The organism is Geotalea uraniireducens (assembly GCF_027943965.1).
GTDB lineage: Bacteria > Desulfobacterota > Desulfuromonadia > Geobacterales > Geobacteraceae > Geobacter > Geobacter uraniireducens.
Genome location: NZ_AP027151.1, coordinates 1,804,373 through 1,860,320 on the forward strand (window position 1 = coordinate 1,804,373; position 55,948 = coordinate 1,860,320).

Genomic DNA, 55,948 nt, shown 5'->3' on the forward strand with positions numbered 1-55,948 from the left:
TGGTAGAGGCCATTTTGAATGCTCAAGGCTACACAACCTATCGTAGCCCGGAAGGATCTGATGGGGGGGCCGACATCCTTGCTGGTACCGGCCCGCTGGGGTTCGGCGCTCCTCGACTCTGTGTCGAAGTGAAGTCCGAAGCGTCTCCCATCGACCGCCCCACCGTGGACAAGTTGATCGGCGCAGTTACGAAATTCAAAGCCAACGAGGGGCTTTTCGTATCGTGGAGCGGGTTTAAAACCAACGTCCAGAAAGAACTTGCCGCAAGCTTTTTCACGGTACGTCTCTGGACCCAGAAGGAGCTGCTGGAACAGCTTTTCGCTCACTATGACAAGCTTGATGAGGATTTGAAGGCAGAATTACCGTTGAAACGCATCTGGATGATAGCGGCGCAGGAAGAGGAGTAGGTTTCATGACCCTTGCCGAGCTCGCATTTGCCTGTCACATCTATGCCAGTATGACCGACTACGATAGCTCGTATTGCGATTTTAGATCGAAGATCGATGATGAGCTTGATTTGACGGATGCTGACCACCGACAAGCCCTTATCACCTGGCTTAACCAGTGGGGATGTAGGCAGTTCTCCAAAGAGTGCCACGGTCTGGCCAGTGCACAGATTTTGCAATGGTATGAAGACTGCCGGGAAATGCTTCCGATGAAGGGCGCAGACTTGCTCTCCATTGCACCCTACGAACTCGAATCGGCCAGCGAGGCTTATGCAAAGCTCACGAAAATGATAGCTTGTCGTAAACCCCGGGGCGAGAGGACCGTTGTTGTCACCGTTGGTCCTACAGGTGCCGCAAAAATCCTATTCGCATTACGGCCAAATGTCCTCGTCCCATGGGATGAACCGATTAGAGCCAAATTCAACTATGATTCATCGGAACAATCGTTCTACCGCTTCCACATGACAATCAAGGAGGAGCTTTCAATGCTCGAATCTCAGTGCAAAAAGCTGGGAGTTGCCTTAAAAGACCTCCCGCAACTGCTGAATCGGCAGCATTCAACGACACCGAAGCTGATCGATGAGTTTTACTGGGTCACGATCACGAGAAACTGCCAGTTTCCCGGCGGTTCCACTCTGGAGAAATGGATAAATTGGAATAAAGCATAACCACACCTCTTGCACCGAGACACCCTTGCAGTACTTACCCGAGAAATACCAAGATTTCTTCCCGATCTGCGAGTCCCGCCCGTGGTCGCCGACAGGTCACGACCGCGCCTACTTCATGGCCCTGGATGCCGAATGGTTCGAATCCGGCGGCCAGAATGTAGTCATCTCCTACCAGATCGCCACCGCTTCCTCCACCTCCACCAACAACATCATCCAGTATGTCGACCCCGACGAGCGCCTGACCCTGGCGGAGATCATCGAGCTGAGGATTAGGTCCGTCAGCGGCGGTAGTATCCCCCCTCATAAACGTAATAAATGCCCCCTCGTTATCCTCGTCGCCCACCACGTCACCGCCGAGTGGAGCGTTCTCGCGGACCGCAAAGAGCCTTACATCACCAGGTGCTTAACCGCCATCCGCAAGTCTCCCGTTACTAATAATTCCCTGATCTCGCTGGAAGTTGAAGGTTGCCCCACCGACGTCAGGATATTCGATACCCGCCTGATCGGGAATTCTGGTCGGGTCAAATTCTGGTCGAAATTCTGGTCGGGTCAGGCTTTGCATCTTTCGATCTGCCTGGTATAGTTCCTTGAATAAACCATGTGGAGGCTGAAATGGCGTTGCCGAACCTGGTAAAATTGCTGGTTGAAAAGATGCTCTCAGCCTATTGTGCTAAGAAGGTTCCTCTTCATTTTTCTGATAAGTTGAAAATCGGCTTCCGGTTTCGGGGGAACAACGCGACCCTGTTCGAATCTCGACCATTCTATGCTGATCCGCAGCAGTGGGTCGAGATTGTGGTTGCCCAGTTCCGTTTCGATGCGTCGACATCTCTCTGGACGCTATACTGGCCGGATCGAAATTCCCGCTGGCACTACTACGTTGACATTGATCCTGCAAAGAAATTTGAAAAACCTCTGAAGGAAGTCGACGACGACCCCACCGGCATATTCTGGGGGTAGGGTGTGGCACGCAAGCCTCGCATTCATCATCCTGGCGCCTTCTATCACGTCATGCTGCGCGGCAACGGTAAACAGGACATCTTCTTTGATGACCGGGACCGCTACCGCTTTTACCTTCTCCTGCAGGAAGGGGTGGAGCGTTTCCGCCACCGCATCCACGCCTTTTGTCTCATGAGCAACCATGTCCACCTGGTGGTGCAGGTGGATGCGCTGCCCCTCTCCCGCATCATGCAGAACCTCTCTTTCCGGTATACCCGTTGGATCAACTGGCGCCACGATCGTTGCGGCCATCTCTTTCAGAGCAGGTACAAGGCGGTTCTCGTGGATGGCGATTCGTACCTTCTCGAACTGGTGCGCTACGTCCACCTCAATCCTGTGCGGGCGGGAATGGCCGCAGCTCCCGGGGAATATCCGTGGACGGGTCATAAGGCGTACTGCGGCATGGAGACGCTCCCCTGGCTTTGCACCGACATGATTCTGGGGATGCTGTCCGAAACGAGGGACGCGGCGAGCCGGGCCTATTTGGCCTTTGTGCGCGACGGCATCTCCGAGGGAAGGCGAGGGGAGTTCCACGGCGAGGGGACTGCCGACAGCCGAATACTCGGCGACGAGGAATTCGTTCACAACCTGATGGGAGAGGGGGGATTCCCAAGAACGGCGATTTCCATCGATGACGTCATCTCGGCCGTTTGCCGCCACTACCGGCTTACGCCGGAAATGCTCGCCCAGCCGGGAAAGAAGCAGGTGCTGTCCCGTGCCCGGGGAATGGCGGCGTGGATTATCCAGGACTTGCCGTCGTGCTCGCTGACCGAACTGGGTCGCCGTACGGGGAGAGACCTGTCGTCGCTGAGTGCAATAGCGGCGCGCCTGCATGCACGATCTGCCGTGGAGGCCTCTCTTGCCGAGGAGAAGGGGGCCATCCTTGCGCAAATCACACAAATCACAAGATGCAAAGCCTGACCCTGCTGACCTGACCCTGCTGACCTGTGACCCTGCTGACCTGCTGCTGACCTGCTCCTGACCCTAGCTGATCATGTCGAGTGGTCAGGTTTTGCCTTAGTTACTAACTGACAAGTGGGGGAGGTATTCGGTGATCAGCTCTTCGACCATATTCGCCTGAAGGATGTCTCTTGTGCGCTTCATCGGCTCCCGGTCAGGCTGTTCAGCCATCCATCTTTTGAACCTGACGAATGAGACTGGAGAAATAGTGTTCATCCGTGCCATGTGGCCGGTCGTGGAAACGATCACCGCAGAAAAACGCGGCCCATTGAGAAGTAAACCAGCATTCCGAGCTGGTACGGCATAGAACTCATCATCCTCATCAGTCAATCGCAACGGGTGGGGGTCATCGTCTTTCGGTTCCCTTCGGATGATATCGACTTCAAAGCCCTTGCTATTGACAGCAGTGTACTTCTGGTCGTCGCGGATTTTGAAGGTGGAATCTACTTTCTGGATCAGCTTTAGCATTGATGTGCCCAAATTGGCCATCCGTGTGATGAAGCTCAGGCGCTTCCGGGTATCCAGAAGAAGGTCAATGTCCTGCGTTGCCAATGCTGCCTCTTCTCCAATACCAACGCCTGCGGCAGCTTCATAGGCGTATAGGGCATGAGTGCCAATGACCGTGAAATACTCCGAAAGCCCTTCTTTGGCGAGCTTGTTTAGTATGTCGATAAGTATGCGAGGAGCCCGGCCAACAAAAAGCGCTCGGTTCATCCGCTGTTGTCGCTCAAGTGCGCTGGTGAGCCCGGCGAGCCTTTGCTCGACCTCAGCTTTTCTGGCAATGAAATTTTGGTAAATCTGTTCCGTCTTTTCGGAGCGAAGGCCAATACTTTTTTGGGCGTTACTGGGCGAAGTCCGGATCAAGTATTCAGTTGCACCCTGTCGCTTCCAATACATGCCGCCTCGTACTTCAGAAGCAGCTTTTCGGGCATCTTCCCAAGCCGTGAATGTTGCCTGAGCGTTAATGTATTGCCGCCTGGCATCTTCACCTATATCAATCCACCGGAATGTTTTCCGTACTTTTTTCATATTTGAAATTTTATACGGAAAACAATTTAGAATCAATTAGATAATTGTGTGGAGCAGTGAAAGAAGGTGGGGGCCGTGATCGTCGGCAGGCCTTTCGCAAAACTTTTGCTAAACCGGGTGAGTTTTGTTTCGTTCCGTTCCGTTGAGATTTTGTGAGGACTCAAGACCAACGGAAGTTCTGTTAGTTGCCCAATTTGATTGGTTTTTACCCGTTTGCAACTACAGTTGACGGACAGCTTTCAGACGGCTTCGAATCCCGTTTCCCGCTCCAAAAAAATTCAACAACCCCGGTGCCTTGGAGGGTTGTCGACAATACAGACCCCGGTACTGTGACTAATCAGTGCCGGGGCTTTTATTTTCCCGGAATAAATATCTCCCGCTTTGCCGATTGTAGACCTATTTCCCGCACTTCGTCGTCTGGTCGAAGATTGCTCCCGCTTCCTGAAGGTCGCTGCACTTGACCGGGGCGAAGGTTTCAACCAGCCGTCCAGTGAAGTCGTAGGTTGACGAGAGGCTGTACTGGGAACTGCTCAGGTCGGCACCGGTGAAATCCGCTTTGCCGAGCTTTGCCCCCTGCAGGTTGGTGCCGGCGAGCGTCGCCCCGCGAAAATTTGCGCCGGCAAGATCCAGATTCTCCATCTCTGCGGATGACAGATCGGCAAAGGAAAAGTCAGCTCCTTTCACGATAGCGTCGGTGAAGATGGCCCGCTTGAGTTTCGCGCCGGTGACGGCGGCGTTGGTCAGGTTCGCCCCCGAAAAGTCCCCTTTCTCAGCGTTGAATCTTTTTAAAACGGCGCCGGTCAGGTTGGCACCGACGAAATTTGCGTGATGGATATAGGCATCGCTACCGGCGGCCGAGGTAAGGTTCGCGTTTTCGAAGATCGCCTCGTCGAGGCTTGCGCCCTCCAGTCGCGCCCCCGTCAGGTCTGCGCCGGTGAAGTTGCACTCCCCACAGTCCTCGAAACGTACCCCGTTCAGCATTGCTCCGGAGAAATCGGATTCGTCCAGCTTGATCCCTTTGAAATCGATCCCCTTCAACTCGGCGTGACTGAAATCGCAGTGTTCGCACTCGCCCAGCGACTTCGCCCGATCAAGCAGGAGCCGGTCGAAGGCGGACCCCGTCGATGCCAAGCCCAGCACTCCGCAGGCCGCAATGGCCAGCCGTCTTCCCCTGTTCGTCATCATTGCTGAATCCTCCTTGTGAATGAGAAGTTAGTCGTTCTTGCAGGAAGGTTTCGTCCTGCCAATCGGGATAAATAGGGAGGGGTCGGATTATCGGCCAAAGGATCGGCCAAAATGCGCCGGCGGATTTGGCGGACTTGCCCCGCTGCGGTACCATCCGGCCGCTCCTCCGCCGGAAACTGCTCGGCTGGCTGGGGGAGGGCGGACGGAATTTGCCGTAGGGACGGCCGGGAGCTTCACGGGGCGGTTCCCGGATGCGCTGAAGCCGGCCGGCTACTGGATCTGCAGGTTTTCCAGGATGACCGTGCCGCCGGCGATGGTGAGCGTCCCCTTGAGGGTGGTCCGGCCGCTGATCGCGGTGTATTCCTGGTTGAATCCTCCCTTGATGCTGACGGCTTTGCTTGATGCAAGGATGAGCGTTTCGCCGAAGTCGGTGGCCCATGCCTGGATGACGCTGCCGGGGGCAGCGGCATTGTACGCTGCCAAAAGTGTCGAGTAATAGCTGGTGGTGCCGTAGATCAGGGTCTTGTGGCTAATGTCGAAGTCGAAGACTGCGGTTACCGCGATGCTGGCTGGCATGGTCAGGTTGTAATCGGCCGCCGTGCCCGAAAAGCCCCCCTCCCAGCCCGAGAAGAGGGAGTACTCCGCCGGCGAGGCATGGAGACTGACGGTGGAGCCGACGTCGAAGTATGCGCTGACGCCGGTGTTGGTCGAGAAGCTGACCGGCGAGCCGACCAGTAGCCCGTTGCCGGTTACGGTGCCGGTTCCCGTGCCGCCACAGCTGACCGACAGGGTGCCTAACGCTCCGCCTTGGCCGCCCCGTACGCACCGCAGGTTGATTGTGCTGGTCTTGTCGAGGTAGCTGACGCTGCCGGTAGTGAAATTGACGTACAAGGTGGTGCTCGGGTCGAAAGCGGTCGAGGTCGACGCCCAGTAGGCGGCGCTGAGGGCGTTGGGAAAGAGGGCGGTGTCGATGGCGGGTGCGTAGGCCACGTCGTTCGTCAGCGATTCGAGCTCCTTGACGTTGGGAACCCGCCAGTCTGCGCTCCCGCCGAGAGTAAGCCCCGCGCAGTAGGAAAAGGCTTCGCTCCAGCTCTTTTGCCCCGGCTCGGCCTGCTGCCAGACCAGGCCGGTCCGGGAGTCAGCGACCGTGCCGTTGCCGTTGTCGATCAGGGTGGACTCTCCCTGGTCGCCCCGCACGCAGCGGACGTAGAGTTCGTTTCCCGTACTGTTGTAGTTGACGGTCCCGCCGCCGAACTGGACGTACCAGGCACTGGTCGTCCCGCCGCGGAAGCCGGTTGCCGTCCAGTAAGCGTCCGCCTTGGCGGTCGGGAAGTAGATAGGGTTGATGCTTGAGGCGGGCATGCTGACGGAGTAATCGACGATCCCCAGCAATTCTTTTTTGGTCGGCAGCCGCCAGTCGGCATAGCCGCCGAGGACCAAGTCGCCGCAGACGTTCTGTGAAGCCGGATTGTAGCTGTAATGGTAGTTGCCGGTTGCCATGTACCAGCTGTAGAGCTGATTGTCGTCTTCCTTCTGCCACATCAGGCCGGTGTTGTTGTCGGTGATGGTGCCGTTGCCGTTGTCGGAGTACGACGGCGGGTTGATGGTGTAGGCGCCGTCCTGACCGGTGCCGGCGCAGGGGATGGTGCTTCCCGAGGCGTCGTAGCAGAGGGTCTGGCCGGTGTCGGGAAGCAGGAAGGCTCCGGTGGTTGGCGGAAGAGCGGCGGCGAGAATAAGTGGCATGGGGAGCAGGGCGATTCTCCTGGTCATGGCGGGACCTCCTGAACTCTCTGCCGTCTCCGGTGAACGGAGCCGGATCGATCCGGAGCACCGTCCAGAGAAGAGCGGCTCACTTGGGTAGGACTCGCATCAACCTCCGCCGGGGCGAAAATGGAGGTTCGGGCCGCGGCACGCCAATGATTTTTCTGGATGTTTTTTAATCATACCCCCGGCTGTCCGGCAGTCAATTCTCCGTGGAACCGCACCGCGTTCATTCAGCCGCGGCCGGGTCGGCGCGGCCCGCCGGCCGTTCGACCCCCGCGAGCGGTTGCGGAACCGGCAATGCCTCCTACAATTGAAAGGAGCGGCGGGAAGCGGTGGGCCGCAACGAGGGAGCAATGGTCGACGGGGAACTTGCAATCCTCTGGCTCGGTTTTGTGGCCAGTGGTGCCGTCATCGTCTATGCGGGGGCGAAGCTGTCCAGGTACGGCGATGTCCTGGCGGAGAAAAGCGGCCTGGGGAGGAGCTGGATCGGCGTTATCCTGATGGCGTGCGTCTCGTCGCTGCCGGAACTGGTGACCGGGGTAAGTTCGGTGACCTATGTCGGCGCTCCCGATCTCGCCGTCGGCGACGCAATGGGGAGTTGCGTCTTCAACCTGGTAATCCTGGCGTTTCTCGACGTCATCGAGCGGGCAAAGCCGATCTCGGCCAGGGCGCAGCAGGGGCATGTCCTCTCCGGCGGTTTCGGCGTCCTGCTGCTCGCCATTGTCAGCCTGAGCCTGTTCTGGGGGAACCGGATGGTCCCCTTCGGCTGGATGGGGTTCTATTCCCTCCTGTTCGTCGGCATCTACGTCATCGCCATCAGGCTGGTCTACAGTTACGAAAAACGCCAGATTGCCCGGTTCATCAGCGAACAGGCCGAGACGTTCGCCTACGGCGACATCGAACTGAGGACCGCGGCGGTGCGCTATGGCTGGAACGCCCTGCTGGTGATCGGTGCCGCGATCCTGCTGCCGGAGATCGGCAAGGGGATTGCGCTCCGGACCGGCCTGGGGCAGACCTTCGTCGGGAACATCTTTATTGCGGCTGCCACGTCGCTGCCCGAGGTGGTGATCGCCGTCACGGCGGTGCGGATCGGCGCCATCGATCTGGCGATTGGCAATCTGCTGGGGAGCAATCTCTTCAATGTCGGCATCCTTGCCGCTGACGATTTCTTCTATTTCCCCGGGCCGCTGTTGTCCGCCGTCAGTCACAGCCACATTATCTCCACTCTGACCGCCGTCTCGATGACGAGCATCGTGATCATCGGCCTGACCTACCGCTCGGAACGGCGCCTGCTGTTTCTTGCCTGGGATTCGTTCGTGATCATGCTGATGTACCTGGCCTATCTCATGCTGCTCTATTCCTACCGCTAACCGGGGTTGTCGGCGGCGGCTGCGACTGTCCTGCTTGACAGTGTCGCCCGGTTGGATTATCCCTGATGGTGGTCCCGTGCCGGATAGTGCGGCGGGGGCGAAGCGCGACCGGGGAAAGGATGTCTATGATCGACAGGGAACGGCTGGATGCCAGATTCATGGAGTTATGCGCCATCGATGCCGAGCCGACCGGCGAACGCCTGCTGGCCGACCGGCTGACGACGTTGCTGACGGAGCTCGGCTTTACCGTCCAGGAGGACGACGCCGGCGAGAAGATCGGCGGCAGCGCGGGAAATCTCCTCGCTCGGCTGGCCGGCAGTGGGCCGGGAGAGCCGTTGCTCTTCTCCTGCCACATGGACCGGGTCGCCCCGGGGATCGGCATCAAGCCGCGCTGCGACGGGGAGTATATCGTCAGCGACGGTACGACCGTGCTCGGCGCGGACGACGTTTCCGGCCTGGCGGCGGTGCTGGAGGGGCTGACCGCCATCCGGGAGCGGCAACTCCCCCATCCGCCGATTGAAATCGTCTTCACCGTTGCCGAAGAACTGGCGCTACTCGGCTCCCGTCATTTTGCCACCGAGCGGCTTACCGCCCGTTGCGGCTTTATTCTCGACGCGAGCGGGCCGGTCGGCGAGATCGTCGTCCAGGCGCCGGAACAGGTGAAGATCAACGCCGTTTTCCACGGCCGGAGCGCCCACGCGGGCTTCGCCCCCGAACAGGGGCTCTCGGCCATCCAGCTCGCCGCCACGGCAATCGGCCGGATGACGCTGTTGCGGATCGACGCCGAGACGACGGCCAATATCGGCAGCATCCATGCCGCCGGGCCGACCAATATCGTCGCCGACCGTTGCGAGCTGCAGGCGGAGGCGCGGTCGCTCGATCCGGCGAAGTTGCAGGCCCAGGTGGCCGGCATGCTCGACGCGATGGAGGGGGCCGCGAAGGAGCAGGGGGGCTGGGTGGATATCAATCTGGTTTCCTGCTATCAGGCCTACCGGCTGGCGGAAGAGGCGGCGCCGGTTCAGCGTGCCGCCCGGGCGGGCCGCCGGCTCGGCCTGCCGGTCCGCTGCAAGGCGACCGGCGGCGGCTCCGATGCCAATATCTTCAATCACCGGGGGATTCCGACGGTGGTCCTGAGCTGCGGCTACGAGAAGGTCCACACGACCGAAGAACGGATTTCCCGCCAGCAGCTGGCCCTGCTGGCCGAGTGGGTGGTGGCGATCATTGCCGACGGGGCGGAGTCCTAGGAGGGGGCGCCCCATGCCGATCCTGCTGCTGAAAAGCGTCGTCATCTGGGCGGCGTTCATCCCGATTGCCATCCTGAACGGCGGGCTGCGGGAGAAGTGCCTCGTGCCGCTCATCGGTTCCCGCCTTGCCCTGCCGCTTTCCGGACTGCTGGCCGCCGGGCTGTTCCTGCTGCTGGCCTGGGGTACGCTGCCGTGGCTCGGACCGCTGTCGCCGGCCGGATACCGGCTGCTCGGCCTCGGGTGGCTTGTCCTGACCGTGCTGTTCGAATTCCTCTTCGGCCGGCTGGTGGCGAACAAAGGCTGGCGGGAACTGCTGGCCGCCTACAACCCGACGGGCGGTAACCTCTGGCTGCTGGTGCTGTTGACGATTGCCCTGTCGCCCTGGTGGGCCGCCCGGCTGCGGGGGCTGATTCCCTGACTGAATACGGAGGAGAGCCGATGACCGGAACAACGATGCCGGCGCTGTTTGTCGGCCATGGCAACCCGATGCACGCCATCGAGGAGACGTCGTTCGCCGCTGCCTGGCGCGAGGTGGTGACGCGGTTTCCCCGGCCGGCGGCGATCCTGGCCATTTCCGCCCATTGGGAGACGGATGGCGCCCGGGTGACGACGATGGAGCGGCCGGCGACGATCCACGACTTTTTCGGTTTCCCGGCGGAGCTTTCCCGGGTGCAGTATCCGGCGCCCGGTTCGCCGGCGCTGGCGGAACGGCTTCGGTTGCTGGCGGGGGCCGAGGTGGCGGCGGACGACGCCTGGGGTCTCGACCACGGCAGCTGGTCGGTGCTGCGCCGGATGTATCCCGCCGCCGACATCCCGGTGGTGCAGCTCTCCCTCGACCGGCAGCGCTCTCCCGGCGAGCATCTTGCCCTGGCGGCACGTCTCCGGCCGCTTCGGGATGAAGGAGTATTGATCTTCGGCAGCGGCAACCTGGTCCACAACCTGCGGCTGCTCCGCTGGGAGGACAACCGTCCCTATCCGTGGGCCGTCGAGTTCGACGCCCTGGCGACGCAGCTGGCCCTGGCCGGCGACCTGGCGCGGTTGGCCGATTATCCCGCCTTCGGCGAGGCGGCCCGGCTCGCCATCCCCACCAATGAGCATTATCTGCCACTTCTCTACGTGCTGGCGCTCCGCCGGGCGGACGAACCGGTCGTCTCGTTCATCGAGGGGATCGAACTCGGCTCGATCTCGATGCGCTCCTTCCTGATCGGCTGACCGGTGCCGGCTTGAACCTGCCGGCGGGTGCTTTACAATTAACAGAACGCGCGAGGCATTTTAAAACCCGGGTTGCCCAGCCGGCAACGGGAGGGACGAGATGAAAACCATCGAACTGACCGAAACGGAACTTGACGTGCTGACGGATACCCTTATCAGCTCTTGCGACGAACTGCGGACGGAGATCGGCCGTACCGACCGCCGGGAATTGCATGCCGAGCTGAAGCAGCGCGTGATCGTGCTCGAACAGCTCCTGCAGCGGCTGAAGGGGTGACGGGGCATTGCGGCACCGAACGATGCCGGCTGCCGTCGGCGGGAATCGCTGCGCGGGGCGGGGCCGAAACGCTGTTTGTCCGCCGCCGAATTTCTTGACAGCACCGCGCCGCTCCGTGTATGGAATATCTTTATCGGGATGCCCGGCCATGGCATGGGTGCTGGCCCGGGACGTGCGGAAGCGCTCTGCTTCTGCGGAGGGTTGATGAAAGCAGCCAGAAACGAACTGATCCTCGATGTGGCGGCTGAAGGGTTCTGGGACTGGGACATGCAGGCCGATCGGGCCTATCTGAGCCCACGCTATTGCGAGCTGATCGGTTATTCACCGGCTGAAACGGTCTTCGATAGTGCCTTTTTGAAGTCGATCGTCCATCCCGACGACCGGGAGCGGGTCTTTGCCACCATTGAAGCGCATTGCCAGGGAAAGAAAGGTCTTTCGGTCATCGAATACCGGGTGATCTCCCGGGACGGGACTGTCCGCTGGATCGAGGGGCGCGGCAAGGCCGTCGAATTCGATAACCTGGGGAGCCCGACGCGGATGGTCGGCACCATTGTCGATATCTCGACCCGCAAACATGCCGAAGAACAGCTGCGCCTGTCGGAACAGAAGTATGCCTCGGTATTTCACACCTCGCCCGATGCAATCATCCTCACCAGCCTTCGTGACGGCACGTACCTGGAGGTCAGTGAAGCGTTCGCCCTGATGACCGGCTATACGCTCGACGAAACGATCGGCAATTCTTCGTTGTCGCTCAATATCTGGGTCAACCCGGCCGAGCGGCAGCGTTTCATGGTTGAAGTTGAACAGCAGGGGGTCGTCAGGGGGATGGAGGCCGAGTTCCGGCGCAAGGACGGTACGTTCTTCACCGGTCAGTTGACGGCCTGCCCGATCGAGATCGAAGGCGAGCCGTGCATCCTCAGTGTCGCCCGCGATATCTCGGCGCACAAGCAGGCGATGAAGGCACTCCGCGACAACGAAGAGAACCTGCGGACAATCATGGACGCCATGCCGGTCTGTATTGCCATCACCGACGGCACGACGATCGAATACCTCAATCGCTGCTTCATCGAACATTTCGGCTATGGGGCCGAAGAGATCCCCACCGACGATGAGTGGTTCCGCCGGGCCTATCCGGACCCGGAGTACCGCCAGGCGCTGACCAGTACCTGGCGGGCGGACCTTGTTGCCGCCCGGCTCAACGGGACTCCGCTGGCTCCCCGGGAAGCCCTGGTCACCTGCAAGGACGGCACGGTCCGGCAGACGCTCGCCAACACCCAACTCATCCGGGACCGTATCCTGGTGATCTTCACCGATCTGACGGAGCACGAACGGGTCCAGCGGGAGCTGCTCAAGATCCAGAAACTGGAATCCCTCGGCGTGCTGGCCGGCGGGATCGCCCATGACTTCAACAACATCCTCACCGGGATCATGGGGAATATCTCCTTCGCCAAGATGCTGCTCGACCCCGGGCACGAAGCCTGCGGGCCGCTCGACCGGGCCGAGAAGGCGTCGGGGCGGGCCGCCGACCTGGCCCGGCAGCTGCTGGTGTTTGCCAAGGGGAGCCAGCCGGTCAAGCGGATGCTCGACGTGCGCAAGGTGGTGGACGATGCCGTTTCGCTGGCGCTGAGCGGCACCCCGGTCAAGGCAGAGTTCGAGATGCCCGCCGAACTCCATGCGGTTGAGGCCGACGAAGGGCAGCTCAGCCAGGCCTGCCACAGTATCGTCATCAATGCGGTCGAGGCGATGCCGGAAGGGGGGAAGCTGACCGTTTGCGGCGAGAATCTCGTTCTGGACGAGCGGAACGCGCTCGGTCTCCCCGGCGGGAATTACGTCAGGATCACCTTCACCGACCAGGGCTGCGGCATCTCCGAAGAGGACCAGAAACGGATCTTCGACCCGTATTTTTCTACCAAGGCCGGCGGAACGGGACTCGGGCTCGCTTCGACCTATGCTATTGTCGCCAAGCACGGCGGCCGGATTACCGTTACTTCGACCGTTGGCGTCGGCACGGTCTTTACCATCTATCTCCCGTCGAACGGCACGGCGGAGACGGCCCACCACCAGGCGAATTCGGTCGCGACGGTTGACCGGTCGGCAGAGACCATCCTGGTAATGGACGACGATGAGATGATTCGCGAACTGGCGACCATTACCCTGCGCCGGGCGGGGTATGCGGTGACGACCTGCGCGGACGGCGACGAGGCGATCGCCCTCTACCGGGTGGCGCTGGCGGGGGGGGCGCCCTTCACGGTGACGATCATGGACCTGACCATTCCGGGCGGCATGGGGGGCGTGGAAGCGGCCCGCCGCATCCTGGCCATCGATCCGGCGGCGGTGTTGATCGTTTCCAGCGGCTATTCCGAAGACCCGGTGATGGCCAACTTCAAGACCTACGGCTTTTCCGCCGCTATCGAAAAACCGTACAAGGTCGAGGATATCCTGCGGACGCTCCGCTCGCTCAAGGAACGGACGGTAAACCGTTGAGCAGTGCGGCCCGCCATGCCACGAATAAGGAGTTGCCCCATGCATGTGCTCGTTGATCTCTGTCTTGTGCCGATCGGGGTCGGCGTTTCCCTGTCGCGCTATGTCGCCGCCTGCGAAAAGGTGGTTGCCGAAGCCGGGCTGAAGAGTTCGCTCCATGCCTACGGCACGAACATCGAGGGGGAGTGGGATGCGGTTTTCGCCGCGGTGAAGCGTTGCCACGAGGTGGTCCACGAGTTGGGGGCCCCGCGCATCACCACCACCATCAAACTCGGCACCCGGACCGACCGGGTCCAGACGATGGAAGACAAGGTGCGGAGCGTTCAGGAAAAGCTCTGAGCCGCAGCGGATGCCCGCCGGCCGGCCGCCCTTGCCGGGCGGGGCGGGGAGTTGCCGGCGATCACGGGAGGAGAAGAGGATATCATGGCTAATGCCCTGGAAAGATTTAAAGCGAGCCTGGACAACGGGGTTATCGACCGCGCGCTGCTGGCGGAGGTGGAGAACGAGTATCGCGAGCATAAAGAGCGGCTCGATGCGCTCGAAGAGCTGCTGATCATGATTGTCCGGACTGGTTGGCCCTGGGATGAGGAGGGGGAGCCGAACGCGCTGTTCCATGCCGGCAAGGACGGTTTCGTCACCGCCATTAGCGAGGCGCGCCACCTGCTCGGCCTCGATTTCCGCAGCCGGCTCACCCGGACCGAACCGCGGACCTGAGCCGACCGTTGCCTCCGGGCCGCCAGCGAAAAAAAGCCCGTAACCTTTCGGTTACGGGCTTTTTCCTGGCCGGACGATGAGTTTACTTGATCCAGGGGGCGCCGACCGGCAGCTTGATGCCCGATTCGGCGGCGACCGTGGCCGCCATCAGGTAGAGGGCCAGCGTACCGCAGACCAGCAGGATGTAGGCAGCGGCGGTGCCGGCAGCGGCGATGCCTGCCAGTTCCTTGACGTCGAGGCCGACGAAGCCGAGCACCAGCGTCAGGAAGGTGAGGGCCAGCGCGGTGTGGTGCTTCATCGAGATCAGGAAGAGGATCAGGGTGAAGATGGTCCACATTACCAGGTAGAGTCCGAGGTCGGTGCCGGAGAACTTCATCAGCGGGTAGCTCTTGTCGAGGTCGGCGTTGGTGCCGAAGATCAGCATCAGGCAGAGGGAGATCCAGAAGACGCCGTAGCCGGTGAAGGCGCAGAAGCCGAAGTTGTTGCCGGTCCTGAATTCCATGAAACCGGCGACGAGCTGGGCGGTGCCGCCGAAACAGAGGCCGAGCCAGATAACCGGGGCGATGCCGCAGATCCCCAGGTTGTGCAGCTGCAGAAGGATTGTCGTGAGACCGAAGCCGGCGAGACCTACCACTGCGGGATTGCCCATTTTCATTTCGTTCATTGTCGTTCTCCTTTTTGGTTAAGAGTGATCAGCCCAGAATTTCTATTAGCCCAGCGATGAAACAATCTGCGGTCGTTTCCGACACCTCCTTTCCTGTTTGTGTTGGTCAAGCGGATGCCTTTGCATAACCGAACTTCATCGACAAAATTTCCGCGTACTCGTTGAGCGAGGGGATGATCTCCTGTTCGAGCCGGTTCTGGAGCATCCGGAACGACGGCCCGAGCATGGTGAGCGCCCCGATCACCATCCCCGCATAATCCCTGATCGCCACGGCCACGCTGCTGATGCCGTCGCCCAGGGCGTCCCGGTCGACCGCAATGCCGCTGGTGCGGATCTCGTCCAGTTCCGATTCCAGCAGGTCGAGGTCGGCGCTGCCGCCCCGGCGCCCCCGCCTGGTCATCAGCTTCTCCAGCAGCTCGCGCGAATCGAGCGCTTTCAGTACCTTCCCCGGCGCGTTGGTGGCGAAGGGGAATTTCTTGCCGACCAGCGGCGCCGCCTTGATGTGCCGGTCGCAGTCGACCATGTCGACGAATACCACTTCATCGTCCTTGATGACGGTCATGTAGACTGCTTCGCCGTGTTTGCGGGCCAGCTCTTCCATGAGCGGGTGGGCGTAATTGACGAGGTTTGCATTGCGGAGGAATTTCTGTGCCAGGGCGACGGAGCAGACGCCGAGCCGGTAAACACCGCTGCCCTTTTCCTGCTCCACCAGCCCCCGTTCGCACAAGGTTGCCGCCAGCCGGAACGCCTTGTTCCGGTTCAGGCCGATCTGCGTCGCCAGTTGGGCCATGGACAGGCCGTTGGTCTGCTCCGCGAGAAGTTCGAGCATTTCGAATGCCTTATCTACTGTCTGAACGCTATAGGTGGTCTTTGCTAGTTTCATGGCTGGCCTCTCAGTGTTCGCTGTAATCGTCGCCATTCGTGCCGGGCTCGTTCCCGGTGGCATACCGTCCCGGCGCATGCGCCATGCGGAGCGGTGTGCCGGACCTGCGGTCGCGCGGCGCCGGGTGGCGGGGCGACTTCGGACGATGACGGACGGCAGAGCGCGTCAGGCGGGCATTGCGCCGTCAGTACGTCTCGCTGTGCAGGGGTGAGACCGGTCTTGTTCGAAAAGGATTACGACGGAATGACTGCTGAGAGGGGTGGTGCTCGGGCGGAAAGACGGGATACGACCTGGAGATCGCAATTCCTGGCCTCGCGGGGGGGGAGAGCCTGGTAGCTCGGCGCTACGGCAATGACCAACGGTCGGCTGGGGACTGCATCGAACCCCTGGTCGTCGTCGGCCTCCTGGGTGGCCTTGCTGATCTGTTCGAGGATAGCGGTCGGCCGCTGCTTGAAGCTGGCCTGGTTCAGGCAGCTGTAGCCCAGCCGGAAAAAGATGGCGAAGAGGAGCAGCAACGATACGGTCGCTGTCAGCGAGATCCTGCCTTGAATGTCTCTCGTCCTCATTGCCATTGTGCCAACCATAATGTCCGGAGATTTTTCAACTGCCGCACCAGTTGCCGATGCCACTGGTGCGGGCGGCGGCCGGTAATAAAACAGTTTGTTTACAAAATAAATATAACAGCTTTATATTTATTGCAAGCAAAAATTTTGCATGGCGGTGAAAAATGCCCGGTCAGCGGGCCGTGTGGCGTAATATCCGCATTTTAAACTATTATGCGCGGGGCGGTGGTGTTGGCAACGTGGTGGGCCAATTTTAAAAAAACGTTAGAATTGATGGGCAGCTTTCTGCACGAGCGGAGTTGCCGGTGGCGATCTCAAACGCGATTAGTTGACAGGCAGGGGCGAACGGGAGCCCAGCGCTCAGGCGGTTCGTTCGGCCATTGCGGCGATGATCGTGTGCAGCTTCTTCGCATCGGCCCGTTCCATGGCCTTGCCGGTGATGCTGCTTTTCGGGCTGCGGCGGCGGTCGCCGGATGGATAGACCGTGCATTCGATAACTACCCCGTCACTCTCCAGGTAGAAATGCGGGTAATCGATGAACTCGCTGCCGTAGCGGACGGTCACCGTTTCGCTGCTGAAGGGGATTCCCTGCCGTTCCAGGTATGCTTCGACCTCTTCCGGCGTATCGGCGAAGAGGTGCAAATCGATGTCGCTCCGTTCGGTGACCGCGCCGCTCAATACCGAGCCAACCAGGTAGGGGCGAAACGGCGCCAGCGTCTCCAAGGCGTCGAGCGCCAGGAGGCGCAGCCTGAGCAGCCGCTCCGGCCGTGCCTCGTCCCGGAAGTCGATCAACCGCTGTAGTTCGGCGTGAATCTCGGCGTTGGTGGGGAGATGGGAGCCGAGGGCGAGGGCTTTGGCGGCGCCGAACTGCCGAGCCGCCTTCCGTTTGGCGTCGCGGTATTCCCGCACCCCTTCCTCGGCCATCAGGCGGGCCGCCTCGTGGGCAATGAGCTGGCGAATCCGGTCGGTGGTCCGCATCGACAAGTGCTCTCCCGGGCCGTTCACTGGCCCGGCACGGTCGGCAGGCGGAGGGCCTGGTCGATCCCCCGGCCGATCATGATGTCGCCGCCGAGGAAGATGGTAACGATGGTTCGGGCAAGGGCCTTCAGCATGGCGCCACCTGCCGTTGGTCACCCGTCCGGAGTCGGGGTCAGGGGAAAGTCTGTCCGGTCGGACGGATCATGATCTCGTTGACGTTGACATGGGGCGGCAGAGTGAGGAGCCAGTGGATGCCGTCGGCGATGGCCTGCGGTTCGAGGAGCTTGCCGAACTGGGCCACTGACTTGCCGAAATTCTCCTCGTCGTAGCCGGCCACCCCCTGGAAGCCGCTGACGACGATCCCCGGCATCACCAGCGAAACGCGCACCCCGTGCGCACAGACCTCGCGGCGGAGCGCCTCGGCGATGGCGCCGACGGCGAATTTGCTGGAGCCGTAGAAGCCGCTGAACGGGGAGATGTTCCTCCCCACCGCCGAACCGATCACCACGATGTCCCCCTGGCGCCGCCCGACCAGGTATTGTCCTGCCCGCCGCAGCAGCCGGGCGACGCCGAGGACGTTGGTCCGGTAGATTTCCTGCCAGGCCGCTTCATCGCTGTTCAGGATGCCGCCCGCCAGGCCGCGGCCGGCGTTGGCGACGACAATGTCGTAGCGGCCGCCGCCGTCGCTCCACCCCACCGCCCGTGCCAGCAGGCGGTCGATATCCGTTTCGTTTCCCGCATCCCCGGTCACCGTCAGGGCCTTGCCACCTGCGGCGGTGATCTCCGTCGCCAGCTCCGTCAGCCGTTCTTCCCGCCGGGCGAAGAGCACCACCGCCGCTCCGTCCCGGGCCAGGGCCAAGGCCGTTGCCCGGCCGATGCCGGAACTGGCACCGGTCACGATTGCCGTTTTTCCTGTCAGTTGATTACTCATGGTCGCTGTTCTCCTTCCCGGGGCATTGCCGCCGGCGCGGTCTATTTCGCTGCCATCTGCGCCAATGCCGCTTCGGCGCCCCGCTGGATCTCCTCCGGCGTCAGCTCCCTGGTCCGGCTGGCGAGGCTCCAGCTGTAGCCGAACGGATCGCGCACCGTGCCGACCCGGTCCCCCCAGAACATGTCGTCCACCGGCATGGTGAGCGTGGCGCCGGCCGCCACCGCCGTTGCGATGGCCTCGTCGACGTTTGCCACGTAGAGGTAAAAATTGACCGGCGAGCCGCCGGTGGTCTCGGCGCTCCGGCACGGCTGCTGCGGGTGCTCTTCGCCCATCATCATGAGCGAGTCGCCGATGGCGATCTCGGCGTGCATCACCCCTTTACCGCCGGGACCTGGCATGACGAACCGCTCCACGGCGCCGAATGCCCGCCGGTAGAAGTCGATCGCCTTTCGGGCATCCTTGAAGATGAACATCGGGGTAACGGTGCGATAACCTTCGGGAATTGCCAGTGCCATGGTAATGCTCCTTTTACGCTGCCGCTGTCCGGCCGGGGATTTATCGTGGTGGCTTCCTAAGAATGATAGGTCATCAGCCGGGCCTGTCAACGGGAGGCGGCGGAGCCTGGAGGTGGTGGGAAGAGGTGGGGATTTGCGCGGGGGAGGGTGGGGACTTGGGCTAGAGGCTTGTGGGTCGGTCACCTCCAGGATTTCCCGTGCCCCGTCGGTTACTAGCACCTCGTCGCCGATGCTGAGAATTTAGCGATGGCGGAGCGAGGCGAGGGCGATATCGTTGTCCCAGTGGAAGAAGGACACCCAGCAGCCGTTTTCCTTAGTGATGGCAACGGTCCGGTCCCTTGATCCGGTATCGACCAGCACGATCTCGCCGGCCACTGTCGCCGGCGACTCAGCCTAATACCGTTCGCCGTCATGGGCGAACATTACTACCGACAGTCTGGGGAGAACGTGGAGCATAATAAAGATTGCGCCCACCGAGAGGTCGGTTGGGCGTTTCCCGGCGCTGTTTGCATCTTGGGCGTCATCGTACTTTGTCCCAAAAGTAACGAGAACCATTTTTGCATGGGCTGGGTAGATGAACTGTAAAATTTTTTTACGCGTAAAGAATTTTTACAGCATTATAACTGATTGATCTGAAATCACAGGCAGTGGAACTGCTACAATCCTTAAAGGTTTCCAGTTTGACATAAAGTCTAAATATCAGGTTGAAGTTGTTCTTAACGTGGGCACGGGAGTGGAAATCCGGAGCGACAAAATTCCGGTGACATTGGGTGGGATTTTGCTCCCGGATTATAACCGCAACGGTCAGATTGACGACGAAGACGCTAAGCTGGCTATCTCCCAGGATTCTTATCATTTTTGGATAAACGACGACAACGATGAGGGAGAAACCGAAGGCGATGATATCCCGGGGAACAGCTCACCCAACTCGGAAGATAGTAATGTGAATGGAGTCCGTGACCTTGTCGACTTCTTCCCTGTATTTATCGATTTGAAAAGGTATATGACCACCATGGTCGGTGGTCCTTATAAATATTTTATCAGAACTAATCTGGGAAGCATGAATTTTGCCTATGCTCCACAGTTGATAAGAGAGAAATCTGGCAATTATCTCACAGACGTTGATACTGCAAGAGACTTAGGAGAAGTAAAAACTTACATAATCACACCTGAAGGGATTGAACTTGACACTGCCTTTATCGATAAGATCTTGGGGACTGAAGGTGCCGGCATCATTCTGGTCGAAGGGCGAAACGCTGCTAAAGATTCACTGATCCTTGATATTGTCGACTCAGGGGGGACCACTGTATTTTCATACCGGCTTAATGTCGGCCTTGCGGACGTAGAACAGATGTTCAGACATAAAAACCTCACTGCGAATGGTGTCATAACTATAGAGCCTGATGCGGAAGATCCGAGCAATCTTCTTCCGGGCAAAGCTCCCGAGAACGGCGAGCCCGATAGATTAGGCGAACCAACCAATTTCCCGGATAATGAGGCCGGCGATCCCCTGAACGAGCAGAACTTTGTCTTTGTTCATGGGTATAACGTTAATGGGCAGCAGGCCAGAGGATGGCACGCAGAGATGTTCAAACGCATGTACTGGTCGGGCTCGAAAGCGAAATTTTGGGGGGTGACATGGTATGGTTGGCGAACACAGCAATATTATCCGATATACGGGTATCGTACGTCACATTACCGCCTGAATGTCAGGCAAGCATTCAATACTGCAGGTGAGTTTAAGAATTTTGTGGCAAATGTTGGGAACAATGTAACGATAGCTGCGCACAGCTTGGGAAATATGGTAGTTCTGAGCGCGATACAAGACCACGGGCTGACTAATTTCGCCAGATATTACATGATAAATGCTGCCGTGGCACTTGAAGCACTCGATGCTGCGACGCCGACCAGCACTGACATGGATCATATCGATTGGGACGGATACGATCCGCAACTCTTCGCCTCAGAATGGTACAGGCTTTTCTTGGATGATACTCCGCAAGACGAGCGGGCAAAACTGACCTGGCGGGACCGCTTCAAGGATATTCCGTTCGAAAAAATATATAATTTTTATTCATCAAGCGATGAAGTCTTTGAGCCGCATCCGCATGACGATGTCCCGGGGACTGAAGATGTTACTCTTTTTGACTTGACGATGATTGGTCGTCAGACCTGGGCTCTGCAGGAAAAACTCAAGGGACGTAATGTGTCATTTGATGTTGGTAATGTGAACGGTGGGTGGGGATTCAATCTTGATGACTATTATAAGGAGGTGCTGGATATGAGCGCTCCAGATCCTAATTCGGTCCCCAAGGTTCATGAAAAATTGAATCCAGAAGAAACGGGATTTCTATTACAGGAGCCTCAAAGTTTACGAATCGCACCGTTTTTTCTGAAGCACAAAGATGATGGACTTCTTTATATGGAAGAAAGCGGAAGTAACTACGCAAAATTGCACAGAGATAGACTCCTTGCTGAGGCATTCCCAGCGAGGACGGGGGCAATAGGTAGGAATAATATAACTAAACTAGATAACAATAATATTGATATGCCGTTAAAATTTTCAAACAGTTTGCCGTTAGATAGGTCTGATCATTATTGGCTTCACTGCGATTTTAAAGCAAGAGCATATGTTTATGTATTTGGACTTTACAAAGCATTCTATTTAATGGGGGTTACAAATGAATAAAACAGCGTTATTTACGACTTTACAATTATTGCTATTACTTCAATTAGCAGTATATGCGTGCGCGGTGGAATTCCCACAAGCAAAATTAACATTCGAAGTAGTCGATGAAAATAATGTACCAATAGAAAATGCTGAAACAATGATTTCTACGCAAGGTATCAATTTATCAAAAAACAAATTAGATTTTATAAGATTTGAAAATGTAACAGACAAAAACGGGTTATCTCCAATAGTATTTAATACACTAGATATTATGTATTATAAAGTTGCCAAGCAAGGATTTTATAGTAGTGATGGGGAGTATAAATTTAAACATAAAAAAGCCGGACATTGGGAACCTTGGGATCCTAGAGTAAAAGTTATCCTTAGGGCAATCGGCAATCAAGTACCGATGTATGCTCGCAATATTAAAATGATAATTCCTAAAATTGGTGAGCCCATAGGCTTTGACTTAATTGTTTGCGATTGGGTGTCACCATACGGCAAAGGTAACACTGCAGATTTTATATTTAAACTGGATAAAAAAGTTGTAAGTAGAACTGATTTAGATTGTGCTATTACCGTTACATTTAACAGTCAACACGATGGCATACTACAAGTGAAAGAAAATATAAGATTTGGGAGTGAATTGAAATTGCCGAAAATTGCTCCAGATGATGGATATTCTAATAAAATTGTGCTTTATATGAATAGAAAGCCTGGGGAAGCAATGCATACCAATATAGACGATTCAAACAACTATATATTTAGGATCAGATCAGAGGTTATCGATGGTAAACTAATTAAATCAATGTATGGTAAAATTTACGGCGATATTTATTTCGCGCCGCTTAATTATAACACAGCAGCAATATATTTTGAGTATTTGCTTAATCCTGACTATTCTAAAAATTTAGAATTTGATCCGAAGAAGAATTTGTTTAAGAATCTAGGTCTATTCCAGAGATTAAACACTTATTAGTACAAAAGTACCCCGGCTTTTACATATTTTCAAAATCCAAATTTAACAAGAAATATGGAATTTTATCCTAAATGCAATCTATTTAAAAAACTAAATTCTTATCAATTGATAGGTGTGTATTGATTATCAAGGAGAATGACAATGACATGGACAAACCGGGATTTTGTGACGCTATTTATTGCTCTCTTGATGATTATATGCCCTCACAATTTGCTAGCTTTCCCGCTGGATCAATTACACATCCTTAAAATATCTTCCTTGGATGGTACCGCGGTAATTAAAATGCCCGAAGGTTTCTTGCGTGTCATTAAGCCTGGGGATGTGATCGGCAATGATGTGACGGTTAAGGAAATTGCATCAGGAAGGATCCTGTTAGAGGAGAGACATGAGAGCGGAACTGAGTTGGTAATTGTCCGTCTTGTAAATGATAAACAGCTGATTAGTCGTGTACGACGTCTTCCGGGCACCCTGCCGACCTTGACCGTGCCGGTTGTGAATAAATAGGTAAAGAATGGCGGTGAAATAGATTGATGCTACTCAATAAAGCAAAATGAAAAAACCGGTATTAGCATGTGAATGGAGCGAGCGGATTTGCTTGCTTAAACTTTATTTTGTTGGAGGGAGTATCGATGTATGCAAGCTGGCCCCGGTTCCCGTTCATATTCGGATTATTGCGTTATCTGATTCTGCTATTTGGGATGATTTTAATAACATGTCCGTCGTATGCCGACGATTATTCCGTTCGGAGTATTGGCGATTATGGCAATGTCACAGTGATGGAATTCTCCGGCAACTATGATTTAAGCACCTCTGGCGGAACCCTCAATGAACTGCCACGGCAATTGATTTCCCAGGAATTTTTCAAATCACATCAAGATATCTACGATTTCATCGTTATTTTTACCAATTTTGACTTTCAGTTGGCGCCCGGTATGACTGCCTTCTATGTGGGAGTCAAGAACGACGTTCTTGGCATCGGCCGTGAACTATTCGACAATTCCTCTCGTTACGGCAGCACCGGCAAGCTACAGGGAACCATTGACATGGGGAATGTTGCACGTTTGACGGTTGATCCCCTTAATCCGGTCTTCGAACAAACGTTGAGTGCCCTGAGCCATGAGCTGTTGCACCGCTGGAGTTCATATGTCAGCTTCAAGGACCATGATGGTTTGGTTAGTAAGGCTTTACTCGGATGCGCCCACGGGGACGTTGGTCACTTCTGCCAACTTACATAGGATAACTACCTGAAAAACCGTGCCGCGAGCAGCACGTATCGACATATCTGGCGAGCCTTAGCGGAGACTAGGAGGAAAGACAAAGGGTCAAGTCTCCAAAATTCAAAATTGAATTTTGGAGACTTGACCGTACGTAGTAACAGTTGAATATCTCACGGGTTTAAGTCCCGCCCGGGGAGTTGTCCGTTCGCCCCGGTAGCTCAAGGGAGTGGCGTTCTGGCAACAGGGGGTCATAAGTTCCCAATTGGCAAAACAGCAGGCCGTAACGTAAGTGAACCCAGGTGTAGCCTCGTAACTTGCTTTGGAGATGCCGACCCTGTGGTCAGATGGGGAAGGCCGCTGTTCGCAGGCCCTGATAACGGAATCGGCCAGTGAGATCTTCCGGGGTAGCAGGGACGGCATGTTGCGGAAGAAGAGGACGAGGACGGTAAAACTGCTTGAAACCATAGTGCGAGAAGTTAACGCAACCGTGAGAGGATGGGCTGGCTACTTTCACTACCATAACTGTAGCAGGGCGCTCAAAGCCGTTAAGTATCATGTAGAAGAACGACTGCGGACCCATCTACGCAAGCGGCACAAAATCAAAGATAGGGGCACCGGGTATTACCGATTCGGCAACCGGACGCTCTACGGGAAATACGGACTGTACAAAGTGCCGACAACAGCGGGTTGGACTAAAGCGCATGCCTTGTCGTGAAGAACATCGGAAAGCCGTGTGCGGGAAAACTGCATGCACGGTTTGATGAGGGAGGGCAGGGTAATACCTGCTCCCCACTCTACCCTGCAAACACTGACCCCTGCAAACACACGGGCAAAGCTCCCGAGTACGGCGATCCCGACCGCACGCTGATGCGCAACCTCTCCGATCCTCGGGGAAACGAGGAGTGGTTCATCCGAAGTTTTCCGGATGGAGTCCACCTTACCACTTGCCAACCAGCCTAATCTGCCGACCGGAAGCGGAAATCCACAACTGACCATTGACCAGTTCGGCGGCAAACGCCCCAGCCACAGCCCCCAGGGCGTCGGCTGCCACGTCATCCCAGCCGAAATGGTCGCCGGTAAATTCATCGACAATTTCATTGATCACCCCCGGAACCAACGCTATCCCGGAAGCAGTCACCGTCCGCTCCCCCGGCCCCATCTGCCCGGCGTAGTGGTACAAGGCGGTATCGGCGGCGATTCCCAATACTGAACCGGTCCAGAAATGCGGGATATTGGTGCGGTCGACAGCGAAAGCCGGGATGGGGAGCAGCAGCAACAGCACGATAATCGCCTTTCGCATGGCAGTTCCTTTTGTCGGGGAATGGTTATTCGCTAGTATTATGAATAGATTATCATTCTAGGCGGAAAGGACAACCGCAGGGCCGGCGAATCGTGCTGCGCCTGTGATCGCGGGCGGCGGTCGAAGGGCTGGTTGTCGTGCCGGGCGCGGATGTGGCCGGTACCATATCCTTGACCGTTAGAAGCCTGATGACAAACGGCTCGCTGAGGGTTATCCTTTGTCGTTAGCACTGTTTACCTTCCTCACCCCAGGAGCTTCCCATGTCCCGTTGTCGTTCCCTGGTTCTGCTAATCCTCTGGCTGGTTCTCGTCTGTGCCTCGTCGGCTCTGGCGGCGGAGCGGGGGCTGTGGTACGTGGTCCGGTCGAAGACCGATACGGCCTATCTTGTCGGTTCGATCCACGTGGGGCGGGCGGATTTCTACCCGCTGCCGGACCCGCTCGAACAGAGTTTCGCCGCAGCCGGGCCGCTGGTGATGGAGCTTGACCCGGACAAGCTGAATACTCCGGATGTCCAGCAGCGGTCGTTGCGGATGGCGCTCTATCCGGAGGGCGATTCGCTGCGCAACCATGTGAAACCGGAAACCTACCGGCGGGCGCTGGAAGAGGCGGGGCGGCTCGGACTCCCCGAGCCGGTGCTGAACCGCTTCAAGCCGTGGATGCTGGCGGTGACGCTGCAGGTGTTCTGTTTCCAGAAGGCGGGCCTGGCGCCCGATTACGGTGTCGACCGCTACTTTGCCCGGCGGGGGAAGGAACTCGGCAAGCGGCTGGTTGAGCTGGAGTCGGTCGATGCCCAAATGGCGCTGATGAACGGCTTCAGCCCTGCCGAGGCGGAGGATTTCCTGCTCGGTACCCTTCAGGATCTGGCGGACGGTTCGGCGATCGACGGGATGATCAAAAGCTGGCTGGCGGGGGACGCGGCGGGCCTTGAGGCGGTGATCATGAAGCCCTTGCAGGAGTATCCCGAAACGGCATCGATCTATGAAAAGCTCTTTTTCAGCCGCAATCGGGCAATGGCGGCCGGGATCGAGCGACTGATGACGGAGCGGCAACGGCCGTTCGTGGTGGTTGGTGCCGGCCATCTGGTGGGGCAACAGGGAATCGTCGAAATCCTCCGTCGCAAGGGGTACCAGGTGGAACAGCAGTGATGGGGGGGAGTGCTCAGGCGATGTAGAGCGGGCCAACGGCTTCCAGGTAGGTCAGGTAGAGCCGCAGGTCGAATTCCAGCTGGTGATAAGCCGGCTCGATGTGGTTGCAGAGCTGGTAGAAGGCCTTGTCGTGGCTTTTCTCCTTCAGGTGGGCCAGCTCGTGGACGACGATCATCCGCAGGAATTCCGGCGGCGTTTCCTTGAAGAGCGCGGCAATCCTGATTTCGTGTTTGGCCTTCAGTTTGCCTCCCTGGACCCGCGAGACGAAGGTGTGCAGTCCCAGCGCATCGTTGATGACATTGATCCGGCCGTCGTAGCGCACCTTGCTGAGCGGTGGGGCGGTGCGGAGAAATTCGTTCTTGATCGCCACCGCGTAGTCGTACAGTGCCCGATCAGTCCTGATTTCGTGGCCGGCCGGGTATTTCTGCCGCAGGTGGTCCCCCAGCCGTCCTTCCGCCAGCAGCCGGCGAACCTGGTCGACGATCTTTTCCGAATATCCTGCCAGATAACTCAAGCGCTGCATCGTTTGCGTCGTTTCCTTCCCGTGATCTTCCGCCTTCGCCGGCGCTCATTCTCCACTCTTTATAGCGGATGGGGCGAAACGGCGGCAAGCGGTTTCTCGATCCAAATAAATTGGGGGATGCAGCGTGTCTGCATCCCCCATGTCGTTCTGCTACTTACTAAGAAGTGTATTGACTATCCGACATAAACATCACCTCCCCCTTGATGGGGGAGGGTGTTGTCGAGGAGTCGGGTTTCGCTTTTGTAACTGCTGTGTTCTGCTAGCGGTGCATGGCCCGGACGCTGTAGTTGCTGTGGCAGACGTTGCAGTTCCAGATCCAGAAGTTGTCGCCCTGGAGCTGTTTGGTGATGACCGTGTCGGCCGGATTGGCGGTGGTGTACTCGGCGTGCGGGCCGTTGTGGCAGGCCTCGCAGTAGATCCGGTTGTTCATGTCGCCGTCGGGGCCGTTCTGCAGCAAGGAGTTCCGGTAGAGGGTGTTGGCGTTCTCCTGGTGCTTGGCGTCGTGGCAGTTGCCGCACTTCGGCTCCTGCAGCCAGGGCTGCCGGCCGTTCTGGACCGAGGATGCCATGGTGTTCATGTCGCCGTGGCAGTCATGGCAGTTCTTGCCGGCTCGGGCCATGACGCCGCGCATGCAGGCGGTCTTCGGCCCGGGGTGGCAGTTGTAGCAGTCGGGGGTGAGGGCGGCGGCAGTGGCGGTGGCCTTCATCTTGTCCTTGTGGAAGTTGTGCATCGCCAGCGAGAGGCTTTCGACGCCGGCTTTGCCCGGGGCGCTCAGGGCGTTGTCGGCGTGGCATTCGGAACAGCGATGTACCTTGCCGCTCCAGTAGTCGGCGACCAGGGTGGTGTTGCTGTGATCGTCGTGCTTCTGCAGGATGTCGAGCTGCGGATTGCTGCCGGTGTGGCAGTTGCTGCACATCATTTCCGTCGAAACGGGGGTGACGACGTTGGTGGTCTGGAGGACCTGGCCGCTGCTGTTGGTGACGGTGATCACCGCGGTGCCGTAGGGGTCCCAGGTGCCGTCGTCGTCATAGGGGGTGATCGGGATTCCTTCGGCAACGAACCCTTTGCCATTGGCGTCGAGCTTCATTGTGCCGGAGAGCGGGGTGCCGGTGATGCCGGTATTCGGCGCCACGTTCCAGCCGAACTGGGCGGCGTAGTCCCAGAAGTTGGTGTGCAGGGTGGAGTTGGTCTTTTTCGGGAACGAATAGCTGACGGTGATCCCGGAGGTGACAAGGCTCGATTCGCCGCCGTGGCGGAATACCTGGACGTGGAGGGTGTTGAACGGCGGCAGGACGCAGAAATATGAATAATCGTCCTGGTCGCAGTGCATCCCCAGGTCGTTCCAGGCGAAGACGGCATAGCTCATGGCCGAGGCGGGGATGTACTGGTTGCCGTAGGCTTTGGTCAGGCTCCAGTTGACCGGGGTTGCCGCGCCGGAGACAACGGTGCAGATCTGGTAGGTCTGCTGGTAGCCGCTTTTCGTGACTGACAGGGTGTAGTTGCCCGCGGCCTCACTCAGGGTGTAGCTGCCGGTCGAGCTGGTGGTAGCGGTGTGGGAACCGTCGCTGATGGTGGCGCCGGAGATGGCGGCGCCGGTAACGATGTCCTTGACGACACCGGTGATGGCGGTGGTTGTCGAGGTGCTTCCCGAGGTGCTCCCGGAGGTGCTTCCGGTGGATGAGGTTTGGCCGCTATGCCATTCGGTTTCCGCCAGCGTGCCATTCGCCATGGCAAAGACGAACGACAGGCCGACGAGGACGGAACATACCTTTTTCATTGCTGCTCTCCTTGTGTTTAAAGTGCGTGGATACTGCCGGGTTCACTGCCAATCAACCGATCTGGCGCCTTCGGCGGGTTCGTCGCACCCTGCCGCGGCGAGGGATTTCTTTCGCTGTTTTCGCTCACCTCCTTTCGCTGCGGTCCCGATACCGCGGCCCGGCCGTCGTCCCTGCGGCCCGACCCGGCTACCAGACTTTGATTTTCCAGGCACCGTTTTCCCGTACCAGCTGCTCGGTTACCCGAACGGTGGTCGGCTTGCTGCGGTGCAGCTTCGCCGAAGGGGCAAAGGTCAGCAGTGCCACCGCCTCGGCGCTGTCGCCATTCTGGCGGAGCGAGGTGATTTCGTAGCTGCTCAGTACCGAGGCTTCGGCCCGGTGTTTGACGAAGTCGTCTTTGGTGACCTTGTCCCGGTAGCGTTGGTAGTAGCAGTCATACGTCGCGGCATAGTCCTGTTTCACCGCCGTCGAAAAATACCGGTCCAGGGCGGCCTGCGGCGTGCTGCCGCCACTGGTGCTACCACTGCCGTTATTGACGCCGGTGCTGCATCCTCCCAGCGCTATCGCCGCGAAACACGCCAGCAGTGTCAGCCCTTTTCTCCATCCCATCGTCGTCTCCTTTCGGGGAAATTCCCTGTCTCGCCGGTCTGCCGTCGCCGTGCTCCGGGCACAAAAAAACCGGGGGCCTCATATCCTGTTGCGATATTTCGGCGACCCGGCTGTCTCGGTGAGACCCTGTAGGCTTTCCGTCCCATCCTCGCGGATGGTTTAGTATTGTCGTCTATCTCTGATTCGGGGGCGGCGTGTGCCGCCCGCTGCATGTCGCGAATCGTGCTGTTGTGTCGCTCGGGTATCCTCGTGCAATCTGCCGGGAAGCATCCGGCGGTAGCGCACAAAAAAGCCGGGGGCCTCATATCCTCTGGCGATATTTCGGCGACCCGGCTGTCTCGGTGAGACCCTGTAGGCTTTCCGTCCCATCCTCGCGGATGGTTTAGTATTGTCGTGTATCAGTTTTGTGCAAGTTTTGTAGCTGATTTTAGAATATGAATATTACGATGGCAACTAAAATTTTACTCATTCTCGGCAGATAGCGATCTGGCTCGTCGGCCGTCAGCCGTGGCTCTGTGGGGGATGCTTCGTTGTCGGCCGGTTGTTCCCGACAACTTTAATGAAATTCAGCACGTCTGAAAGGCTGCTTTCCTGTCCGCCATGGCCCGGGCAGGGGGGCGATTTAGCGCTTGTCTGCGGTGAAACAGGTGCGCTATGGTGTTGTGTAAAATATGAATATCTAAATCGTTGGAGGTGTTATGCAGGCAAAGGAACTGGCACGGCTGCTCAAGGGGAAGGAGCAGCCGTGCATAATCGACGTCCGGAGCGGCTTCGAATACAAGACGGGCCATATCCCGGGGGCGGTCCATGCCCCGGGGTGGAAAATCCTCTTCCGGCTGGCGAAACTGCCGCGGGAAAAGGAGGCGCTGCTGGTGGTGACTTGCGAGCACGGCCCCCGCGCCCAGCTTGCGCGCACCCTCCTCGGCTCCCGGGGGTACCGGCGGGTGGAACTGCTCGACGGCCACATGTCAGGCTGGCGGCGGGCCAATCTGCCGCTGGAGAAGTGATTCGGCAGCTCAGGCGCCGCGGCCGACCAGGTCGACGATGATTGCGGTCAACAGGGCGACCAGGTAGAGGAGCGAGGCGGCAAAGGCTCGCCGGTAGCGGCTGGTTGCCACCAGGTAGCGAAAACAGGCGCCGAGGAAGGCGAGGCCGAGCAGCAGGGCGATGCCGGCAAAGCGGACGGAGCAGCAGCCGAAGGCCCAGAGGGCGAGGGACGCGGGAACCAGCGCCGTGGCGTAAAGGAAGATCATGATGGTGGTGTAGGTCGCCCCCCGCACCGCCGGCAGGGCCGGGATGCCGGCACGGCGGTAGTCCTCCCGGTAGTGGAGCGCCAGGGTCCAGAAGTGGGGCGGCTGCCAGAGGAGCATCACCAGGAAGAGCAGCACGCCGTCGAAGCCGATGGTCGTGGCGACGGCGCTGTAGCCGATCAGCACCGGCAGTGCCCCGGGGATTCCTCCCGGCACCGCGCCGTAGGGGGAACGGCGCTTCAGCCAGAGGGTGTAGACCACCGCATAGGCGATGATCGCCGCCAGGGTCAGGAGCCCGGTCAGCGGCGGCAGCAGGGTAAAGTCGAGGGCAAGGCCGAGCGCCAGTGCCCCGCCGGCCGCCACCAGGGTGGTGCCGGTGCCGACTTGGCGCAGTGCGGCGTTCCGTCGCCCCAGCCGGGCCATCCGCGCATCGCTTGCGGCTTCGAGGAGGACGTTGAGCAGCGCCGCCCCGCCGGCGGTCAACACCAGGGCGACCAGGCAGACGAGGGTGGTCCGGGGGGCCGGTGTACCGCGGGCGGCCAGCACCATCCCGGCGTAGCCCGCCAGGGCCACCGCCGCCACGATCCCCGGCTTGGCGAGGACGAACAGGGCGCCGAGCCGGGCCGGTCCGCCGCCGGCAGCCGCTGGCAGTGCCGGTTCTCTGCAGGTCAGCCCGCCGTCGATGGCCGTTCTCCTTCCGTCATTTCCACCACCCACATCCGGCCGAGCAAGAGGATCAGGAGCAGCGCCATGGCCAGATGGACCGCCGCCATGACGTAAGAGAGCCCGGAGAGGACGACGACCCCGCCGATGCCGACCTGGGCCGTTGCCAGCACCGCCAGGAGCAGGGCGGTGGCCCGGTGGCGGCCGAGCCGCCCGTCGAGGAGGGTGGCCAGCCAGAAGGTGAAGAGGGTGAGGACGATCACCGCTCCCATGGCCCGATGGGAAAACTGGGCGAGCACCTCGGCGGAGGAGATTCGGGGGAGCCAGTGACCGCCGCAGGTCGGGAAATCGGTGCAGGCGAGGCCGGAGCCGGAGTGGCGGACATAGGCGCCGAGTGCCCCCTGGGAGAAGATCAGCGCTCCCAGCGCCAGGAGCAATCCGGAACGCCCCCGCACGGCAAAAGCCGGGATGCGGTCGCGGCCGTCAAAGGCTGCCATGTAAGCGACCAGCAGGAAGACCGTCAGCCCGGTCATGAAATGGACGGTGGTCAGCTGCACCGGCAGCTCCAGGACCACCACCAACCCACCGAGAATGATCTCCACGGCGATGATCGCCACTGCCGCCACCGGTACCGCCTTCGCCGCCCCCCGGTAGTGTTTGAATCGCTGCCAGGCCAGCACCAGCAGCGAAACGGTAGCCGTGGCGGCGATCAGCCGGTGGCCGAATTCCATCCAGATGTCGAGCCGGAAGGGGGGGAGCACCCGGCCGTGGCAGAGGGGCCAGTCGGGACAGGCGAGCCCCGCTTTCATCCCCGCCACCAGGTTGCCCCAGACGAGGAGCAGGAAAAACAGGGCGAGAGTTATGCGTGCAAACATGGTGACCTCCCTGGAAAACGAGTGTCGGACCCGGCCGTTCACGTGCCGGGCAAGAACCGCCTGCCGTTAGCGGAACATGGTATCGAGCAGCGTCCCGCCGATGATCAGCGAGAGGAAAAAGAGCGGGAAGAGGGCGAAGGCGATCACCAGCCGCGTCTCATGGCGCAGATGCATGAAGTAGAGAGCGACCAGGGACGCCTTTGCCGAGGCGATGAGCAGGGCGACCGCCACGTTGCCGAGCCCCAGGTTGACGTAGGAGACGGCGAGGGTGAGCCCGGTCAGGAGGACCAGCCCTCCCCAGACGACGAAATAGATTCGGTATGCCGCCATCGTTCCCCCTTGTCTCAGCCGATCAGGTAGAGGAGCGGAAAGAGGTAGATCCAGACCAGATCGACGAAATGCCAGTAGATACCGGTGATCTCCACCGGGGTCGAATACTCCGCCGAGAATTTTCCCCGCCGCGCCAGGACCAGCATGGTCGTCAGCGCCCCCATCCCCGCCATGACGTGCAGCGCATGGAGGCCGGTCATCGTGTAGTAGAGGGCGAAAAAAATGCTCGTCCGGGGATAAATCCCGTGGGCGAAGTGGTCGCTCCATTCGAGGTACTTGATGCCGAGGAACGCCGCCGCCAGCAGCAGGGTGATAATCAGGCAGCGCTGCAGGGCCCGCTCCTTCCCCTGGCGGATGGCGGCGATGCCGATGGCGACGCTCAGGCTGCTGCAGATCAGGACCACCGTGTTCAGGGCGCCGAACAGCCGGTTGAGTTGCAGGTAGTCGCTGTGGAACTGGGCCGGATGGGCGATCCGGAACACCGTGTAGGCGGTGAAGAGGCCGCCGAAGAGCAGTACTTCGGTGGCCAGGAAGGTCCAGATGCCGAGCCGGGCCTTTTCCGGGGCGCCAGCGGGGGCGAGCGACGGTTCCGGGGGACGGCTACTCACCGGCGTCTCCTTTCTTGCCGTAGCCGTACGGCCATGTGGTGACCGTCGGGATGGTTTCAAAGTTGTCGGTGGCCGGCGGCGAAGCCGTCTGCCACTCCAGGGTGAGCGCCCGCCAGGGGTTGGCCGGCGCCGGTTGTCCCTTGCGCATGCAGCGGAGGAAATTGAGGAACATGATGGCGATGCCGATGGTCAGCACCCACGAGCCGACCGTCGAGACGATGTGCAGCGTCTGGAAGCGGGGGGGGTACTCGGCATAGCGGCGCGGCATCCCCAGGTAGCCGAGGATGAACATCGGGAAGAAGGTGACGTTGAAACCGACGATGATGAACAGCCAGGCGAGCTTGGCCCGCAGCTCGTCCAGCAGCCGGCCGGTCATCTTCGGGAACCAGTAGTGGAGCCCGGCGAAGAGCCCCATGATCGTCCCCCCCATGATCGTGTAGTGGAAGTGGCCGACCAGGAAGTAGGTGTCGTGGACATGGACGTCGGTGCCGAGGGCGCCGAGGAACATCCCGGTCAGGCCGCCGATGATGAAGTGGAAGATGAAGGTCAGGGCGTAGAGCATCGGCGAATCGAGATGGATCGATCCCTTGTAGAGGGTGGCGATCCAGTTGAAGATCTTGATCCCGGTCGGCACGGCGACGAAGAAGGTGAGGAAGGAGAAGATCACCCCGGCCACCGTCGACATGCCGCTGACGAACATGTGGTGCCCCCAGACCAGGAAACTGATGAAGGCGATCGCCAGGGCCGAGTAGGCGATCGCCTTGTAGCCGAAGATCGGCTTGCGGGCGAAGACCGGGATCACCTCGGAAATGATCCCCATCGCCGGCAGGATCATCACGTAGACCACCGGGTGGGAGTAGAACCAGAAGAAGTGCTGGAAGAGGAGCGGGTCGCCCCCCTTTGCGGGATCGAAGAAGCCGATGCCGAACAGCCGCTCGGCCGCCAGGAGCAGGAAGGTGATGCCGATCACCGGGGTGGCGAGGACGTTGATGATGCTGGTGGCGTACATCGCCCAGATGAAGAGCGGCATTCGGTACCAGGTCATCCCCGGCGCCCGCAGCTTGTGGATGGTGACCACGAAATTGAGGCCGGTGAGGATGGTCGACATGCCGGTCATGAACAGGCCGAAGGCGAGCACGGTGACGGCAGCGGCGGTCCGGGTCGAGTAGGGGGCATAGAAGGTCCAGCCGGTATCCATCGGGTTCAACAGCGAGCCGAACACCACGCAGATCCCGGCCACGAACAGCCAGTAGCTGAAGAGGTTGAGCCGCGGGAAGGCGACGTCACGGGCGCCGATCAGGAGCGGGATGAAGAAGTTGCCGAGCGACGACGGGATCGCCGGGATGACGAAGATGAAGATCATCAGCGCGCCGTGGATGGTGAAGAAGACGTTGTAGGTGTGGTCGGAGATGAAGCCCGGCCCGGGGGTCATCAGCTTCAGCCGGATGACGATGGCGAACAGCCCGCCGACCAGGAAGAAGAAGAGGGTAGTGAAGAGGTACATCACCCCGATCCGCTTGTGGTCGAGGGTGGTGGCCCAGGCGCGGAAACCCCGCTCGGTCAGGTAGCCCCGGTCGGCAAGAGGAACTGCGGCAGCGCGTTCAGTCATCGGCACCCCTTCCTCGAAGTCGGTCGGATTCCCTCAGTCCGGCAGACTTCTAATGCAGCGTCTTCAGATAGGCGATGATCGCCCGGATGTCATCGGCCGACAGCTTGCCCCGGAAGGTCGGCATGATCGGCGGGAAGCCCTTGACGATCTTGGCGTTGGGATCGACGATCGATTCCCGGATGTAGTCGTCGTCGGCGGTGACGCTCTGCCCGGTGGAGAGCGGGACGCTTTTGCCGTACAGCCCCTTGAGGGTCGGGCCGACCTTGGGGGTGCCGTCGACGGTGTGGCAGCCGAGGCAGCCCGACTGCTCCATCAACTCCTCACCCTTCTCCGCCAGCGGCTCCGTGCCGGCCTTGGCCTGCCGGGCCTTCGCCTCTTGCTGCTCCACCCACTGCGCGTAGGCGGCCGCCGGCATGACGACCAGGGTGGCCCGCATCAGCGAATGGCCGGTGCCGCAGTACTGCGAGCAGAAGATATCGTAGGAACCGACCCGGTCCGGTTCGAGCCAGAGATAGGTGTAGCGTCCCGGCAGCACGTCCTGTTTCTGCCGGTAGGCGGGGATGAAGAAGCCGTGGATCACGTCCCGGGAGGTCATGGTCAGCTTGACCGGCCGGCCGACCGGCAGCCGCAGCTCGCCGACCACCGTCCGGCCGTCGGGGTAGGTGAAGCTCCACTGCCACTGCTGGGCGGTAACGGCGATCTCGGTGGCGTGGGCCAGCGGCGATTTCAGGTCGATGAACACCACGTAGCCGTAGGCGAAGATCGCCAGGAGAAGCAGCGACGGGACGATCACCCAGACGGTTTCCAGGGTGTGATTGTCGGTGATGTACGGCGTCTCGACGTCCGGTTCCCCCTTCTTCCGCCGGTAGCGCAGGGCGAAATAAATCAGGAACCCCTGGGTGAGGAGAAAGAAAAAGATGCAGATGGCGGCAATGAAGATGAAGGCGCCATCGACTTCGCCGGCCGATCGGGAGGCTTCTCCGTGGAGGAATGTCAGTGCGGGCATAACGTCCTTCGCGCGATGTCGTTTCGGCCGTGCGTCAGCCGTTGCCGCCGGGGCGGCGGCGCTTCTCCCGCCGCCAGAGGACCAGGACCAGTCCGCCGAGCAAGAGCCCCACTGCGGAGGCGGCGGTGTTCATGATCCGTACCGCCGCCAGCACGTATTTTTTCCCGACCGGATCGTAGTGATAGCAGGAGAGGATCAGCTGGTTGATCAGCGACGAGCCGCCGATCTTCCCTCCTGCCGCCTCGATCAGCGCCAGTTTCAGGTCCCGCGGCGGGATTTCCATGCCGTAGAGGTAGCGGGCCACCTTCCCCTGGGGGGTAATGAGCAGGATCACCGACGGGTGAGCGAAATTGGCCGGCCCGAGTTTGACGTAGCGGAAGCCGACCGCCCGGGTCAGCCGCTCGATCTCCGGCTGCCGGCCGCTCAGAAACGGCCAGCGGTTCGCCGGATCGGCGATTCCCCGGAGCAGAGCATGGGATTCGCTCCATTTCCGCCGGACGATCTCCGGCGGCTCCGCCGGGTTGATGCTGACGGTGACGATCCGGAAATCGCGGTCGAGCGACAGCCCGCTGATGCCGTTCATGGTGGCCACCAGGTTGCGGAACTGCAGCGGGCAGAGCATCGGGCATTCGTAATAGTTCAGGGTGAGGATCACCGGCTGGCCGGTAAAATAGTCTCCCAGCCGCACCGCCGTGCCGTTCTGGTCCGTAAAGGGAAGATCGAGGGGGATGGCGGCCCCCAGGTGTTCGTCGACCCCGACTCCCGCCAGCACTTCGTCTTCGGCGGTGTGGGCCGTTGCTCTGGCGGAGCCGAGCAGCAGCGCGGCCAGAACGGTCAGCAATGCCAGGATGATGGCACGGCGTTGCCGGTTGCGAGCGGTCATCTGTTCTCCTCCCGTGCCGGGGATGCCGCGGCCGAACCGGCCCGGCTTTCGGTAAGTGTAGGTCATAGCGGGCAAATTGCAACGGAATGGGGGGCACTCCCGCCTTGTCGGGGCACAAAACTATGTTACTCTTTGATACAGTTGCTGTCGGCCCACGCAACATCCGGATCATCATGGCCCAGACAACACTTCATAATTCCCCCACCGGGATGACGCGCGAAGGTGCGGCCGCCTGCGGCTTTTTGCCGCTGCCGGCTCCGTTGCGTGTTTCGTCCTGCCCGTTGAAGACATTCGTCTTGCTGCTCGGTCTGATAACGATTTTGTCGCTCCTGCCGGTGACGGCCCGCGGCGCCCATCTCGTCCTGCGGGTTGGCGGCGAGCAGAATCTCCCCATTTCATCGGTCGACGAAGACGGTAAGGCCTACGGCATTATTCCCGAGCTGCTCAATTACATCGCCGCCAAAGAGGGGTGGACGATCCAGTATGTCCCCTGCACCTGGCACGACTGCCTTGCCGGCCTCGACAAGGGGGACCTGGACCTGCTGATGGCGATCGCCTATTCGCCCGACCGGGCCGAACGGTACGATTTCAACCGGGTGGCGGCGTTGTCGAACTGGGGACAGATCTATGCCGCGCCGGGGGTCCGGATCGAGTCGTTGCTCGATCTCCAAGGGAAACGAATTGCGGTGGTAAACAGCGATACGCACCAGAAGGCGTTTCGCGAGATGTTCCGCAAGTTCGGCAAGAATGCCGTCTATGTCGAAGTGGACAAGTTTGCCGACGTCTTCAGCGCCATCGCCCAGGGGCGGGCCGATGCCGGGATCGTCAACCGCTTTTTCGGCCTGGCCTACGCCGGGCGCTACCCGGTCAAGATGACGCCGGTAGTGTTCAACCCGATCGAGATTCGCTTCGCGGCTCACCCGGGAGAGAGCGACGAGATTCTCAAGACCATCGACCGGTACCTCGTCCAGTTTAAGGAGGACAAGGACTCCCCGTATTACGCGGCGCTGGATAAATGGCTGGTCGGACTCAAGCCGCGCACCGAGGTGCCGGGCTGGGTCAAGTGGGGGGGGAGCGTCCTGGTGTCGGTGGCTTTGGCGGCCTGCGCGGTGGTGCTGATCCTCCGGCGGCAGATCCGGGCGCGGACCGCGGAACTGGAGGCGAGCAAGCGCTTCAACGAGAAGATCGTCGAAACGGTGCCGGCGCTGATCTACCTCTACGATTTCGACCGGGGGCACTGCACCTACGTCAACGAACTGTCGCGAGAACTGCTGGGTTACGGGCCGGAGGAAGTGATCGCTATGGAGCCGGAGCGGTTCGTCGAACTGCTCCATCCCGACGATCTGCCGTCGCTCGATGCTTACCGGCAGCAGATGCGCACTGCCAGTTCCGCCGCCCCGCTGGAGGTCGAATATCGAGTGAAGAAGGGGGATGGGGGGTGGCGCTGGCTGCGGAGCAGGGAAACGGTATTTCGCCGCTCCGCCGACGGCCGGCCCGGGCAGTCGCTCGGCGTTGCCATGGATATTACCGAGCGGCGGCGGAGCGAGGAGGAGATCCGGCAGCTTAACGAGGGGCTGGAGCAGCGCATCCGCGAACGGACCGAAGAGCTGGAGCGGATGAACCTGAAACTGATGGTGGCGAACGAGGGGCTGGCCGCCGAGGTGCGCCAGCGGGAACTGGCCCAGGATGAGATCAGCTGGCTGAACGAGAACCTGCTGCGCCAGCGGAGCGCCCTGGAAGAGGCGAATCGCGAGCTGGAATCGTTCAGCTATTCGGTCTCCCACGATCTGCAGGCGCCGCTGCGGCACATCGCCGGCTATTCGAGCGTGCTGCTGGAGGAGTGCCACGATCAGTTGAGCGACGAGGGGCAGGATTATCTGCAGCGGATCAAGCGGGCCAGCCTGAAGATGGAGGAACTGATCGACGCACTGCTTGATCTGGCGCGGATCAGCCGCAAGAAGATGAACATGGTGCGCATCGATCTGAGCGCCATGGTTCGGGAAATCGTCGATTCACTCCGCGAGCGGGAACCGACCCGCACGGTCACCAGCATTATCGCCGACGGCGTCGTGGTCCATGGCGACGAACCGCTGCTCCGGGCGGTCATGGAGAATCTGGTCGGCAATGCCTGGAAATTCACCGGGAACAAGGCTGCAGCCGTGATCGAGTTCGGCGTTGCCGAACGGGACGGCCAGCAAGTCTACTTCGTTCGCGACAACGGGGCGGGGTTCGATATGACCTACGTCGACCGGCTGTTCGGTCCCTTCCAGCGGCTGCATGCCGCCGGCGAGTTCGAGGGGACCGGGATCGGCCTGGCGACGGTTCAGCGGATCATCAAGCGGCATGGCGGGGCCATCCGGGCCGAAGGCAAGGTGGGAGAGGGGGCGACGTTCTCCTTTACTCTCGGCGGGCAGCCGGTCGACGGCTAAGACCGGGGGCCGGGATGGTCCGGCTATCTCCCGTATTCTGTGAATAATGTAATATTTGTCGTGCTTGCTGCATCTGGGAGATGACAAGCGGGTAAATAACTGGTAAATTCCGCTTAACGTCAGCTCTGGAGGATGCGGTGATGCTCGAGGTGAAAAGCGGACAGAAGAAACATTCGGTGATGATCGTCGACGATGATGCCGATTTCCTCGACAAGGTACGGCTGCTGCTCGTATCCAACGATATCCGCGACGTATTGCCGGTCGGCGACAGTACCACCGTCCTCGACGAACTGCAACGGGGGGTCTTTTCCGCCATCCTGCTCGACTGGGTGATGCCGATCAAGTCCGGCGCCGACCTGTTGCCGCTCATCGTCCAGCGCTATCCCCACATCCCGGTGATCATCATGACGGCGGTCAACGACATCGACACCGTCGTCGACTGCATCAAGGAAGGGGCGTTCGACTACATCACCAAGCCGCTCGACTCGGGGCGGCTCCTCTCCAGCCTGCACAAGGCCTTCCAGCTGAGCGAACTCACCTCGCAGAACCGCCAGCTGAAGGAGTACCTGCTCAGCGATACCCTGGCCGCTCCCCACATCTTCACCGACATCCTCACCTGCAACAGCCGGATGCGGGCGATCTTCAAAATCATCGAGACCGTCGGCCCGACCCACCATCCGGTGCTGATCACCGGCGAAACCGGGGTGGGGAAGGAACTGATCGCCCGGGCGATCCACAAGGCAAGCGGCCTGACCGGGGAGTTTATCCCCCTCAACGTGGCCGGGCTCGACGACCTGATGTTCACCGATACCCTCTTTGGCCACAAGCGGGGGGCGTTCACCGGCGCCAACGAGCCCCGCGAGGGGTTGATCGCCAAGGCCCAGGGGGGGACCCTGTTCCTCGACGAGATCGGCGACCTGAGTCTCGAATCCCAGGTCAAGCTCCTCCGCCTGCTCCAGGAACACGAATACTACCGGCTCGGTTCCGACGTCCTGGCGAAGAGCGATGCCCGGGTCGTCGCCGCCTCCAACCGCGACTTCGCCGAACTGATCAACGACGGCAAGTTCCGGCTCGATCTTTACCAGCGGCTCTGCTTCCACGAGCTGCACATCCCGTCGCTGCGCGAGCGGAGCGAGGATATCCCCCTGCTGGTCAAGCACTACTCGAAGGAGATTGCCCGGACCCTCAACAAGGTGCCGCCGAAAATCTCGCTGGAGCTGGACCTTGCCCTCCGGGAATATGAATTCCCCGGCAATATCCGCGAGCTGATCAGCAAGGTCAACAAGGCGGTCACCTTCAACCAGAGCGGTACCCTGACGCTGGGCGACTTCCCGGGAATCCTGCCGGCATCGTCACCCCCCCGCCATGCGGTGCGGGTAAACTACGACAAGGTCTTTACCCTCCAGGCGGTCTTCGAACACTTCCCCTCGCTGGAGGATGTGGAGCGGCTGATTATCGAGGAGGCGGTGAAGGCGGTCGGCGGCAACAAGACCGCGGCCGCGGAGCTGCTCGGGATTACCCGGCCGACCCTCAACAAGCGGCTCGGCGCCGGCTGAGCACCGGTACGGCCCTGTCGTTGCCTATCCTCCCCGCCAGGTGTAAAAAATTTTTCCATCCGCTGCAAAGCCCCATGTCGCGCCACTTTACAGCCGTTTCTCCGGGCGGCGTAAAAAAAATTTACGATCCGGCAAGGTGTTGATTCTATTTGATAAACCTTGTAATGCCCGGTCCGCTGTAAAAATATTTTACGATTTTTCCCCCCTGTCGCCCCGTTCTCGCCCCCTTTCTCCGCGCCGGACCCCCCTTTTATATGCCGTTACCCGATAAATAGCTTAATGATATTTGAAAGTTATGCATTTGTTGTGCGGTTGGGCACACTCCGTGAAACAAGACCGGTACAGTCGTGAACACTTCGGCCGGCGCCGGAGCTAAAATCTCTTCCCGTTGGGCTCCTTGGGAGCGGCGTGGAGAACGGAGCGAAAATGTCCTACGATCTTAAAGGCAACATCGCATGCATCGATGATGACGAAGAGTTACTCTTTATCATGGGGATTTATCTGAAGCGGTACGGCGCCACGGTCTATACCTTCACCAATCCGGCGGAGGCCATCGAGCGGTGCAAGACCTGCCAGATGGACCTGGTGGTTACCGACTACATGATGCCGACCATGTCGGGGATCGATGTCCTGGAGAGGGTCAAGATGCTCGATCCGAACATCCCGGTCATCATCTATACCGGCGAGCCCGATCAGCGGCTGATGGAATCGTCTGCCCGGCTCGGCGCCTTCGACGTCAATATCAAATCTTACGATCTGTATCCCTTCGTTCAGGCGGTACAGCGGGGTTTGTCGCAGCGGAAAATGCTGGCGACCGGATAAACTGTCCGTTCTCCCGCTCCGGCGCGGGTCGGCGGAGTGCGGCAGGGCGGGATGCGGGTAGCAGCCATGGAAAAATCGAAAGTCATCAACTACGCCGAATGGAAGGTCATTCGTGAACGGCAACCGGGGAATGCCAGTCACCCCTTTCCAGCGCATCGTTCCAGTCGCAGCGAGCATCATCCCGTCGAGCAGAAAACCAGCCCTGGTGCCGGCATAAGCGATGCCGCGGCTTACGGGCTTTCAGCTGTCCTGCTCCATCGGGGAAATACCTCACTGATCGTTGACAAGATCGACCCGACAGTCCCCGAGCTATGTCTGCTCAATCCTACCATGTTCGAAAAAATCATCTTCGTCCAGGAACCCGACGACGAAGGACGGCTGTACGGCCTGCTTGCCTGCAGGACCCTGATGGTGCTTGTGCGCTGCGGCGCCTTCAGCCTCGTCCCCGGAACCCCGGAACGCGCCGTTCTCGACTCGTTCTCCGCCTGGCTGGAACGAAACAGCATCGTCAAGCGGGAACTCCAGTTTGCCGGACGGGGAACCTACGAACTGATCGACGAGCAGAGCGTCGTCAACTCGTTGTGGCTCTCCGCCGAGGCTAACCCCCGGTTGCAGCGTCTGTTCGATGAATGGAACAAGTGTGAGAGATAGCCGGATCGCCGTCTTCCCCCTGCCGGGCCAGCGGCGGAAAAGCCGTGGAGGGTGGCGGCCGCACCTGCTGCGGCTCCGGGGAGCCGTCGCCGATGATGTCGTCGAATTTGCTTCACCGGCGGCGATGAACGGGGGGCTGCGTCTCCATGATCACCTCCCCGATGAGCATGGCCACGAGGCGGGGCGGCGATTCCGCGAGCCCTGCCGCTGCCTGACCTGCCGCTGAACGGACGCTGTGCCCGTAGCGTCGGGTTACCCCTCAGGAGAGGACTGTGCGTAACACCTTCATTAAAGCGATACATGATCGCAAGAAAGTCCTGGTTCATTTTTTTTCGCCGGACGACCGGGAGATCCTGGTGACAAAGTGCGCACCGATCGACTGCTGGTCGGTAAACGGCGGCGAGAGTTCCCGCATCTCTTACGACCTGTGGGATTACGAAGCCCCCGGTAATCAGGGCGCCATGACTCTCCCCGAGGAACTGATCGTCAATATCGAGATCCTCGACGAGCCATTCGATCCTGCCGAGTTTGCCGACTGGCCGCGCCGCTGGGTTGTGGCGCGGGACTGGCGGCAGGCGCCGTCTGCAAATGGGAGCATGGCCCGGCCCGGTTGATCCGGCGCCTGGGCCGGCGGGCTGTCCAGCAGTGCGTTCGCCGGCGACAATCGCCGTTGTCTGGCCGTTGCCGCCGGACGCGAGCGGTACGGAAGGGTGGCCTGGGCCGGCGACAATGGTGGCCGGTTGCGGAATACTGCAGGAGAACGGGGGATGGCGTTATTGCCATCCCCCGTTTTTTGTCGCCGGCGGTGCTTCCCTATTCGAGATGGCAGGCGAGGCAGAGTCTGTTGCCTTCCATGGTGGTGCGGAGAAACGGCGGATTGTCGTTGTCGTGACTGGTGTGGCAGGTAGCGCACTCGATGGTCCGCTCGCCCCGTTCGCTCGGAAAGAGCGGCAGACCGTTCAGTACCGCCGTGGTCTGCATCACGTACCTTCCCGAGGAGAGGTAGATCTCCCCGAGCCGGTTCGCTTCGCCGCTGGCGGTAACGTTGAAGTTGACCGGATGGTGACGTTTGAGGTCGGGGCCGAGCCGGGTGGGGCGGCCGGGGGCAATCCCCGTTTCGCCGTTGCTGCCGCTGACGATGCTGTTGCCGTCGAGGGGCTGGATGCGGAGATTCGAGCCGCCCAACTGGCTGCCATCATGACAACTGAGGCAAAGCAGGGAGATGCTGTCGGCACTGAAGCCGTTGCGGACTGCCCTGTTCTCCATGGTTGTCGAGGAGTAGAGGCGATACGACACGGCGGCGACGGTACCGGGGAGACGGTTCCATAACGGCGCCGGCTGGACCGGGCTGTGCGGCGTATGGCAAAAGATGCAGACCATCTGGGTGCCTGACGCATCGGTCTTGTATTCACCGGTGCCGGTGCGGGCCAGGTTATGGAAGGAGTTCGCCACGGAGTCGGCAAAGGCCGCCGGTGTCAGGGCGAACGCGAGGATAGCGAGAAATGCCAGCGTCTTGTTCATCGAGTGATCTCCCTTTCTACTAGCGGCGGGTCTTGGTCGTCGGCTGGAGCACTTTGGCGGTTGCCGAGCCGTTGACGGTCTTGACCGTGACCAGCGCGCCGGCTTTGATGCCGGGGCTGGTCACGATGATCCGGGTGGCGGACCAGGTGACGATCCGTGCCGCAGCGCCATTGGCGAATACCCCGAGCCCCGAGGCGTAGTCGCCGGGCGGGGGGGTGCCGAAGCCGCTGCCGATAATGGTGACGAGATCGGTGCCGCGGGTGAGCGACGCCTGCTTGACTGCCGGCAGCAATGCTACCGTCAGCCGGGCCCGGTTGCTCCGCTTGTCGGCCTTGACCACCCGGAGGTCGTAATTGCCGGGCGGGAGCGGCGGGATGACTACCTGCAACCGGTTGGCGCTGACGCTGGATGGTTGCAGGGTAACCGCCGTCGGCCCGCTGCCGAGGAGTATCGTCGGGGTATAGGTAGTTTCCGCCGCACTGTTGACGAGCGAGTCGCCGGCAATGGTCAGCAGGGTCGAGCGGTCGCTCCGTACCGTCCGGCTGCTGAGCGCGCCGATCGCCGGCACGGTGGCCCCGGCGGGGGTCGCCGAAGCGGCCCACATTGCCGGCAGGTGACAGCCGTTGCAGTCGCTGTTGCTCCCCACATGGCCCCAGCCGGCTTCTTCCTGTCCCGGCACCACGGTTCCCACATTCGCCGGCGCCGGCGTTTCCTGTTGGATGTTGTGCAGCGACCTGATGCCGTGACAGCTTTCGCAGCCCCGGATATCCAGCACCCCGCCATGGACCGGGTGGCAGGTGGCGCAGGCGAGATGGGTGGCGTGATGGGTCTCCCGGTTACTGAGGATGGGGCGGACCGTGCCGGTGGCCGGATCGATCGCCGTGGCGTCGGGCTGGTGACAGGCGCCGCAGCCGCCGGTGATCTTCTGCTCGCCGGTCACCGGGTCGGTGTAGGCGTCGCCGGTGATCCCCGGTGTGACGGCCGACGGGGTATAGGTCGGGATCGGGTGGCCGTCGTCGTAATCGTCGACGAAGCTGCCGTGACAGACCGTGCAGTGCCGCTCGACCGCGGCGGTCGTGGTATGGTGCGGCGATGTGCTGTGGCAGTTCTCGCAGGTCCGGAAGTCGGCGAAGAGGTAGCCGCCGCTGCCGTCCGGCACCAGGGTGTGGCAGGTCAGGCAGTCGTAAGTCTTGGCGGGAGCCACGTTGTTGAGCAGTGCGTGATGCCGCAGGACCAACACCTGGTCGCTGCCGTGGCACGCCAGGCAGCTGCTCCGGGTCAGGGCGCCGAAATCGGTGTCGTAGAGCCCGAGGTATTGGTTGACCGGTGGCGGCGGGACCTTTGCTGTCGCCACGGTGACGGTGGCGAACAGCAGGGCCACGGTGACGGCGAGGAGGGAGGGGGCGGTTCTTTTCATGCCGGAGTCCTTTCAGGGTGGGCTCTTTGAAAAGTAATATCTGATAATTAACGATACAAAATTAGACGCATCAAATACTAACCGAGCGCGGCTGTCAAGAAAATAAGTTTGCAACTAGTTAAAAAATAACAAGAAGTTGTTTAAGCCCGTAATATCATTGCCCCGCTTGGCAAGGTCGGCCGGCCCGGTTGTTGATTGTCGGCCTCAACAAATCTGTTGCTGCCACCCCCGCGGTTAGCCATTGTTGCCGGGATGCCTTTATGGTAAGTTTGCCGCTGAGATCATCCGCCCGAAAGTGTCCCCATGACTGTCCGTTTTCTCCATACTGCCGACCTGCATCTCGGCAAGAGCTACCGCAACTCCCCCGGTGAGGCGGAGCGCTATGCCGACTTTTTCCGCTGCCTGGCGACCCTCGTCGCCGACGCGCTCCGCGAGCGGGTCGACTTCGTGCTGATTGCCGGCGACCTGTTCCATACCGGCCAGATTCTCCCCCGGACCTTCGCCCTGACCATCGAAACCCTCCAGCCGCTCAAGGATGCCGGCATCCCCTGTATTGCCGTCGAAGGGAACCACGACTGGATCCACCGCCGCGACAGCATCTCCTGGATGGAGGCACTGTCGCAGATGGGCTACCTGGCGTTGCTCCGGCCGACCCGCACCGCCGACGGCGGCTACCGCTTCGACCCCTTCGATCCGGAAAGCGGGCTGGGGGGGCAGCTGACGCTCAAGGGGCTGAACATCTACGGCCTCGGCTATATCGGCGCCCAGGCGGGGAACCACGTGCCGCGGATCTGCGCCGCGGTGACGACCACCCGCAACCTTCTCCTCTTCCATGTCGGCATCTGGAGCTATTCGCCGGTGGAGATCGGCAACATGCAGCCCGACGAGGCGCTGCCGCTGGCGGAGGTCTTCGACTACGTCGCCCTCGGCCACGGCCACAAGCCGTACATCGTCAGTACCCCGGCCGGCCGCCCCTATGCCTTCAATCCGGGGGCGCCGGAGCGGGTCAATTTCGGCGAAGAGCGCTACGACAAGGGGTATTATCTGGTTACCGTCGACGGGGACGACTACCGCCACGAATTTCGCCCCACCGCGCCGCGGCCGATGTATTCGCTGACCGTCGACCTGGAGGGTGCCGCCGATGCCGAGACCGCCCTGGAGCGGTTCCGTGCCCGGATTGCCGACAAGCTCGGCCCGCTGGCCGACGACCGGCGGCCGCTCCTGGAACTGCGGCTCACCGGCCGGGTCGGCTTCCACCCCTTCGAACTGGGGCGCGAGAGGCTGCGGCTGGTCCTCGACGAGCTCTGCGCGCCGCTCCACGTCGAGATCCGCAACCACCTGTCGCTGGTCAGTGCCGGCGGCGGCGCGGTCACCGAAAAGAAGAGCCTGGCCGAGATTGAGCGGGAGGTGCTCCGGGAGCTGATCGGCAGCCGAAGCGACTACCGGGGGCGGGAGGACGAACTGGTCCGGCTCGCCCTGGCAATCCGCGACCAGGTGCTCAAGGGAGACGTGGAAGGGGAGGAGCTGTTGGCGCTCCTCGAACACCACTCATAAGGCCACCATGCAAATCATCTCGCTCCAGCTGAAAAACGTTAAATCCCACCGGGATGCCGTGTTGGTCTTCGCGCCGGGGATCAATGTCCTCTCCGGACCGAACGGCGCCGGCAAGAGCACGATCTTCGAGGCGATCGGCTATGCGCTGTTCGGGGTGGATGCCCGCGATTTCGTCACCAACGCCGAGCGGTTCCTTTCGATCGGCGCCCGGAAGGGGGAGGTTGCGGTGACCTTCCGCACCGACGGCGGCGAAACCTGGCGGGTGACCCGAACCGTCGGCACCCCGGCCAAGTGGCTCCTGGCGAAAGAGCAGGGGGGCGCCTTCGAGGTGGAAGAGCACGCCAAAAGCGAAGAAACGGCGGCGCGGCTTGCCGAGCTGCTCGGCCTGGACAACGGCCGGCCGCTGGCGGAGCAGTTCAAGCTGGTGATCGGCCCGTTCCAGAACGACTTCCTCGGCCCCTTCGTCATCCGCCAGCCGACCAAGCGCCAGGAAGCCTTCGACGAGATTCTCGGCATTGACGCCTGGCGGAAGACCTTCAAGGGGACCAGTGCGCTGCTGGCGGCGGTGCAGGAGCGGCTCAAGGTGCTGGCCGCCGAGCTGGCGGCAAAAGAGGAGCAGGTGGCGGAGCTGCCGGCGCGGGAGGAGGCACTGGCCGGGGCGATCGCCGCCCGGGCGGCGCGCCAGGAGGAACTGCTGGCCCGGGAGACTGCCCTCCGCCAGGCGACCGAACGGCTCGGCGAAGAGGAACGGCGCAAGGAGCTGCTGGAGGCGGCGGAGGGGGCTGCCCGGCAGACCGCCACCCAGCTCGAAGCGGGCCGGGAATACGTGGCAAGCCAGCAGCGGCTCGTCGAGCAGGCGGAGGCGGCTGCGGCGGCGGTGGCGGCGAATCGCCCGGGCCGGGAGGCCTTCCAGCGGGCCGAGCAGCTACTGACCGGCTTGCGGGAGCGGGAGCGGCAGCGCCGGGCCATCGAGCGGGAGATCGGCGAACTGGACCGGCTGGCGGTCCGGCTGGCCGAGGCGTACGAACTGGAAGTGCGGGAACTGGCGACGGCGGAGGCCCAGCTGGCGGCGGAGGGTGAGCGGCTGACCGCCGCCCGGCGGGAGCTGGCGGCCGACGGGGAGCTTGCCGCGACGGCCGCTCGGTTGCCGGCGTTACGGGACGAACTGGAGCGGCGGAAGGGGGAACGGGCGCGCCTGACCGGCCGGCGGGCCGGGCTGGAGGAAGGCGCGGCGAAACTTGGCGCCGGGGTCTGCCCGTTTCTCGGCGAACCGTGCCGGAACCTGGCGGCCGGGGCGCCCGGCGACCTGTTCGACGACCGCTTCGCCACCCTCGACCGGGAACTGGCCCGGCTCGACGCGGCGATCGCCGACGGCGCCGCCGGGTTGGCCGCCGCCGAAGGAGCGGAGCGGGAACTGGCCGCCCGCCGGGTGCGCGGCCAGGAACTGGAGAAGCAGCTGGCGGCCCTCGTCGAGCGGCAGCGGCAGCTGGCGGAGCGGCGGGCCGGGCTGGCGGAACGGGCGGCACGCCGGGACGAAGCGGCGGCGCTGGTGGCCGGCCGGCGGCAGGAACTGGCCCCCTTTGCCGAGCTGGATGACGAAATCGTCCGGGCCGAGGAGGAGCGGAGCCGCCACCAGCCGGCCCGCGATGCCTGCCAGGCCAACGAGCAGGCCGCCGGCGAACTGGCGAGTCGGCAGCAGACCCTGGTCCGCTACCAGGGCCGGCTGGCGGAGCTGCAGGCGCAGCTGGCGGCGCAGCAGGCCGAGGCGGAACGGCTCCGGGCCGCCTACCAGCCGGCGCGGCACGAGGAACTTCGCCAACAGAAAGAGACGCTGGTCGCCGGGGTGGCCACGCTGCGCCAGCAGCTCGACGACCTGGAGCGGGAACGGCAGCGGCTCGCCGGCGAACTCGGCCGGCTGCGGGAGATCGTCGCCGAGATCGGCCGGAAGCGGGAAGAGCAGGCAGCCTGCACCGCGCGGGAAACGCTGGTCAAGTTCCTCCGCAACCAGGTCTTCAAGAACGTCTCCGGCCAGCTCTCGGAACGGTTCCGGGAAGAGATCGGCCAGCGGGCCGACCGGATCTACCGGACCATCGCCGAGACCGACGAGGAACTGGTCTGGGGAGAGGGGTACCAGATCGTTCTCCGCGACCTCCAGGAAGGAGGAGTGCGGGAACGGAGCGACGACCAGCTCTCCGGCGGCCAGACGATGAGCGCGGTGGTGGCGCTGCGGCTCGCCCTGCTGCAGACGGTCGGCGCCCGGATCGCCTTCTTCGACGAGCCGACCTCCAACCTCGACGCCGCCCGGCGGGAAAACCTCGCCCACGCCTTTCGGGCCATCGACGTCGGCCGGGAGGAGCTGACTGAACACTGGTACGACCAGCTCTTCCTGATCAGTCACGACGTTGCCTTCACCGAGATCACCGACCAGACCATCCAACTCGCCGGCGCCGGCGGGACGGACAGCTGACCGCTGCCACCATCGCAGCTTCCCTCATCAGAGGGATGCCCTCCGGCAGATCTGCCCGATTCTCCCTCTCCCCAGCCCTCCCCCATCGAGGGGGAGGGGGCTTCTTATCGCTCCCTTTTGTCGCTGAAATGGGCAGGTCTTCATCGCCCATCCCTTTCTCTTGTCGCGGAAGAGGGCGTCTTTATCTCGCTTTACGTTTATCGTGGTGGAGGGGCGCGTTTTCATCGCCCTCTCCCTTCATGGGAGAGGGCCGGGGTGAGGGTGAACCGTAGCCGGCGAGGTTCTTCACCGCTAAACCCTGGCCCGGAAGGGCCTCCTCCGCGCGCCCCCGGCAAAGGGGCGACTTTCTGCCAAAGATGATCTAGGGGTTATTCGGCCGGTTCGGTCGGAGTGGTGGGGGGGAGGAAAACCCGGACGGTGGTGCCGGCGCCGACGCCTGATTCGACTTCCATCCGGCCCTTGTGTTCGCTGACAATGAAACTGGTGATGTAGAGGCCGAGGCCGCTCCCCCCCCGCTCGATCCGGGTGGAGAAGAACGGCTCGAAGAGATGGTTCATTGCTTCGGAGGAGATTCCCTCGCCGTCGTCCTTGACGCTGATCACCACCTGGCCGGTGTAGGGGTCGAGCCTGGTGCCGACGATGACGTTCCCCTGGCCGTCGGGGAGGGCCTGGATGGAGTTCATCAGGAGGTTGAGCACCACCTGTTCCAGCTGGTTGGCATTGCCGGTGATCACCGGCAGGCTGGCGGCCTGGTCGACGGAGATCGAGAGATTGGAGCGCCGGCCGTGGGCGCGGATGATGGCCAGGGCGTTGCCGACCACCTGGTTGGGATCGACGTCGGTGCGGAACTCGTTCCGCTCGCCCAGGCCATAGGCCCGCAGGTCGCGGATCACCTGCTCGATCCGGTCGGTGTTGCGGGCGATGGTGCCGAGCGCCTTGTCGATCTCGTCCCGCGCGGCACTGTACTGAATCCCCCCCAGCTGGAAATCACCCTCGTCGCTGGCGACCGCTTCCAGGATCGGCGTGGCGTCTTTCCAGGCTTTGCTGAGGAACTGACCGGCCAGCCGGATCGAGCCGTTGGGGTTGTTGATCTCGTGGGCCATGCTGGAAACCAGCAGCCCGAGGGATGTCATCCGGTTGGTCTGGATCAGCTTGGCCATCACCTGGCGCTTTTCCTCCTGGACCTCCAGCTGCATCGCCTGGAGCAGTTCCTTCTGCAGCCGCTCGTTTTCAGCTTCCCGGTCCAGGAGCGAGGCGGCCATGGCGTTAACGGCCAGCGCTGCCCGCCCCGGTTCGTCCCGCTCGCTGCCGGCGATCCGAAACGACAGGTTCCCCTGGCGAAGCTTGTCGATGCCGTCCATCAGCGCATTGAACGACTGGGTGACCCGGCGCAGCGCCAGATAGCTGAAGAAAGAAACCAAGGCCCAGAAACAGACGGCCGAGACAATGGCGAAGCATATCAGCACGGTGATCTTGCGGGTCAGCTCGGTGGTTTCCATGTCGAGCCGGACCTTGCCGATCGGCTGTGCCTGGGGTGAGATGCCGGTCAGGGCCGATTCGGCGGAGGATGACAGGGTGCCGGCGAAGACTGGGACCCAGGCGCTGATCACGGAGCTGTTATCCCGCACCCCCTTCCGTTGCCGTTCCAGCATCACGATCCCCTCGCCGTTGATGATGAAGACGCCAGCTACCCCCGGGGTTTCCAGCGCCCGGTCCGCTCGCCGTTCGAGGGCCGAGCGGTCCTCGGCATAGAGGTTGAGGCGGATGTCGTTGGCCAGCAGGGAAGCGAGGAGCGCCGCCTTTTCCTGGAGCAGGGCGCGGTAGCCGTGGATCTCGCGGGCGACGAACAGGGTGGTGAAAAGGATGGTGATGCCCGCCGTGACGGCGGTGAAGGTGAGAAACAGCCGGTAGCGGAAGCTGGCGCGAAAGTGGGCGATCCGGCTCAGGAACGTCATTGGCCGATCCGGTCGTCCGCCAGCCGTTCCAGCGCCGCGGCCGGGATTTGCAGATGCTTGAGAATGCTCGGATTGCTCTTGAGGATGAAGCGGCGGGGGGCGGCCAGCGGGATCGATGCCGGCGGGGTCCCCCGGGTGATCCGCTGGGCGATCTCGCCCGCCTGGCGGCCGAGGTCGTAGCGGTCCAGTTCCAGCACCACCGCGGCGCCGAGCCGCAGATAGACCGGGGCGAAGGCCACCACCGGTACCCGCTGTTCCTGGGAGAAGAGGAAGTAGGATTCGGCGGTCTGCTGGGTCACTGCCGTCGGGTCGGGGATCAGCCAGATGGCGTCAATCTTTCCTTTCAAGGCAGCAAGCTGCCCGATGGTCTCCTTCGGATTGCGGATTTTCCGCTCCACCAGGTCGATGCCGTAACGGGTGGCCTGATTGGCGGCGCGGTTCAGGTACTGGCCGCTCCGGGCCGGATCGTAGATCACCCCGACCCGCGAACGGCGCAGGGCGTCGAAGAGGGCCAAATAGCGGTTCGGATCGAGGTCGATGTCGACGCCGGTCAGGTTCGACCGCCGGCCGTAGAGGTCGCGCAACGCCAGGGAGAGAACGGCGACCACCGGGGTCTGGCGGACGCTCCGGGTGGCGGCCAGGGCGTCATCGCCGATGGTCAGCACCAGGTCGGGGCGGTCCTCCCGGACGATCCGCGCCACGTCCACCTCGGCGTAGTCGGCCAGGGGGATGATGCGCAGCTTCCAGTCGTGGGTGCTGCGGAAGCCGCGCAGCACTTCCTCGGCCACCGGGTCGCGGCGGCTCTCCACCACCAGCACGTCGTAGGCGCACGCCCAGGCGGGGAGGAGCAGGGCAAGGAGGATGGCGAAGATCAGGGCCCTCAAAAGCGCCACCTCACTCCCCCCTCCAGCCAGCGGCCGGGGTTTTTGTAATAGGTCTGATCGTACTGGGACCCGTTGAAGATGTTATGGACCGAGAAGAACAGCTCCGGCGACAGGTCGTCGTCCGGGAAAAGCCGCTTGGTCAGGGTCAGGTCCCAGAGGAGGGCGGTGTAGCGTCCCTGATAATCGGCCGAGGCGTTCCACCAGACGTAGTTGCCGCTCAGGGTCCCCTTCAACCCCAGCTCCCGGCTGTCGTAGTCGACCGCCAGCTTGGCCGATTGGCGCGGCACGTCCGACAGCCGTTGGCCGCTATCGTGGTCGTAGGCGTCGGTGAAGGTATAGCCACCGCGCAGCGACAGGCCATAGAGCGGGATCGTCCGCGCTTCCAGCTCGAACCCCTGGCGGACCTGGCGGTGGAGCAGTACCTCGCCGGTGGTGAAATCGGCCACCTCGACGTTGCTGATCTTGTTGTAGAAGACGGTCCCCTTCAGCCAGAGGTAGGGGACGTCGCTGCTCTCGACGCCCGCCTGGGCGGTCCAGACCTTCTGCAGGCCGTGGCTCTGGTTGAGCAGGGCGTAGGGGAGGCTGTAGCCGTTGGCGGTGTAGCCGCGCAGGACGGTGCCGTCGGTGAGCCGGCAGGTGAGGCCGGCGGTGTAGCTGAAGTAGTTGCTGCCGATGCCGTTGTGGTCGAGGCGGAAGCCGGGGAGGAAGGTGAAGCGGCCGAGGGTGACGGCGCCGTTGGCGTAGCCGCTCCAGCGGTCGAAGCGCCGGTCGAGCAGGTCGGCCTTGATGATCGTCTCGGTGGTGGTGACCTGGGCGTGTTCGTACTCCAAGCCGGTCACCAGGTTGTAGTCGCTGTCCCCCCAGGTGAGCCGGGCGTTGCCGCCGCCGGTCTTTTCCCGGCTTTCCGGGTTGTAGACCAGGGCGCCGTCGCTCCAGTTGCGGCCGAAGTAGTCGGTTTCCTTCTGGGTGAAGAAGGTGGTCAGGTCGAGGGTCAGGTTGTCGGCGAGTTGATAGTTGAACGCCAGGTAGCTGTTGAGGCTCCGGGTGTCGGCGTTGTCATGGATGTCGTAGGCGGGCCATTCGAGAACTCCCCGCGAGGCACTCCGGTAGTCGACGCCGAGGGTGAGGCTGCCGTCTTCCGGGAGGGTGTAGACGACCTTGCCGTGGCCGTTGTTGTTGTCGACGCCGTTGTTGGGGAGGAGCCCGTCGGAGTGGAGGTTGCCGCCGGAGAGGTAGTAGCCGACACGGCCGACGGTGCCGCTCAGTTCGGTCCGCAGGTCGGTGGTCAGCCGCTCGCCGGCCGAGGCGAATAGCTCGCCGCCGGCCTGGCGGTCCGGATCGGGGGATTTGGTGATGACGTTGATCACCCCGCCGAGGGCCTGGCCCCAGGCGGCGGAGGCGGCCCCCTTGACGATCTCGATCCGCTCGATCTGCTGCACCGGGATCAGGCCGATCTCCGGGTTGTTCTCAATCAGGTCGTTCTGGCGGATGCCGTCCACCAGCACCTGGACGTGGGCGCTCGGCGCCCCCTGGAGGTCGAAGAAGGTGAAGCTCCCCGGTGTGCGTGGGTTGGAGAGCTGGATGCCGGGGACGGTCTGCAGCACCTCGGCCAGGGTGTGGACGTTGAGGCGGGCGATCTGCTCGGCGGTGATGACGGTGACGTTTTCGGCGATCCGGGAGATCGGCCGGGGGATCCGGGCGGTGGTGGTCGTCTGCTCTTCGTCGCCCCCCAACAGCCCGAGGGCCTGCAACTCCGCGTCACCCTCCGCCCAGGCGGGGGCGACGGCCCCGAGAAGCAGGGTCACGAGGCAGAGCAGCGGGATGTGGCGGCGAAGACGGAACACCAAGACTCTCCAAAGGTAGTGGCATGTATCGTGCTTGCCCGATTAACTAGCGGTTCTACCGCGCTTATCCGGGACAGGGCGGCGCTACCGTAACAAATTCCCGCCCCCTTGTCCAGCGTTCCGTGTGCAGGACCATCCCGCCGGGATGGATTTTCTTCAATGGGAGGGAGCTTGTTATGGAATTGGAAAATCGTGAGTTGGAAGTCCTTGACGAGGGAGCGGAAAACGCTGCCGAAGTAAACACCTGCTGTGCTGCCAACATGGCGCGACTCAATTGATTCGCATCAATACCTTCACCTCGGGGAGCTTCGGCTCCCCGAAACTTTCTCTGAATACCCCCCATTAACCGGCCATCCTGTCTGAAAGTTGACACGGTCCGGTGACAAATTTTGCCCCGATCGGTAGCAGCCCATTTTCCCGTACCCGTAATGTCGAGGTCTTATGCCCCTTTCCCGTTATCTGACTATCTACCCCTGTCCGGAGAAGCCGGGCAGTTTCCTCCTCTATTCGACCAAGAAGGGTGCGGTGGTCCGGCTGTCGGCGGCGCTGCTGGCGGCGGCGCGGGCGGGGACGCTGGCGCCGGCCGAGGCGGAGCGACTGCGACGGCTGGAGATCGTCGTCGACGATCCGGCGGCGGAGCGGGCGGCGATGGCGGCGGCGGTGGAGCGGACCAACCTGCGGCGCCGGCGCTTCAATGCCCTGGTGGTCCTCAATCTCGACTGTAACCTGGCCTGTCCCTACTGTTACGAAGATCCCTTTCGCGGCCGGCACTTTATGACCCCGGAGACGGCGCGGCTGCTGGTGGAGACGGTCCGCCGCGAGCAGTTGGCCGAGGGGCGGGAGGTGGCGCTGGAATTCTACGGCGGCGAGGCGCTCCTCTCCCGGTCGCTTTTGCGGGAGATTGCCGCGCCGCTCGGTGCCGCGGCCCGCGAGCTGGGGGTGAAGTTCTCCTTCGGCCTGGTGACCAACGGCACCCTGCTGACCCGGGCGGTGGCGGAGGAGCTGCTGCCGCTGGGGCTGAGCGGGGCGAGCATCACCCTCGACGGCCCGCGGGAGGTCCACGACCGCCAGCGCCCCTTCGTCTCCGGCAAGGGGAGCTTCGATACCATCCTCGCCAATGTCAAGGCGGTCTGGGACCTGGTGCCGCTCCGGATCGGCGGCAACTTCGGCCGCGACAGCTACCGGGAGTTCCCCCGGCTTCTCGACCAGCTGCTGGCCGAGGGGATCACCCCTGAGAAGGTGCGGGCGGTCCAGTTCAGCCCGATCATCCCCAAGGCGGGGGGCGGCGCCGCCACCGATCACGCCGGCTGCTTCTCGGCCAACGAGCCGTGGCTGGTGGAGGCGGCCCTCTACCTCCGCGAGGAGATCCTCCGCCGCGGCTTCGACACCCCGAAACCGACCATGGCCGCCTGCATGGTCGAGTTTGCCAACGACCTGGTGGTCAACTACGACGGCACCCTCTACAAATGCCCCGCCTTCATGGGGTGGCCGGAGCTGGCGGTCGGCACCCTGGCCGACGGCGTCGGCGACTACGCCGCCTCCCACAACCTCAACGTCTGGCGGACCGACGAATGCCTCGACTGCCCCTATCTCCCCCTCTGCTTCGGCGGCTGCCGGCTGCTGCGCAAGCTGCGGACCGGCGCCATCGACGGCGTCGACTGTCGCCGCGACTTCTTCGCCGCCGCGCTCGAACAATTGGTCCGCCAGGACCTGGAACTCCGCCGCCGCGCCTGAGTTGTTTGCCCACCGTTAGTTCACCCTCCCCCTCGCCCCCTCCCGTCGAAGGGAGGGGGGACAGGTATGGGGCCGCCCCCCTGTGGGTGGCCTGATATGTGGGCACGGTGTCACGTCCTAGTCAGGTACGGGGGCCTGCCCCTACGGAAGGAATTACGTCTTCGTAGGGGCACCCCCCTGTGGGTGCCCGGGTTCTATTGGCAGCAGCGCCGAAAAATCGCCCTCCCCCTTGCCCCCTCCCTCAAATCGACCCGATTCCCCTTGATGAATATGGTAAGACCATTTTAATTGGTTTAGGCTTTGCATGGCGGCGGACAGGGGCACTGTCGAGCGCTGCGCTCGACAGGTGTCGTGTTTTTGACTTCGCGGAGAGCTTTTCCACCACAGGGAGGGGTAATGACGGCAAACTGGCGCTGGCAGCTGATTATTCCCGGATTGCTGGCGATTGTCGGGAGTGGGGCGGTATCAACCGCCGCGGGCCACGAGGGTTACGATCCCCGGAAAGTGCTGCAGTTGCAGAACCAAGCGGAAGCGGAGCGAAATTCCCCGTTCTACTCCCGGGAGGCCGAGGGGGATGCGGCGGCGCTGACCCGGCTGGGCATCGCCAGCCGGCTGGCCGGCGGGGCGGCGAACGACGTCGAGGCGGTGAAGTGGTTCCGGATGGCGGCCGCCCTCGGTTACGGCGAAGCCGAGTATTATCTGGGGCTGATGGCCGAGGAGGGGCGGGGGATGGCGCGGAACTGCACCATTGCCGCCCGCTGGTACGACCTCGCCGTCCGCCAGGGGGTCGCCGA

The 55,948-nt window shown here is 61.4% G+C and carries 56 protein-coding genes and 2 riboswitches (2 of these 58 cut by a window edge); of the genes, 30 read left to right on the plus strand and 26 right to left on the minus strand.

Annotated elements, in window-relative coordinates; genetic code table 11:
* The 5 genes in view from QMN23_RS08525 to QMN23_RS08545 are tightly spaced (at most 29 nt apart) and all read left to right on the plus strand, a layout consistent with a single transcriptional unit that may run on beyond the window.
* Nucleotides 1-407, plus strand: the end of a protein-coding gene (locus tag QMN23_RS08525; protein WP_282003406.1) for a restriction endonuclease. The gene continues 634 nt to the left of window position 1, outside the view; 407 of the gene's 1,041 nt are visible here — the last part of the coding sequence; its start codon lies off the left edge, out of view; the stop codon is at nt 405-407.
* 5 nt (nt 408-412) lie between these two features.
* Nucleotides 413-1,114, plus strand: coding sequence for a hypothetical protein (locus tag QMN23_RS08530; RefSeq protein ID WP_282003408.1), 702 nt, complete (start codon nt 413-415; stop codon nt 1,112-1,114).
* Nucleotides 1,115-1,139: 25 nt separating this feature from the next.
* A complete protein-coding gene (locus tag QMN23_RS08535; protein ID WP_282003409.1) occupies nt 1,140-1,697 on the plus strand; it encodes a hypothetical protein in 558 nt (185 codons plus the stop codon).
* A 29-nt stretch (nt 1,698-1,726) separates the two neighbouring features.
* A complete protein-coding gene (locus tag QMN23_RS08540; RefSeq protein ID WP_282003411.1) occupies nt 1,727-2,071 on the plus strand; it encodes a DUF3024 domain-containing protein in 345 nt (114 codons plus the stop codon).
* Between the two features lie 3 nt (nt 2,072-2,074).
* Nucleotides 2,075-3,031: a transposase gene (locus tag QMN23_RS08545; RefSeq protein WP_282003413.1), complete on the plus strand. Its 957-nt coding sequence runs from the start codon at nt 2,075-2,077 to the stop codon at nt 3,029-3,031.
* Nucleotides 3,032-3,127: 96 nt separating this feature from the next.
* Here QMN23_RS08545 and QMN23_RS08550 read toward each other — a convergent pair whose 3' ends face one another.
* The 3 genes from QMN23_RS08550 to QMN23_RS08560 all read right to left on the minus strand — a co-directional run bounded on the left by QMN23_RS08550 (nt 3,128) and on the right by QMN23_RS08560 (nt 7,054).
* On the minus strand, nt 3,128-4,099 hold the full coding sequence (locus QMN23_RS08550; protein WP_282003415.1) for a GSU2403 family nucleotidyltransferase fold protein: 972 nt from the start codon (nt 4,097-4,099) through the stop codon (nt 3,128-3,130).
* Between the two features lie 396 nt (nt 4,100-4,495).
* On the minus strand, nt 4,496-5,284 hold the full coding sequence (locus tag QMN23_RS08555; RefSeq protein WP_282003417.1) for a pentapeptide repeat-containing protein: 789 nt from the start codon (nt 5,282-5,284) through the stop codon (nt 4,496-4,498).
* A gap of 270 nt (nt 5,285-5,554) precedes the next feature.
* A complete protein-coding gene (locus tag QMN23_RS08560; protein ID WP_282003418.1) occupies nt 5,555-7,054 on the minus strand; it encodes a DUF1566 domain-containing protein in 1,500 nt (499 codons plus the stop codon).
* A gap of 347 nt (nt 7,055-7,401) precedes the next feature.
* Here QMN23_RS08560 and QMN23_RS08565 point away from each other — a divergent pair, with 347 nt between their 5' ends.
* The 8 genes from QMN23_RS08565 to QMN23_RS08600 all read left to right on the plus strand — a co-directional run bounded on the left by QMN23_RS08565 (nt 7,402) and on the right by QMN23_RS08600 (nt 14,343).
* A complete protein-coding gene (locus QMN23_RS08565; RefSeq protein WP_282003420.1) occupies nt 7,402-8,418 on the plus strand; it encodes a sodium:calcium antiporter in 1,017 nt (338 codons plus the stop codon).
* A 119-nt stretch (nt 8,419-8,537) separates the two neighbouring features.
* On the plus strand, nt 8,538-9,662 hold the full coding sequence (locus QMN23_RS08570) for a M20/M25/M40 family metallo-hydrolase (RefSeq protein ID WP_282003422.1): 1,125 nt from the start codon (nt 8,538-8,540) through the stop codon (nt 9,660-9,662).
* Nucleotides 9,663-9,675: 13 nt separating this feature from the next.
* Complete coding sequence (locus QMN23_RS08575; RefSeq protein ID WP_282003424.1) at nt 9,676-10,080, plus strand: hypothetical protein; 405 nt, start codon at nt 9,676-9,678, stop codon at nt 10,078-10,080.
* Nucleotides 10,081-10,100: 20 nt separating this feature from the next.
* A complete protein-coding gene (ygiD, locus tag QMN23_RS08580; RefSeq protein ID WP_282003426.1) occupies nt 10,101-10,874 on the plus strand; it encodes a 4,5-DOPA dioxygenase extradiol in 774 nt (257 codons plus the stop codon).
* Nucleotides 10,875-10,974: 100 nt separating this feature from the next.
* Complete coding sequence (locus QMN23_RS08585; RefSeq protein WP_282003427.1) at nt 10,975-11,148, plus strand: hypothetical protein; 174 nt, start codon at nt 10,975-10,977, stop codon at nt 11,146-11,148.
* 204 nt (nt 11,149-11,352) lie between these two features.
* Nucleotides 11,353-13,632, plus strand: coding sequence for a PAS domain-containing hybrid sensor histidine kinase/response regulator (locus tag QMN23_RS08590; RefSeq protein ID WP_282003429.1), 2,280 nt, complete (start codon nt 11,353-11,355; stop codon nt 13,630-13,632).
* Nucleotides 13,633-13,671: 39 nt separating this feature from the next.
* Nucleotides 13,672-13,968: an MTH1187 family thiamine-binding protein gene (locus tag QMN23_RS08595; protein ID WP_282003430.1), complete on the plus strand. Its 297-nt coding sequence runs from the start codon at nt 13,672-13,674 to the stop codon at nt 13,966-13,968.
* A gap of 84 nt (nt 13,969-14,052) precedes the next feature.
* The gene (locus QMN23_RS08600) at nt 14,053-14,343 is read left to right on the plus strand and encodes a hypothetical protein (protein WP_282003432.1); all 291 of its coding nucleotides are present in this window, start codon (nt 14,053-14,055) and stop codon (nt 14,341-14,343) included.
* An 82-nt stretch (nt 14,344-14,425) separates the two neighbouring features.
* Here QMN23_RS08600 and QMN23_RS08605 read toward each other — a convergent pair whose 3' ends face one another.
* The 7 genes from QMN23_RS08605 to QMN23_RS08635 form a co-directional block, all read right to left on the minus strand.
* The gene (locus tag QMN23_RS08605) at nt 14,426-15,007 is read right to left on the minus strand and encodes an acetate uptake transporter (RefSeq protein WP_282003434.1); all 582 of its coding nucleotides are present in this window, start codon (nt 15,005-15,007) and stop codon (nt 14,426-14,428) included.
* A gap of 106 nt (nt 15,008-15,113) precedes the next feature.
* Complete coding sequence (locus QMN23_RS08610; RefSeq protein WP_282003436.1) at nt 15,114-15,890, minus strand: IclR family transcriptional regulator; 777 nt, start codon at nt 15,888-15,890, stop codon at nt 15,114-15,116.
* A gap of 233 nt (nt 15,891-16,123) precedes the next feature.
* Entirely contained in the window at nt 16,124-16,462 is a 339-nt protein-coding gene (locus tag QMN23_RS08615) for a hypothetical protein (RefSeq protein ID WP_282003437.1), read from the minus strand.
* Between the two features lie 351 nt (nt 16,463-16,813).
* Nucleotides 16,814-17,431 carry a hypothetical protein gene (locus QMN23_RS08620; protein ID WP_282003439.1) on the minus strand — a complete coding sequence of 206 codons (618 nt, stop codon included), beginning with the start codon at nt 17,429-17,431 and terminating at the stop codon, nt 16,814-16,816.
* A gap of 172 nt (nt 17,432-17,603) precedes the next feature.
* Nucleotides 17,604-18,362 (minus strand): SDR family oxidoreductase, encoded by a 759-nt coding sequence (locus tag QMN23_RS08625; RefSeq protein ID WP_282003440.1) that lies wholly within the window; start codon nt 18,360-18,362, stop codon nt 17,604-17,606.
* A 41-nt stretch (nt 18,363-18,403) separates the two neighbouring features.
* Nucleotides 18,404-18,877, minus strand: coding sequence for a VOC family protein (locus tag QMN23_RS08630; protein WP_282003441.1), 474 nt, complete (start codon nt 18,875-18,877; stop codon nt 18,404-18,406).
* A 240-nt stretch (nt 18,878-19,117) separates the two neighbouring features.
* The gene (locus QMN23_RS08635; protein ID WP_282003443.1) at nt 19,118-19,252 is read right to left on the minus strand and encodes a hypothetical protein; all 135 of its coding nucleotides are present in this window, start codon (nt 19,250-19,252) and stop codon (nt 19,118-19,120) included.
* Between the two features lie 358 nt (nt 19,253-19,610).
* On the opposite strand from QMN23_RS08635, the gene QMN23_RS08640 reads away from it, so the two are divergent.
* The 5 genes from QMN23_RS08640 to QMN23_RS08660 all read left to right on the plus strand — a co-directional run bounded on the left by QMN23_RS08640 (nt 19,611) and on the right by QMN23_RS08660 (nt 24,459).
* Nucleotides 19,611-21,566 carry an alpha/beta fold hydrolase gene (locus QMN23_RS08640; RefSeq protein ID WP_282003445.1) on the plus strand — a complete coding sequence of 652 codons (1,956 nt, stop codon included), beginning with the start codon at nt 19,611-19,613 and terminating at the stop codon, nt 21,564-21,566.
* Complete coding sequence (locus QMN23_RS08645) at nt 21,559-22,527, plus strand: hypothetical protein (RefSeq protein WP_282003446.1); 969 nt, start codon at nt 21,559-21,561, stop codon at nt 22,525-22,527. Before QMN23_RS08640 ends, QMN23_RS08645 begins: the two co-directional genes overlap by 8 nt.
* Nucleotides 22,528-22,668: 141 nt before the next feature.
* Entirely contained in the window at nt 22,669-23,031 is a 363-nt protein-coding gene (locus tag QMN23_RS08650) for a hypothetical protein (protein ID WP_282003448.1), read from the plus strand.
* Nucleotides 23,032-23,156: 125 nt separating this feature from the next.
* Nucleotides 23,157-23,762 (plus strand): hypothetical protein, encoded by a 606-nt coding sequence (locus QMN23_RS08655; RefSeq protein ID WP_282003450.1) that lies wholly within the window; start codon nt 23,157-23,159, stop codon nt 23,760-23,762.
* 400 nt (nt 23,763-24,162) lie between these two features.
* The gene (locus tag QMN23_RS08660) at nt 24,163-24,459 is read left to right on the plus strand and encodes a group II intron maturase-specific domain-containing protein (RefSeq protein ID WP_282003452.1); all 297 of its coding nucleotides are present in this window, start codon (nt 24,163-24,165) and stop codon (nt 24,457-24,459) included.
* A 222-nt stretch (nt 24,460-24,681) separates the two neighbouring features.
* Here QMN23_RS08660 and QMN23_RS08665 read toward each other — a convergent pair whose 3' ends face one another.
* Entirely contained in the window at nt 24,682-25,044 is a 363-nt protein-coding gene (locus QMN23_RS08665; RefSeq protein WP_282003454.1) for a hypothetical protein, read from the minus strand.
* A gap of 260 nt (nt 25,045-25,304) precedes the next feature.
* Between QMN23_RS08665 and QMN23_RS08670 the strand changes: the two genes are divergently transcribed.
* Nucleotides 25,305-26,189, plus strand: coding sequence for a TraB/GumN family protein (locus QMN23_RS08670; protein WP_282003455.1), 885 nt, complete (start codon nt 25,305-25,307; stop codon nt 26,187-26,189).
* 13 nt (nt 26,190-26,202) lie between these two features.
* On the opposite strand, the gene QMN23_RS08675 is transcribed toward QMN23_RS08670, so the two are convergent.
* From QMN23_RS08675 to QMN23_RS08685, 3 genes are all read right to left on the minus strand, one after another.
* On the minus strand, nt 26,203-26,712 hold the full coding sequence (locus QMN23_RS08675; RefSeq protein WP_282003456.1) for a M48 family metallopeptidase: 510 nt from the start codon (nt 26,710-26,712) through the stop codon (nt 26,203-26,205).
* A gap of 259 nt (nt 26,713-26,971) precedes the next feature.
* A complete protein-coding gene (locus tag QMN23_RS08680) occupies nt 26,972-28,489 on the minus strand; it encodes a carboxypeptidase-like regulatory domain-containing protein (protein WP_282003457.1) in 1,518 nt (505 codons plus the stop codon).
* Nucleotides 28,490-28,676: 187 nt separating this feature from the next.
* On the minus strand, nt 28,677-29,096 hold the full coding sequence (locus tag QMN23_RS08685; protein WP_282003459.1) for a hypothetical protein: 420 nt from the start codon (nt 29,094-29,096) through the stop codon (nt 28,677-28,679).
* A gap of 97 nt (nt 29,097-29,193) precedes the next feature.
* A riboswitch (cyclic di-GMP riboswitch) is annotated at nt 29,194-29,270 on the minus strand.
* Nucleotides 29,271-29,416: 146 nt separating this feature from the next.
* A riboswitch (cyclic di-GMP riboswitch) is annotated at nt 29,417-29,493 on the minus strand.
* A 301-nt stretch (nt 29,494-29,794) separates the two neighbouring features.
* Here QMN23_RS08685 and QMN23_RS08690 point away from each other — a divergent pair.
* Nucleotides 29,795-30,103 (plus strand): rhodanese-like domain-containing protein, encoded by a 309-nt coding sequence (locus QMN23_RS08690; RefSeq protein ID WP_282003460.1) that lies wholly within the window; start codon nt 29,795-29,797, stop codon nt 30,101-30,103.
* A 9-nt stretch (nt 30,104-30,112) separates the two neighbouring features.
* Here the strand turns inward: QMN23_RS08690 and cyoE are convergent, their stop codons facing one another.
* The 7 genes from cyoE to QMN23_RS08725 form a co-directional block, all read right to left on the minus strand.
* Nucleotides 30,113-31,063 (minus strand): heme o synthase, encoded by a 951-nt coding sequence (gene cyoE, locus QMN23_RS08695; protein ID WP_282003461.1) that lies wholly within the window; start codon nt 31,061-31,063, stop codon nt 30,113-30,115.
* Nucleotides 31,015-31,884: a COX15/CtaA family protein gene (locus QMN23_RS08700; RefSeq protein ID WP_282003463.1), complete on the minus strand. Its 870-nt coding sequence runs from the start codon at nt 31,882-31,884 to the stop codon at nt 31,015-31,017. Before QMN23_RS08700 ends, cyoE begins: the two co-directional genes overlap by 49 nt.
* Nucleotides 31,885-31,950: 66 nt before the next feature.
* Nucleotides 31,951-32,214 (minus strand): cytochrome C oxidase subunit IV family protein, encoded by a 264-nt coding sequence (locus QMN23_RS08705; protein ID WP_282003465.1) that lies wholly within the window; start codon nt 32,212-32,214, stop codon nt 31,951-31,953.
* A gap of 14 nt (nt 32,215-32,228) precedes the next feature.
* On the minus strand, nt 32,229-32,822 hold the full coding sequence (locus tag QMN23_RS08710) for a cytochrome c oxidase subunit 3 family protein (RefSeq protein WP_282003467.1): 594 nt from the start codon (nt 32,820-32,822) through the stop codon (nt 32,229-32,231).
* Nucleotides 32,815-34,431, minus strand: a complete 1,617-nt coding sequence (gene ctaD / locus QMN23_RS08715; RefSeq protein WP_282003469.1) for a cytochrome c oxidase subunit I — start codon at nt 34,429-34,431, stop codon at nt 32,815-32,817. The genes QMN23_RS08710 and ctaD overlap by 8 nt, the downstream gene beginning before the upstream one ends.
* Before the next feature lie 49 nt (nt 34,432-34,480).
* Nucleotides 34,481-35,437, minus strand: coding sequence for a cytochrome c oxidase subunit II (gene coxB / locus QMN23_RS08720; RefSeq protein WP_282003471.1), 957 nt, complete (start codon nt 35,435-35,437; stop codon nt 34,481-34,483).
* 34 nt (nt 35,438-35,471) lie between these two features.
* Nucleotides 35,472-36,320 (minus strand): SCO family protein, encoded by an 849-nt coding sequence (locus QMN23_RS08725; RefSeq protein ID WP_282003473.1) that lies wholly within the window; start codon nt 36,318-36,320, stop codon nt 35,472-35,474.
* A gap of 122 nt (nt 36,321-36,442) precedes the next feature.
* Here QMN23_RS08725 and QMN23_RS08730 point away from each other — a divergent pair, with 122 nt between their 5' ends.
* The 6 genes from QMN23_RS08730 (at nt 36,443) to QMN23_RS08755 (ending at nt 42,392) form a co-directional block, all read left to right on the plus strand.
* Nucleotides 36,443-38,749: an ATP-binding protein gene (locus QMN23_RS08730; protein ID WP_282003474.1), complete on the plus strand. Its 2,307-nt coding sequence runs from the start codon at nt 36,443-36,445 to the stop codon at nt 38,747-38,749.
* A 140-nt stretch (nt 38,750-38,889) separates the two neighbouring features.
* On the plus strand, nt 38,890-40,305 hold the full coding sequence (locus QMN23_RS08735) for a sigma-54-dependent transcriptional regulator (RefSeq protein ID WP_282003475.1): 1,416 nt from the start codon (nt 38,890-38,892) through the stop codon (nt 40,303-40,305).
* Between the two features lie 426 nt (nt 40,306-40,731).
* Entirely contained in the window at nt 40,732-41,127 is a 396-nt protein-coding gene (locus QMN23_RS08740; protein ID WP_282003477.1) for a response regulator, read from the plus strand.
* Between the two features lie 66 nt (nt 41,128-41,193).
* Nucleotides 41,194-41,778 (plus strand): hypothetical protein, encoded by a 585-nt coding sequence (locus QMN23_RS08745; protein ID WP_282003478.1) that lies wholly within the window; start codon nt 41,194-41,196, stop codon nt 41,776-41,778.
* Nucleotides 41,768-42,004: a hypothetical protein gene (locus tag QMN23_RS08750; protein WP_282003480.1), complete on the plus strand. Its 237-nt coding sequence runs from the start codon at nt 41,768-41,770 to the stop codon at nt 42,002-42,004. The genes QMN23_RS08745 and QMN23_RS08750 overlap by 11 nt, the downstream gene beginning before the upstream one ends.
* A 46-nt stretch (nt 42,005-42,050) precedes the next feature.
* A complete protein-coding gene (locus QMN23_RS08755) occupies nt 42,051-42,392 on the plus strand; it encodes a hypothetical protein (RefSeq protein ID WP_282003481.1) in 342 nt (113 codons plus the stop codon).
* 199 nt (nt 42,393-42,591) lie between these two features.
* Here the strand turns inward: QMN23_RS08755 and QMN23_RS08760 are convergent, their stop codons facing one another.
* Both QMN23_RS08760 and QMN23_RS08765 read right to left on the minus strand, forming a co-directional pair.
* Nucleotides 42,592-43,299 carry a cytochrome c3 family protein gene (locus tag QMN23_RS08760; protein WP_282003482.1) on the minus strand — a complete coding sequence of 236 codons (708 nt, stop codon included), beginning with the start codon at nt 43,297-43,299 and terminating at the stop codon, nt 42,592-42,594.
* A gap of 19 nt (nt 43,300-43,318) precedes the next feature.
* A complete protein-coding gene (locus tag QMN23_RS08765; protein WP_282003483.1) occupies nt 43,319-44,716 on the minus strand; it encodes an IPT/TIG domain-containing protein in 1,398 nt (465 codons plus the stop codon).
* A 303-nt stretch (nt 44,717-45,019) separates the two neighbouring features.
* On the opposite strand from QMN23_RS08765, the gene QMN23_RS08770 reads away from it, so the two are divergent.
* Both QMN23_RS08770 and QMN23_RS08775 read left to right on the plus strand, forming a co-directional pair.
* Complete coding sequence (locus QMN23_RS08770; RefSeq protein ID WP_282003484.1) at nt 45,020-46,270, plus strand: metallophosphoesterase family protein; 1,251 nt, start codon at nt 45,020-45,022, stop codon at nt 46,268-46,270.
* A 7-nt stretch (nt 46,271-46,277) separates the two neighbouring features.
* Nucleotides 46,278-48,737 carry an AAA family ATPase gene (locus QMN23_RS08775; RefSeq protein ID WP_282003485.1) on the plus strand — a complete coding sequence of 820 codons (2,460 nt, stop codon included), beginning with the start codon at nt 46,278-46,280 and terminating at the stop codon, nt 48,735-48,737.
* 368 nt (nt 48,738-49,105) lie between these two features.
* On the opposite strand, the gene QMN23_RS08780 is transcribed toward QMN23_RS08775, so the two are convergent.
* From QMN23_RS08780 to QMN23_RS08790, 3 genes are read right to left on the minus strand one after another with little or no spacing between them, the layout of a single operon-like run.
* Nucleotides 49,106-50,692, minus strand: a complete 1,587-nt coding sequence (locus QMN23_RS08780; protein ID WP_282003487.1) for a sensor histidine kinase — start codon at nt 50,690-50,692, stop codon at nt 49,106-49,108.
* The gene (locus QMN23_RS08785) at nt 50,689-51,585 is read right to left on the minus strand and encodes an ABC transporter substrate-binding protein (RefSeq protein WP_282003489.1); all 897 of its coding nucleotides are present in this window, start codon (nt 51,583-51,585) and stop codon (nt 50,689-50,691) included. The genes QMN23_RS08780 and QMN23_RS08785 overlap by 4 nt, the downstream gene beginning before the upstream one ends.
* Nucleotides 51,573-53,420, minus strand: a complete 1,848-nt coding sequence (locus QMN23_RS08790; RefSeq protein WP_282003491.1) for a TonB-dependent receptor plug domain-containing protein — start codon at nt 53,418-53,420, stop codon at nt 51,573-51,575. The genes QMN23_RS08785 and QMN23_RS08790 overlap by 13 nt, the downstream gene beginning before the upstream one ends.
* A gap of 441 nt (nt 53,421-53,861) precedes the next feature.
* Here QMN23_RS08790 and gptM point away from each other — a divergent pair, with 441 nt between their 5' ends.
* Nucleotides 53,862-55,154, plus strand: coding sequence for a geopeptide radical SAM maturase (gptM, locus tag QMN23_RS08795; protein WP_282003492.1), 1,293 nt, complete (start codon nt 53,862-53,864; stop codon nt 55,152-55,154).
* A 396-nt stretch (nt 55,155-55,550) separates the two neighbouring features.
* Nucleotides 55,551-55,948: the start of a tetratricopeptide repeat protein gene (locus QMN23_RS08800; RefSeq protein ID WP_282003494.1), read on the plus strand. The gene runs 556 nt beyond the window's last position; the window shows 398 of its 954 coding nt (coding positions 1-398); the start codon lies at nt 55,551-55,553; the stop codon falls past the right edge of the window.

Bases quoted from the DNA above. Each gene is read 5' to 3' on its own strand.
- QMN23_RS08680 (WP_282003457.1), bottom strand. From the start codon at position 28,489: ATGAAAAAGGTATGTTCCGTCCTCGTCGGCCTGTCGTTCGTCTTTGCC.
- QMN23_RS08655 (WP_282003450.1), top strand. From the start codon at position 23,157: ATGTATGCAAGCTGGCCCCGGTTCCCGTTCATATTCGGATTATTGCGT.
- QMN23_RS08555 (WP_282003417.1), bottom strand. From the start codon at position 5,284: ATGATGACGAACAGGGGAAGACGGCTGGCCATTGCGGCCTGCGGAGTG.
- QMN23_RS08730 (WP_282003474.1), top strand. From the start codon at position 36,443: ATGTTACTCTTTGATACAGTTGCTGTCGGCCCACGCAACATCCGGATC.
- QMN23_RS08560 (WP_282003418.1), bottom strand. From the start codon at position 7,054: ATGACCAGGAGAATCGCCCTGCTCCCCATGCCACTTATTCTCGCCGCC.
- QMN23_RS08700 (WP_282003463.1), bottom strand. From the start codon at position 31,884: ATGTTTGCACGCATAACTCTCGCCCTGTTTTTCCTGCTCCTCGTCTGG.
- QMN23_RS08585 (WP_282003427.1), top strand. From the start codon at position 10,975: ATGAAAACCATCGAACTGACCGAAACGGAACTTGACGTGCTGACGGAT.
- QMN23_RS08600 (WP_282003432.1), top strand. From the start codon at position 14,053: ATGGCTAATGCCCTGGAAAGATTTAAAGCGAGCCTGGACAACGGGGTT.
- QMN23_RS08685 (WP_282003459.1), bottom strand. From the start codon at position 29,096: ATGGGATGGAGAAAAGGGCTGACACTGCTGGCGTGTTTCGCGGCGATA.
- QMN23_RS08760 (WP_282003482.1), bottom strand. From the start codon at position 43,299: ATGAACAAGACGCTGGCATTTCTCGCTATCCTCGCGTTCGCCCTGACA.
- QMN23_RS08735 (WP_282003475.1), top strand. From the start codon at position 38,890: ATGCTCGAGGTGAAAAGCGGACAGAAGAAACATTCGGTGATGATCGTC.
- QMN23_RS08645 (WP_282003446.1), top strand. From the start codon at position 21,559: ATGAATAAAACAGCGTTATTTACGACTTTACAATTATTGCTATTACTT.
- ctaD (WP_282003469.1), bottom strand. From the start codon at position 34,431: ATGACTGAACGCGCTGCCGCAGTTCCTCTTGCCGACCGGGGCTACCTG.
- QMN23_RS08705 (WP_282003465.1), bottom strand. From the start codon at position 32,214: ATGGCGGCATACCGAATCTATTTCGTCGTCTGGGGAGGGCTGGTCCTC.
- QMN23_RS08540 (WP_282003411.1), top strand. From the start codon at position 1,727: ATGGCGTTGCCGAACCTGGTAAAATTGCTGGTTGAAAAGATGCTCTCA.
- QMN23_RS08660 (WP_282003452.1), top strand. From the start codon at position 24,163: ATGTTGCGGAAGAAGAGGACGAGGACGGTAAAACTGCTTGAAACCATA.
- QMN23_RS08570 (WP_282003422.1), top strand. From the start codon at position 8,538: ATGTCTATGATCGACAGGGAACGGCTGGATGCCAGATTCATGGAGTTA.
- QMN23_RS08590 (WP_282003429.1), top strand. From the start codon at position 11,353: ATGAAAGCAGCCAGAAACGAACTGATCCTCGATGTGGCGGCTGAAGGG.
- QMN23_RS08665 (WP_282003454.1), bottom strand. From the start codon at position 25,044: ATGCGAAAGGCGATTATCGTGCTGTTGCTGCTGCTCCCCATCCCGGCT.
- QMN23_RS08575 (WP_282003424.1), top strand. From the start codon at position 9,676: ATGCCGATCCTGCTGCTGAAAAGCGTCGTCATCTGGGCGGCGTTCATC.
- QMN23_RS08595 (WP_282003430.1), top strand. From the start codon at position 13,672: ATGCATGTGCTCGTTGATCTCTGTCTTGTGCCGATCGGGGTCGGCGTT.
- QMN23_RS08550 (WP_282003415.1), bottom strand. From the start codon at position 4,099: ATGAAAAAAGTACGGAAAACATTCCGGTGGATTGATATAGGTGAAGAT.
- QMN23_RS08740 (WP_282003477.1), top strand. From the start codon at position 40,732: ATGTCCTACGATCTTAAAGGCAACATCGCATGCATCGATGATGACGAA.
- ygiD (WP_282003426.1), top strand. From the start codon at position 10,101: ATGACCGGAACAACGATGCCGGCGCTGTTTGTCGGCCATGGCAACCCG.
- QMN23_RS08725 (WP_282003473.1), bottom strand. From the start codon at position 36,320: ATGACCGCTCGCAACCGGCAACGCCGTGCCATCATCCTGGCATTGCTG.
- QMN23_RS08770 (WP_282003484.1), top strand. From the start codon at position 45,020: ATGACTGTCCGTTTTCTCCATACTGCCGACCTGCATCTCGGCAAGAGC.
- gptM (WP_282003492.1), top strand. From the start codon at position 53,862: ATGCCCCTTTCCCGTTATCTGACTATCTACCCCTGTCCGGAGAAGCCG.
- QMN23_RS08530 (WP_282003408.1), top strand. From the start codon at position 413: ATGACCCTTGCCGAGCTCGCATTTGCCTGTCACATCTATGCCAGTATG.
- QMN23_RS08670 (WP_282003455.1), top strand. From the start codon at position 25,305: ATGTCCCGTTGTCGTTCCCTGGTTCTGCTAATCCTCTGGCTGGTTCTC.
- QMN23_RS08775 (WP_282003485.1), top strand. From the start codon at position 46,278: ATGCAAATCATCTCGCTCCAGCTGAAAAACGTTAAATCCCACCGGGAT.
- QMN23_RS08630 (WP_282003441.1), bottom strand. From the start codon at position 18,877: ATGGCACTGGCAATTCCCGAAGGTTATCGCACCGTTACCCCGATGTTC.
- QMN23_RS08565 (WP_282003420.1), top strand. From the start codon at position 7,402: ATGGTCGACGGGGAACTTGCAATCCTCTGGCTCGGTTTTGTGGCCAGT.
- QMN23_RS08690 (WP_282003460.1), top strand. From the start codon at position 29,795: ATGCAGGCAAAGGAACTGGCACGGCTGCTCAAGGGGAAGGAGCAGCCG.
- QMN23_RS08605 (WP_282003434.1), bottom strand. From the start codon at position 15,007: ATGAACGAAATGAAAATGGGCAATCCCGCAGTGGTAGGTCTCGCCGGC.
- QMN23_RS08780 (WP_282003487.1), bottom strand. From the start codon at position 50,692: ATGACGTTCCTGAGCCGGATCGCCCACTTTCGCGCCAGCTTCCGCTAC.
- QMN23_RS08765 (WP_282003483.1), bottom strand. From the start codon at position 44,716: ATGAAAAGAACCGCCCCCTCCCTCCTCGCCGTCACCGTGGCCCTGCTG.
- QMN23_RS08745 (WP_282003478.1), top strand. From the start codon at position 41,194: ATGGAAAAATCGAAAGTCATCAACTACGCCGAATGGAAGGTCATTCGT.
- coxB (WP_282003471.1), bottom strand. From the start codon at position 35,437: ATGCCCGCACTGACATTCCTCCACGGAGAAGCCTCCCGATCGGCCGGC.
- QMN23_RS08650 (WP_282003448.1), top strand. From the start codon at position 22,669: ATGACATGGACAAACCGGGATTTTGTGACGCTATTTATTGCTCTCTTG.
- QMN23_RS08625 (WP_282003440.1), bottom strand. From the start codon at position 18,362: ATGAGTAATCAACTGACAGGAAAAACGGCAATCGTGACCGGTGCCAGT.
- QMN23_RS08620 (WP_282003439.1), bottom strand. From the start codon at position 17,431: ATGCGGACCACCGACCGGATTCGCCAGCTCATTGCCCACGAGGCGGCC.
- QMN23_RS08615 (WP_282003437.1), bottom strand. From the start codon at position 16,462: ATGGCAATGAGGACGAGAGACATTCAAGGCAGGATCTCGCTGACAGCG.
- QMN23_RS08675 (WP_282003456.1), bottom strand. From the start codon at position 26,712: ATGCAGCGCTTGAGTTATCTGGCAGGATATTCGGAAAAGATCGTCGAC.
- QMN23_RS08610 (WP_282003436.1), bottom strand. From the start codon at position 15,890: ATGAAACTAGCAAAGACCACCTATAGCGTTCAGACAGTAGATAAGGCA.